This is a genomic window from Mediterraneibacter sp. 210702-DFI.3.120 (genome assembly GCF_020561005.1).
GTDB classification, from domain to species: Bacteria; Bacillota; Clostridia; order Lachnospirales; family Lachnospiraceae; genus Mediterraneibacter; species Mediterraneibacter faecis.
This window is the reverse complement of sequence record NZ_JAJCNG010000025.1, coordinates 1-57,251: the sequence shown is the minus strand read 5'-3', so window position 1 is coordinate 57,251 and position 57,251 is coordinate 1. Positions and strand designations below refer to the sequence as shown.

Genomic DNA, 57,251 nt, shown 5'->3' with positions numbered 1-57,251 from the left:
GCATACGAGATGCGATATCAAAAATTCTTCTATCTGTCAACGGCATACGGATCTCAAGTCCGGCTGCTGTACTCATCTTATCAACATTCAGGTAAATATCACCTTCCAGCCAGATCTGAATATCTACATCAGACATCTTTGTCAACGGATCAAGACCTTCTGTCTCCTCGTAGATTCCTCGTGCAAGTTCAATCGGCAGTACGTCTGGATCGTATTTCTTAAGAATCTTCTGCTTCTCGTCTTCTTTCATGATATTGGTATTTCCAACATAGAAATTCTTCAGATTCTCACCATAACGTTCTGCGTTTCTGTACATGTTATAACCACCGAAGAATTCGTCAGAACCCTCTCCGGAATAACAGATCTTCGTATGTTCTGCTGTTGCATTACATCCAAGTGTAAATACAATCGCAGATGCATCTCCAAGTGGTTGCTCCATATTGTACATAACATAAGGTACAATATCAAAGAACTGCTCCGGTGTAATGATACTTCTGGAAAATTTTCTTCCAAGAAGCTGTGCTGTCTTCTCTGCAAGAACAGATTCATCAAATCTCTCTTCCTCATATCCACAACAGTCTGCCCGTTCTGCATCAGACATTGCAAGCACATAGGAAGAATCTACACCACCTGACAGGAATGACTCCACTCTCTCATCTGCGGTCTTCACTTCCGGCATGATTTCTTTCAGAGTATTATGGATCTCATCAGCCCAATCTTCCAGAGTCTTACTCTCATCCGGATGAAATTCCGGTTTCCAGTATCTGTGAATCTCAAGCTTTCCATCCTGCCAGATCAGATAGCGTCCCGGCAACAGTTTTTTCAGTCCACGGAAAAATGTATTTTCTCCGGCAACATAGGTCAGACTTAAATACAGCTGAAGCATCTCTTCATTCAGTTCTTTCTTAAATCCCGGCTGATCGATAATATCACGGATCATCGTTCCATAAAGAAGCTCTCCATCTTCTGTCTCATAGTAATAGAATGGTTTTGTTCCAAACTGATCTCTCAGACAGAAAAGTTTCTGCTCTTCCTCATCCCACAGAGCAAATGCAAACATTCCGTGCATATGATCTGCCATCTCGCATCCCCATGTCTGATATGCCTTAATCAAAATCTCATGTTCTCTTTCTTCTCTGGAAAGTGTAAGATCAATTCCAAGTCTCTCACAAAGTTCTTCCCAGTTACGAATATGTCCTCTGTATGTTTTTACAATTATCATCTGTTTAACCTCTCTTTTGTCACCATCTTTGGTTTTTGAAAGTTGTTTCTTCTCCCGCTTATATCCTACAGATATCGACAACTTTCACGGTTCAATCCTATTCTATCACACTAACTTTTTCTTGTAAATTCTCAACTGTCACTCTGATACCGATCTCGGTCTGAAGCATATATAACATATGTATTTTAGTCAGAATGCATCTCACCTTCATTCGCTTCTTCCATTTGCACTTCTTCTGCTGTGCTACTTCCTGCTATCTCTGCATCAACATACCCAAAACGAATCACTGCCTGTGGCCAGTTAAGGCTGATTCTTGGTTTCTTCCCTTTCTCCGCACCTGCTTTTTCAATCAGATCAAGCAATTCTTCCAGAACTGTTTTTGTCAGATAACCTCCGCGCCAGTGAAACGTCAGAATTCTTCCTTTCTTTGCCATCTGAAGTGCTCTTTTGTAAACTTCTTCCGGTTTTGTAAAAGACAGTTTCTTTTCTTTATAATAGAAATGATCTCCGTCCGTACACTTCATAGCCGGAGCGATCAAAGGCTCATGATCCCGGAAAATCGATTTATCTTCCAGATTGAAATAATCATAACGGATTTCTTCTCCGATCGTACAGTTTCTTGTAAGTGTATTATCAAATGTCGCATCTAAATGATAATATTTTCCATTAATCCGCACGATATTCCATGTATGACGGTATTTGATTCCCTTATCCGGATTATTCCCGCAAATAGCGATCATACACCAGACTCCAAGCTCATCGCACAGCACTTTCACCGCTTTTGCAATCCCCTCACAAACTCCGACACCCTGTCCTAACGGACCAATAATTTCATGTGAATAAGGTTTCTTCAATTTATCATATTTTACATTCTCGCAAATGAAATCATGAATGTATTTTTCTTTCTCTGATTCTGATAATTTCTGCGCCGGTCGTGCAAGTTTCTCTACTCTGGATTTCATTGCCTTCTGATGTTCTTTCACCTTCGCCCGGTCAAACAAATATTCCGGCAGAAACTGAATGTTCGGCGATTCCTGATAATAACGATACTTAAATCCCGTTGCCCAGAAAATCTCCGGATGATCCAGGCGCATCCGGAAGAATACATTATACAATTCTTCTCCGCTCATACGCGGTACCTGAATCTCCTTTTCCATCTGCAAGACCCCCTGGCAGATTGCATGATACGCCGCCTGCTGCATCTTGTTCATCTTACTATAATAAAATGGTTCCATACTTATCCTCTCCGGTCAGCAGAAAATTCTTCTATCTGAACTTTTTGTTTTTTTCCTTTCTTTTCCCAGATCATCAGACTGATTTTGTATTGGAGTGAATCTCTTGATGCAATAAATGGTTCCTCACGAAATATATTTATCCGAAATCCCTGTTCTTCTAACTCTCGTTTCCGCTCTGATGCTCTCTTCTCAGTCTTACGATTCTGATTTTCTTCCTCATCTGTGAATTTTCTTCTCGGGTAATTTGCTGCTGCCATCTTCAGTTCTTCCATCAAAAGATCTGTGACTTCTGCATGACGCTTTTCCTGCAACATCCCGGCAATCTTTTTTGCACTCCGCTTCCATGGATGTTTCTGATAAAACTTTAGACATCTTAGTAATTTTTTATCTTCTACTGTTGCCGCAAGCTCCTGCATCACTTGATGTGCTTCTGCCGACGGTACCCACGGATTTTCCCTTGGAACTACATATTGCTCTGAAACTGCCGGATAACAGCAATAATTCAGCGGCGGAAAGTCTGTCAGTACAGCTAGTTTCCGCTCCGTCTGATTACAGTATTTTGCTCCCAGATAATCCAGTTTATCCCGTACGATTGCAATCTTATATTCTATCTGACGCAGATATTCCGCACCTTTCACCCAGAAATGTCCGATTTCTCCATAGTCATATAAGTGTACTTCTTCACTTAAATCCTCAAAAAAAATCGTAACCACGGTCTCACCCTGATGAACTACAAGGACATAGGACTCCTCCGGTTCTTCTGTTACACTTAACTCCGCTTCTAGTTCACCTTCATAATCCTCTCTATACTGACCTGTCATCCTTGCATTTTCAAAGACAAGAAAGCTCTCTACCGCATCGTTCATCAAATAAACCAGCCGTAGTTTTTCTTCTGTAAAAAGCAGTTCAAACTGTCCTTGTTCCAGCACTTCTCCTAATTTCAAAAATGCTTCCGGCAATTGAATTTCACTCATTTTCCGCTCCCTCAGTGCATTTGTCTTCCAGGCACTCACGAATCTTGTCTTCTTTCAAATCCTCACCGATCACGATCAGAATCTCCTGTCCTTCTTTGATTGGATTTACTGTCATCTTCTGCGTTGTCGCATTCAGCTCCATCCAGTCTCCGGATTGATTCTTCATAAATCCTTTTACACGGAACACTCTTCCGATATCATTAAGATTTTTATTGTTTTCTTTTTCAGAATCATCTGTGTATCCACGTTTACCAAACAGCTTTTCCACAGCCGGAATCAGTTCTTCTTCTGTCCGATTCAGATTCATAAAATATAAGGTCTGGAATCCATCCTTTTCTGTACCTTCCGGTCTGCGAAATGACTCAATCTGATAGCTGCTGTTCTGAATCTGTGCAAAATCTTCCTCTGTCAGCATATCCCAGTCTTTTGCGATCACTTCTTTTTCAATTCTTCTGGTACATCCAATGCGTTCAAGAGAACGATTGACATGTGAAATAATTCTGTTTTCCTGTTCTTCACAAGCATTGTCCTTATCCAGCCTGCTCAGCACGATCACACCCGCATCCGCCGCCTCAGATCCCAGCAAATATTCCGCCTGATCTGACAGATTTTCTTCCAGTCCCGCATCTACGATTGTGATCACACTTCCGATTTCGTACCACCGATCCAGAGGTTCTTCTCTTAATCCATCAAAAAATTCATCCACGTCATAGATTCCCGACGGCTCCACGATTACTCTGTCATATCCACACATTGCCATAGAGATCAGCTTTGTCTTGAATCGTCTGCGGTGTGTCTCTTTATCACACCCTCCGGAAATCATTTCCAGTTCACATTTTTCTCCCTGCAGCTCCTGAAGAAGCATCATATCCACATTCACCGCACCGAAATCATTTTCCAGAATTCCGATATTCAGACCCTGACGAAGCAGGTAGGATGCATACTCTTTTATAAATGTTGTCTTTCCTGCCCCCAGAAAACCTGTGATCAAATCTATCTTTACCATGATTGTTCCTCTCATATCTGATATACTCGCACAATTTACTCTAACTATAATACCACAATCTCCTTGCATTTCAAGAATTCCTCGGCATTCTTCTGCGCATCTCTGTGGTCTTGCCAAAGACTATATCAGCTGGGAGATGACTCCCACCACTGATACTAGCTTGTTTCTCACCACCTATAGAGATGGGAGTCATCTCCCAGCTGATATAAATATAGAGTATTGAATCCACCGCCTGTTTTCCCTATAATAAACTTATCAACAATAAACGTTATTTTTTACGAAATTTTCAACATTTTTATCTCATCAAAACACACTTTGTGAAGATAACGCTTACGAAACGGAGAATTTATTATGGAATTTCAGAAGATCAGTTCCCCTTCCCTGAGGGATCTGTTTATTGAACAATTAGAACATCTGATTCTTTCCGGCAAGCTACCGGTCGGAGAGAAACTTCCGCCGGAACGCCAGCTTGCTGAAATGATGCAGGTCAGCCGTGCGGTTGTCAACAGCGGGATCAGTGAGCTGGAGAAGAAAGGATTCCTCACCGTAAAACCCCGCAGTGGAACTTATGTAGCAGATTTTCGCAGAAAAGGGACTCTGGATACATTGATTGCGATCATGAATTACAACGGCGGACGCATGCGTGATCAGGAGATTCGTTCCATCTTCGAAGTCCGCATTGCGCTTGATACACTTGCTGCACAGCTCGCCATCGACACGATCAGCGACAAAAACATCCAGCGTCTCCTCGAATTCGTTAATCAGATCCGTGATGCACAAGATGTCACCACTGCCATTGAAGCTGCTTACGAATTCCAACACGAGTTTGCCCTAATTTCCGGAAATACATTGATTCCACTTATTTTCCAATCTTTCCGAGCACCGATTTTTAATATGTGGGAACGTTATTGTGAACTCTATGGGATAGAAGAATTATATCGAAGCAATTATAAGACCTGGACCTATATCCGAGACCGAGACACCCAAGGAGCGATTGCATGGGTTCAGAAATCCATGCAAGACTGCATTGATGGGGAACATCAGATTTACTATGAATTGTAAATTTTGATTTGGTGCACGTAAACGAGAAGATATACTCAGATTCATCAGATCAGGAATGATAAGAATAAGTCGATAAACTTCCCTTTCAGTCAGCATAGGAAATTCTGTATTTAAGTGTTGAATTCGTTCCACGGCAATCCCTTCTGTCCTGGATAATGTAAGTGATGTGGATACTTTATTGTTGAGGACACATTTTAAGGCAGGAGCGGTTCTGAATACACTTTGTTCTGAATGTTAGAAAAAGCCCAAACAGAAATCACTCACGATACCTGTTTGGGCTTTTTCGTTACATTCATTCAAAGGGATGAAGAGGAGCGGGCCGGTGTCCGATGCAATAAAGTATCCACATCACGCCCTTATCCAACAAAAGTTTTTGCTTCATTACTCAGAATTCAAACGTCTAAATACAAATTTAAACTTCTGCTCTCGCCATTGCTTCCTTATAATCCTTCTGATCTGTAAAGATCTCATTCTTATAAGGATTCTTCTTCTGCTGTTTTGCTCTCTTAATAATTGCAGCCAGACAGATCACATTCGCTGCAAGTGCAATTACCGCGATCACACCCTGCATGGTTGGATTAGCACTTGTCGGTCTTACTGCTGCATCCATGAATCCGTCAGAATACAGAGCCGGAATTACTGAGAAACGGCTTGCATCCTGGAATAATGGGAATACCTGAGCAAACATACACCACAGTGCCAGTGTATTCGCGCGGTTCTGGATCCAGCCACCCTTGTTCCAGAACATATTTGCAAATGTTGGAGCAAGAAGCAATGCAACACCACAGTAGAATGCATGTGTTGTCAGGTTATTGTATGTGTACTCAAAATTCCACAGATCATATGCAATGATAAAGCACCATGTCATATCCGGCCAAAGCATATCATCATGTTTCTTGGATGTGTAGATTCCCCACCATCCTGTCATACAGAAGATATTCAGGATTCCGGCAATTCCGTTCACCCAGTTCCACCATCCACCATAGAGCCATACATTTTCTGAAGACAGCCACCAGCGGTCACCGAATTCTTTCATAGCCATGAATCCACGAATTCCTGATTCGAAATCACTTACTACTGCAATCAGAATATTGATTGCAACGATTGCAAACGGGAATACTTTGAACCATTCTGTCTTACCAATTCCCCATTTGTATTTCAGCATCATAAAACCAATACACCCTGCTGTTGCAGCATACAATTTTGCATAATGGAACCAGCTTGTCATATGTACATAAGTATCGTTATTCAGTGCCCATTCTGCACCATTTGCTGCACAGATATAGATTGCGATGAAATACACTGTAAGTATAGCCGGAATAGCTCCAAAACAGATCAGTCCACCGATTTTTGTACGTCTTGCAAATTCATTTGCAAGAACAAGTCCGGCAAACACCAGTACCCACCCTAACAGCTGCCAACCGGCACCATCGCCATAAATTTGGAATAACATAATTATCCCCCTCCTTCTTTTAATTGGTTATACCAACCTATTGTTATCTTTTTAACATTATACTCTTCTTATTATTATGCGTCAATAAATGCACCTGTTTCTCCTATTTTTCAGCACTTTATAATAAAATATCTCTCCGTATTTTTGTATTTTTACAATAGATTTGCGTTTTGGCATCTGGTATGACCACATCCACATCATTTTCTTTCTGACGATTCAGAAAATTCATTTAAGCATTCTTATTTTTGAGTTATCTAACAATTCAATATTCATTTTATTCTGTTTTATGCGTACTTTTCTTGATTTTTTTCATGTTTTTGCAAGAATACATATATATTTCTTGCAAATTTCACCTCAACTGTTTATAATTACATTAAAATGCACTATCAAGACACTAGAAAACATATATGTATTGTGAGGATGAAAACTATGAATTCAAATGATATATTAATTGCAAACACTGACGATCTGCGCAGTGATATGGACTATTTAGAGAAAACACTTTTGAAAGGACACCGCATTGATCCGAATCTTTATGAAGAATATGATGTAAAGCGCGGACTTCGTGATTCAACCGGCCGAGGAGTTCTTACCGGACTGACTGAAGTATCCGATGTCTGTGGATTTGATGTTGTAAACGGACGTAAAATTCCTGCTGAAGGTGGACTTTACTATCAGGGAATCAATGTCAATGACCTTATCAACGGTCTGAAAGGCAAACGTTTTGGATTTGAGGAGACAACTTTCCTGCTCCTTTTCGGACGTCTTCCAAAAAAAGATGAATTAGAGCATTTTCTGAAAGTTTTATTTGAATTAGAAGATCTAAGCGGACGTTTTGTTCGTGACGTTGTCATGAAGGCCTCAAGCTCTAACATCATGAACGCACTCCAGCGCTGTGTTCTTACTTTATATACATATGATGAGAACCCGGAAGATATTTCTGTTGAAAATGCACTGCGTCAGGCTCTTGAACTTATTGCAAAGCTTCCACTGATCGCAGTATATTCTTATCATGCATACAGACATTTCCGTAAAGATGAGACACTTCTGATCCGTAATCCGGAGAAAGGACGCTCTCTTGCCGAAAATATTTTGTACATGCTTCGTCCGGATGGACAGTATACAGAACTAGAAGCCAAGGTTCTTGATGTTGCACTGATCCTTCATGCAGAGCACGGTGGTGGTAACAACTCTACTTTCACAACTCACGTTGTTACTTCTTCAGGAACAGATACTTATTCTGCAATCGCTGCTTCCATCGGTTCTCTGAAAGGACCTCGTCATGGTGGTGCAAACCTGAAAGCGCAGGGGATGTTTGATGATATTAAGAAGTCTGTCAAAGACTGGACTAACGAAGATGAGATTCGTGAGTATCTCCGCCTGATTCTTGATAAAAAAGCCTTTGATAAGACGGGACTGATCTATGGAATGGGACACGCAGTCTACACAATCTCCGACCCAAGAGAAAAGATTTTGAAGAGCTATGCACAGAAGCTTGCTTCTGAAAAGGGACTTGAAGATGAATTCGCACTTTATGACCGCGTAGAAAGAATCGCCGGTGAAGAGATCATGACACACAGAAAGATGCTGAAACCTGTCTGTGCTAATGTTGACTTCTACAGCGGATTTGTTTATACAATGCTGAATATTCCGGAAGAACTTTTCACACCACTCTTCGCGATTGCACGTATCACCGGGTGGAGTGCACATCGTCTGGAAGAACTGTTAAATGCCGGTAAGATTATCCGTCCGGCATACAAATATGTTGGGCAGCATACAGAATTCCATGACCGTAATGACAGAAATTAATTATTTGATACCTGATTATTATTCTAAGTTCACCTGCATCGCCGACCGCTGTCCGATCACCTGCTGCCAGGAATGGAAGATTGGCGTCGATGCAGATACGAACCGTAAATGGAAGAAACTCCAGGCTCCGGAAACCGTACCTGAACAAAAGAAAAATTTAAGCGCTTATACGATTAAAAAAGATGGACAGCGTGTGATAGGTCTGGACAGTGATCATCGCTGTCCATTCCTTAACTCTGAGAAGCTCTGCCGCCTTGTTGTTGCTTACGGCGACAAAGTCCTATCAGAAACGTGCACTACATTTCCACGAGAGGAGCATCGCTTTCCGACACATAACGAGAAAATGCTGATGCCTTGCTGCCCTGCAGTGATTGACCTGTGGAACAAACAGAAGTCCCTGCATTTCCCAAATGTATCAGACACTTTGTCCGATACTGGCGATACAGATACTTCTGTCCTTTTCCTCTTGCGTGAAAAACTACTCAATCTTTTAGATGATTCTTCCAGAACAATTGAAGAGGAACTTTTGGAAAGCTTCTATATTCTTCAGGAATTATACCAGCATCAGCCATTAACAAAAGAACTGTTAGAAGATTATTTTTCTGATAGCACAGTGAGAGAACTTGGAAATGCGATCTCAGATATAGACCTTCCACCTTTGGATCTGATCTGTGAATGTAACGAACTGTTACAAGATCTTTCCGTAAACTATCAAAAAGAAGGGCTCTATCAGGATACTCTGAATCCAATTCTTGCTTTGGCTGAAGAAATATCGGAAGCCCTTTCGGACAGTACTGAAAATCCTGATGATACTAAAGCTTACGAATCCACTTTACTGGAACAATGGGAACAATTCACACAATACTTGAGCCCTTATGAACCACTGCTTCGCAATTTTCTGCGCAACGAGATTTTCTCCGATCTCCTGCTTCCTGGAAATGACCTCGAAAATATGCTCGTGCAGATGCAATGGAGCGCGCTTGAATACGCGGCGTTCCGCCACAGCGTTTTCTTAAGATGGATGCTGGATGGCACAGACGCAAACGTTTCTGAAATTTCTTACGAAACGTTGAGACAATATCTTGTGATCATTACACGAATGACCGGATATGAAACAGCTGATATTTATGAATATCTGGAAAACAGTTTCGAATCCCTCTTATGGGACTGGGGCTACTTTGCATTAATTATAGGAAACTAAAAAAGGATTATGTGATTGGCACAAGTACTTTTTGCCCTTCACATAATCCTTTTTTCAGAGTTATCACAAACTATCTCATACAAATGTACACAACATACACTGCATAAAGAAGTAACATGATAATACCTTCTTTTCTATTAAGTTCTCTTTTCGTCCATGCCATGATCCATCCAATAACACTGAACACGATCAGCACTGCAATATCAATGATATTTTCTGTCAAAAATGCGACCGGTGAAATTGCTGCCGCAATACCAAGCACCATGAGAATATTAAAGATATTGGAACCGATTACATTTCCAAGTGCCATATCCACCTCACCTTTTTTTGCTGCTACAATCGATGTAACCAGCTCCGGAAGGCTTGTTCCAAATGCAACTACAGTAAGACCGATCAGAGTCTGACTGATTCCAATTGCCGCCGCAACTGTACAGGCACCGTCTACTACCCAGTCACTTCCGACCGCAATCGCTACTGCGCCGAGAATAATGTAAATCACACTCTTTCCCATAGACATTTCCTGAATCTCCTCCGCTTCCAGAAGATACTCTTCCTCTTCCACTCCCGGCTCCACATTTTTCTCACGAGATGTCTGTGCTGAGCGGATCATGTAGAGGATAAACGCCAGGAATAAGATAATAAATACAACTCCATCTATATGTCCCAGTGACATTCCGGCTGCACCAAGAATCAGAAGCAATACCGCACACAGAATAGATATCGGAAAATCAATCTTTAACGTATTAATCTGAACTGCCACGGAAGTAAAAAGCGTGCAGGCTCCGACTACAACCATGAGATTGAAAATATTAGATCCTACCGCATTACTGACTGCAAGTGCATTGTTTCCCGTAACTGCTGCCGTCACACTGACCGCAGTCTCCGGAAGGCTCGTCCCCATCGCCACAATCGTCATTCCGATGATCAGTGACGGAACATGATACCGTCTTGCGATACTGCTACACCCCTCAACAAATGCATCTGCACCTTTTACAAGAAACACAAATCCAATAATTAAAAGTACCACTGCAAATGGCACACTTTGAAACAAATCACTCATCTTTTATTTCCTTTCTGCTATACTATATTCAACCTCATTTTATGCTAATCCAGACAGATGCTGGATCAAAATCCTAACACCTAAAAGCACCAGGAGGATTCCACCAACCAGTTCTGCCTTATGTTTATATTTCCCACCAAAATAATTTCCAATCACTACACCAACAATAGAAATAATCATTGTCGTAATTCCGATGATCGTAATTGCCTCAAGAATCGGTGTGTCCAGAAATGCAAATGTGATTCCGACTGCCAGCGCATCGATACTCGTCGCAACGGCAAGTACAAACATATTTCTATGATCCAACGGCTGATCTTTTACTTCAACAATATCTTCTTCGTTCCATTCTTTTACTGCCTCCAGAATCATTTTCCCACCGATAAAGCCAAGCAGAATAAATGCGATCCAGTGATCAATACTTGTAATATACTTTTGGAACTGAATTCCAAGAATCCATCCCACAAGCGGCATTAATGCCTGGAACCCTCCAAAATACAATCCGATCACTACCGCCTGTTTCTTATTCAGCTTCTTCATTCCAAGGCCCTTACAGACAGACACTGCGAATGCATCCATCGCAAGCCCGACCCCCATCAACAAAAGCTCGATAAATAGTGCCATGTTTCTCCTCTTTTCTTTTTTCTTCTGTATCTGTTCCGCTACAATTGCAGTGCGCATCCTGAGCGGAGCGTTTTTTATATATTAGGAAAGGACTTTCCTAATATATAAAAACAAAGAGACCCACGTATGTTCTATGATAAGAGAACTGCCTGCTTGACATAACAAACTCGTCCTCTTATTTAAAACATACATGAGTCTCATTCTTTAAGATTTGCCAGGTGATCTTTTAAAACTCATTCTCACCGGTATGTTGACAAATCACATTTTCATGCGAACTACTCCCTCACGGAATATATTTAATTTATCTTTCGGCTCGGTTCGTCTCATGAACAACTGCCTCACTGACACATCGTTTCTTACTATAACGAATGAATTCTGTTTTGTCAATAAATTTTATCATTTATTCCCAGACGATTTATTCCGAGACATTTCGTTACTGTCACAGTAACAGCTTTCCCCATTAGAAAAGCAGCATTCCGATTCCTCTCGTGATGATTGCCACAACCCATGCGATCAGACACTGCCAGAATACCATTCCGACAGCCCATTTTGCACCAAGCTCACGCTTTACTGATGCGACCGCTGCAACACACGGTGTATAAAGCAGACTGAATACAAGCAAAACACCTGCTGACAATGGAGTCAGTACGGATGCAATTCCACCTCCGAACAATACCTCAAGTGTAGATACTACACTTTCTTTCGCCATAAACCCACTGATCAGTGCTGTACAGATTCTCCAGTCTCCCAGTCCAAGCGGACGAAGGATTGGAACAAGTGCACCTGCTATCATAGCAAGAATACTATCTGCTGAATTCTCCACAAGGTTCAGATGCAAGTCAAAACTCTGCAAGAACCATACAACAATCGTTGCCATCAGAATAACTGTAAATGCTTTCTGTAAAAAATCTTTCGCTTTCTCCCAAAGAAGCTGTGCCACATTCTTCGCACCCGGCAGACGATAATTCGGAAGTTCCATAACAAATGGTACCGGTTCTCCTTTAAACAGAGTTCCTCGATAAAGGAATGCGATTAAAATTCCAACTACAATTCCAAGCACGTACAGACCCGACATGATCAGTCCGCCCTTACCCGGGAAAAATGTACTTACAAAGAATGCATAAATCGGAAGTTTTGCTGTACAGCTCATAAACGGTGTCAGAAGGATCGTCATCTTACGGTCCCTCTCACTGGTCAATGTTCTTGTTGCCATAACTGCCGGAACTGTACATCCGAATCCGATCAACATCGGCACAATGCTTCGACCGGAAAGACCTATCTTACGAAGCAGTTTATCCATTACAAATGCCACACGCGCGATATATCCACTGTCTTCCATCATAGAGAGGAAGAAGAACAAAGTAACAATAATCGGAAGAAAACTAAGCACGCTTCCTACTCCTGTAAAGATTCCGTCGATCACAAGACTTCGGATTGCATCATTTACATTGAGTGTGAGCAGTCCCGCCTCAGCCATTCTTGACAACTGATCAATTCCCATTTCCAGAATTCCTTGCAGAAATGCACCGATTACATTAAATGTCAAATAAAATACAAGCACCATGATTCCGATAAAGCATGGGATCGCTGTATATTTTCCTGTCAAGATTTTGTCTATCTTCTCACTTCTGACACGTTCTTTACTCTCTTTCGGTTTTACAACCGTCTGCTCACAGAGACGTTCAATAAAATCGAATCGCATATCTGCGATTGCCGCACTTCGGTCAACCTCACGTTCCGTCTCCATCTGCTGTACAATATGCTCAAGCATATCCAACTCATTCTGATCAAGCTTTAACTGTTCTAAGATCAGCGGATCCCCCTCGATTGCCTTCGTTGCGGCAAAACGTACCGGCAGCTTTGCTTCTTCTGCATGGTCTTCAATCAGATGAATCACTGCATGGATACATCTGTGGACCGCACCGTCATGATCACTTTTATCACAGAAATCCTGACGCAGCGGACGCTCCTGGTATTTTGCCACATGAAGTGCATGACGTATTACTTCATCCACACCTTCGTTCTTCGCTGCCGAAATCGGAATAATCGGAACTCCAAGCAGTGCTTCCATTGTATTCACATCGATAGATCCATGATTTCCAATCACCTCGTCCATCATATTCAAAGCTACTACCATCGGGATATCCATTTCAAGAAGCTGCATTGTCAGATAGAGATTTCGCTCAATATTCGTTGCATCCACAATATTGATGATTGCTTTCGGATGTTCATTCAACACAAAATTTCTTGAAACAATCTCCTCACTGCTGTATGGAGACATTGAATAAATTCCCGGAAGGTCTGTCACATTCGTATTCGGATAACCTTTGATTGTTCCATCCTTACGGTCTACTGTTACTCCTGGGAAGTTTCCTACATGCTGATTTGCTCCTGTGAGCTGATTAAACAACGTTGTCTTTCCACAGTTCTGATTTCCTACCAGGGCATAAGTAAGCACTGTTCCATCCGGTAACGGATTAGCATCTTCTTCAGAATGATACTTTCCTTCTTCTCCAAGTCCCGGATGATCTACCGGTTTCAAACGTTCTCCACGGGAATGGCTGTTTGTTCTCTCGCTGATTTCCTCAACTTCAATCTGTTCTGCCTCTGCAAGACGAAGTGTCAGTTCATATCCATGTACCTGCAATTCCATTGGGTCTCCCATCGGTGCAAACTTTACCACCGTAACTTCCGCACCCGGAATCATACCCATATCCAAAAAATGCTGTCGTAACGCACCGGAAGCCCCAACTGTCCTGATCACAGCACTCTTTCCAATCGCTAATTCTTTTAATGTCATTTTTTTATCATCCTCTTTAGCTTATTGCGATTTTTTATCAATTAGTTATACAAAACTAGCTTATTCCAGGATGTTGGATTTGTCAATAATTATCATTTACAAAATGCTGTAATAAAAAAAGAAATGCTTTATTCCCTCTTATATTTTGGGAAATAAAGCATTTCTTTTTTCATTATATAGCAGCCTCTCGTTTTTTCAGTGGCGCATAAACGATTCTTCTGACAAAAATAAAGCAAATCACCTGCAGGATGATCGTAATGATCCAGGATACCGGATAGGAAATAAACAAAATCTTCAATGATCTGAATCTTGGAAATATTCCAAAGATCCAGACGATTCTCGTTCCGACTGTTCCGATTACGGAAAGTATCATCGGCACAATTGATTTTCCCATTCCACGAAGAGATCCCGGGAACAGATCCATCCATCCGCACAGAAAATAAGTAACTGTTGTATATAGAAGAATCTCCATACCACAGCTGATAACCTGAGGATCATCAGTATAAATCTTCAAAAGCTCCGGTCCAAAGAGATACGCACCTCCACCAAGAATTAATGCAATCGTTGTGGAAAGAATCAGGCAGTCAACTAAGACTCTGTCCATTCGTTTCCATTTTCCGACTCCGTAATTCTGGCTTGTAAAACTCATACATGCCTGTGTCACTGCATTGATCGATGCATATAAAAATCCAAAAATGTTATTCGCTGCCGTATATCCTGCCATCGCCACGGATCCGAAAGAATTGACCGATGACTGCAGAAGTACATTTGAGAAATTGATCACAGTACTCTGAATTCCTGCCGGAATTCCAACCTGAAAGATCTGTCCTAAATATACTTTTTTTATCATTAGCTTCGAGAAGCGAAGCTGATAACTGCTGTCTGATTTATACAGGCAACGCAATACCAATACACACGATACAAACTGTGCTGTCACAGTTGCAATTGCAACGCCCGCTACTCCTAAATGAAAAGCAATTACAAGTAAAAGATTTAAACATGCGTTAATCACACCTGCTACAATCAAAAACAAAAGTGGTCGTTTCGTATCTCCAACCGCTCTTAAGATTGCCGCTCCGTAATTATATAACATAAAAAACGGCATTCCCAGGAAATAGATCTTCATATATAGTGTCGAAAGATTGATCACATTATCCGGTGTTCCCATCAACTCAAGTGCTCCTCTGGAAAAGAACAATCCAACTAATGCCATCACAACTCCGCTTATAATCGCAAATGTAATCGCTGTGTGCACCGTCTCCGACATCTCTTTCTCGCGCCCTGCCGCATAGAACCTGGCTGCAAGCACATTTGCTCCAAGAGATATTCCTATAAATAGGTTCGTAAATACATTGATCAGTGCTGTGGTTGATCCGACTGCTGCCAGTGACTCACTTCCACTGAATCTTCCTACCACAACAATATCCACTGCGTTAAATGCAAGCTGCAGAATTCCAGATATCATCAGCGGAATTGAAAAAGAAATCAGCTTATTCATGATCGAGCCATTGCACATATCAATTTCAAATCTGTTTTTCTTCTTTTCTGAATGCATAACTTTTCCTCATTCTATAAATTATTGTAACTGTTCAAACACTCTCTTAATGCTGTCATAATGAAGGAAGATTCCCTCCTTGGCAAAGTTTTCAATCTCCTCCTTAGTTGCGAACATATATCCATCTGTTTCTTCTGTCTGAAGTTTCAGATCATTCTCATCAATATCAAGCACAAAGCGATATACATCAACAAAATAATTATCACCCTCGCCCGGATTTTCTCGCTTATAAGTAAATACATATCCGCCTTCTGCATTAGAAATATCTAATCCTGTCTCTTCTCTCACTTCACGGCATACCGCTTCCTCAGAAGACTCTCCTGCCTGCGCTGCACCGCCGGATACTTCCCACCAACCCGGTGCCCACGCTTTTGTCATTACACGTTTCGTGATCAGATATGTTCCATCCGGTCTTGCCACAACTCCAAGCACTGTCAGATGGTATTCCCCATCCTTTAAGCACCAGTCATTTCGCTTCATTGTTCTTCCGGTCGGCCGTTTCTCTGCATCATAAATATCCCAATATTCCATGATATTTTCTCCTCGTCTTATCTATCTCATGTTTTTCATTTTCCTTTCTTATCATACATTTTTAGAAAAAAGCTGTAAAGTCTTTGGCAAATATTTTCCATTAGACTTTACAGCTTTCACTATCATTCGTTATTTACTTCTATCTCAGATAATATGTCATTTCATGCCATTCTTCTCCACCCCAGACAGAATCTGACATTCCCAGATCTACAAACCCAAATCTTTTATACATCTCTACTTTTTCATCCAGGCAGGTAAGAACAATTTCTTTTCTTCCCTTTTCTTCTTCTCTTTGCAGATAACATCTTACAATTTCTCGTGCCAGACCTTGTCCTCGATACTCCGGTAATACATCTAAGCCAAGGATCATAACTTTCTTTCCTTTTGGATTATTCAAAGATGCATCTGTAAAAAATTCATCTCGGAATTTTTCCTCATCCGTTGCAATTCCATTCAAAAATCCTGCTAACTTCCCAGTTGTTTTATCTACCGCGACTAAAAACAATTCTGGAGTCACACCGATTCGCTCCTTCATGTGTTTCTCAGAACATGCTTCATTTGGCGGAAAACAAATTTTCTCAATCAAGACTGCCTGATCTGCCTCTTCCTGTCTAATATCCCTGAATTCAAATCTTTCTAAAATACTACTATTCCCTTCAATCTGTCCTTGCATTTTCTAATCTCCTTCTTCATCAACTTTTGTAATAACATATTTGTAATTTCATACTGTCACCGTAAGTACTGCTCCTACAGATGCTACCAACGACGCTGCTACTGCTAATATCTGGAACGGCAAACTACCAAGTCTTCCGCAGATCAAGCTAGTTCCCGCACGTTTTCTGGAACGATTGTATGCAACAATCACTCCTACTCCTGTCAGAACCTGGACCACACTTGCCATTCTTGTAAACCCTACAAAGCTCTGCACTCCCACAAGTGCGATCACAAGACAAGGTAATGTAGCTGCAAGCCAGCTGATCTTCTCGCCCCATTTCGTCTGTTCATTCACAATATCTCGAAGATTCAGTGTATTTGCCCAGAAAGATGTTGCAAGAGCCAACAGTGAAAAAACATATCCGATAATGCTGACCCATCCGCCAAGATGGCCGGAAAGATCCACCAGTGCTCCATTCTCTGTCACATTAGAACATCCCAGAAGCGTCATAAATGTGATCAAAAGGATCAATCCCATATTCAATCCCGTGCCGGCTGCAATCGCTCTGCGAATACCTTTTTCGTCTCCTTCTAGACCTTTCACAACCTGTGGCACAGACATAACAGCAGATAATGAAAATGCAATCATGCTATAAAGTGCCAGCATATTGTTATTCGAATAGAACTTTGTCGAAAGCTCTGTTGTCTCTGAAAGCATCGTTGCTACAAAAAGGATCCCTATGACTCCAAACATGGAAATCACTGCAATTTTCTCACAAATTCCAACCAGTTTCATTCCGATATAGACCACACTTGCTGCCAATACATAAAAGAGCAGCATTCCGACCACTGACGGAAGGTGAAACCATGCAGAAAATACAGCTGCCGCACCGGTAATAAATCCACTCACATTCACTACAACCGAAAAGCCAAGCAGCCCAAACGCCAGCCATGTACATGCCATCTTCAGCTTTCCCACAAACAGCTCATTTTCAAAGCATTTGATAAACTGCGCGCCATTGTTATTCAAAGACAGTTCCGCAATCATAAAATGCAATAGCAGATTCATACAATATGCCACTGCCGCAATCCAGATAATATCATGCCAGTTATTTCTGGATGCAAGGAATGGAACCGAAAGAATTCCTGATCCCACGCCGTGTCCTATGATAATACTCGTCGACTCCAAAAAAGTCAGCTTTGATTCCCCATGTACTTTCGCCATACCTACGCCTCTCCAGTAATACCAATTTGTTGTTTACCACTTATGATGACGGAAAACAATCTCAAATCTGATATGATAACTCTTTCTATTGTACCTCATTATAGCTTATAATTAAACCCATTTTTAAAGAGCTTTTTCCCAGGCATTTTATATTCTCCAGGAACTATGCAGTTAATCATATTTTATGTTATACTCTTAATAGAAATAGCTATTAAATCTAAACGAAAAACAGAGGTAACTATCATGGAATTCAAGAGCATTTTAATAAAGGACACAACTGTAGAAGAAAGAAAACAGATTGTAAAAGAATCTTTAGGCAACATTTCTGCAAGCTGCGATGGTTGCATGGCAAGACTTTCAGAAATGTACGATGAGTATATCGAAGGTAAAAAAGAGATCCGTGACATTAATATGGAATTTAATGGACACTATTTACGTGGAGACATGGACAAGGGTGAAAGAAGAAGCTGTCCGATGTAAAGTAAATCTACTCCCCTTTTAACCTTCACTCAAGACCTACTGATAGAATGGAGGTGTTTGTATGAAATTTAAGAAAAGAATCGCATTTTTCACAGCAATTATGATGGCACTATTGACTGTCGGATGTGGCAGCAAATCAATGTCAGCATCCGAGGACAGTGCAACCATGGAATCAGTCTACGGTACAGATTATTCAAAAAACGAATACTGCGAAGAACCTGCAGAAACAGCCGATGCAGGAGTCACTTCCGGAAATGGACTGGAAACTCAGGTAGAAAACGGACGAAAACTGATCCGAACGGTTTCTCTTTCTTTGCAGACAAAAGAATTTGATTCTGTACTCAATAGCCTAAAAACAAAAACTACTGAACTAGGTGGCTATGTCGAGAATTCTTCTATCAGCGGCAATAGTTATTCTTATACAACAACCCGATATGCAAGCTACACCATACGAATTCCGGCAGACAAGTTAAATGAGTTTGTGGATATCGTTGGTGAACTTGGAAATGTAACACAGGAAAATGAATCCGTGGAAGATGTGACACTTCAGTATGTAGATGTCGAAAGTCATAAAAAAGCTTTAGAAACGGAACAGGCACGTTTGATGGAGCTGCTTTCTACAGCAGAAAATATGGAAGACCTCTTAGCCATTGAAAGTAAATTATCCGATATCCGATATGAAATAGAAAGCTACGAAAGTCAACTTAGACTTCTGGACAATCAGATTGATTATAGCACAGTGCATGTGGAGATATTTGAAGTCGAACGTATGACAGACGCGGGTGAGAAAGGCTTCTTTGAAGAAATCAAAGAACGATTCGGAGACAACCTGTATAAAGTAGGTCACGGTTTCAGGAATCTCATCATTGGAATTCTTGGTGCATTACCGATCCTTATTGTATGTGCAGCAGTTATAGCTGTTATCGTAGTTATAGTTAAGAAAAGCATCAAAAAAATAACACTCAAAAAACAGAAAAAAGCAAAAGAAAACGATTATGAAGAAAACTTCAAATAGCGTCTCTCCTTCGTTTCTCTCGTAAAGCAAAGCACTTAAAAGCGGAAAACCTCTGAATCTAATGAGATTTTCCGCTTTTTGTTTTTCTCTTATTCTCTATTCTTTTTTATATTTTTTCCCATAGCAGCAATTTCCTCTGCTGTATATTCTTCCACTACTGTCTTTGTCACTTGTTTTATATTTTTTTCCTTCAGACGAAGATATACAAATTCCCTGAAAATAGTGTACAGAACCGAAACTAATGGAATGAAAATAAGCATTCCTACGATTCCCATAAGATTGCCACCGATCGTAACAGCAGCAAGCACCCAGATTGATGGAAGTCCAACTGATCCACCAACCACATGCGGATAAATCAGATTGCCTTCAATCTGCTGAAGAATCAAAAATACAATAATAAATAAAATTGCTTGCTTAGGACTTATCATAAAAATCAAAAAGCAACCCACTGCACATCCGATAAAAGCTCCAAAGATCGGAATCAATGCAGTAAATGCAATTAAAGTTCCGATCAAAAGTGCATATGGCATTTTTAAAATACTGAGTGTAACGACAAACATACTTCCGAGAATCACAGCTTCTACACACTGCCCCGTAAGAAAATTTGCAAATGTCTGATAGGTCAGAGAACAAATTTTCAGGAATGCCTCTGCTTTTTGTTTCGGAATAAATGCGAAAAATACTTTTCTTATCTGTACATGCAATTTTTCTTTCTGAAAAAGAATGTAGCATGCAAAAGAAAACGCAATGAAAAATGTAGCAAATCCACTGACGATAGAGCCCACTGCCGACATTGTCGTATTCATCATATTTCCTGCTCCGCTGCCAAGAATACTGATTCCCCATTTAATGGCCTGATCTTGATTAAACTGAACCTGATTTACAAGCTTCATAATTTCTTGATTATTGTGTGAAAAATCTCGAATCCAGTTTTGCATCTGTGGAACAAAATTCGCAATACTTATCATCAAACTTCCCATTGTCCGAGTAAGCTGTGGAATCACACCAAACATTACTAGTGCGATCACACCAACCGCCAATATAATTGTGAGAAGAAGACTGATCGGTCTTGCTAACTTTTTTCCCACCTTATTTTCATCTTTTGTCTTACCGAAAATTTTCTTTTCTAAAAAACTCATTGGCACATTGATTACAAAAGCAATTGCGCCACCAAGTACAAATGGAAACAGAATTCCCCATATTGTTTTCAGTACATCGATCACTACTTCAAATTTCCACAATGCAACTACAAGCAGCACTGTAAAAATAATCAGTTCGCGAATTTTTTTCATAGATAACTTACTCAAATCCATTATCATTCTCCTAATTTCTTAAAATCAGCCAACTATACTTTTATGCAACAAGATATTTTTCATCATATCCTTAAAATAATATTGATGTCAAGACTCTTTATCAATTCAGCTTGGCATTGTATCCGTCTTATGATAATGTAATTTATGAACGTTATGCAACGAATAAATATCAAATATTAAAAAATAAAACCTGAAAAAATCGAAATAACGAAATTTATACGAAAAGAGAAACAAGAAAATGTCACAAAAACAAAACAAATTGACTCAAACCGGTATTGTAGCACTTCTTGCTTGTGTATGCTGTATCCTGTGGGGAAGTGCAATCCCGGTGATTAAAACAGGGTATCACTTTCTGCAGGTAGATTCTTCAGACACTGCAAGCCAGATTGTATTTGCCGGAATCCGCTTTACTTTAGCTGGGATTCTGGTATTAATTTTTGCATCGATCAGGGAAAAGAAAGTGATGCTTCCTGATAGGACACTCCTCAAATATGCCATTCCTGTGTGTCTTGCCCAGACAGTGGGGCAATACTTCTTTTTTTACATAGGAGTTGCACACACCTCCGGAGTAAAGGGTGGAATCATCACCGGGCTTGGAAATTTTATTGCAATTTTGTTGTCTTGTCTGGTATTTCGAAATGAACGGATGACGAGCCAAAAAATCGCAGGATGTGTATTGGGATTTGCAGGAGTTGTAGTAATCAATCTGATGGGAAATTCCCTGGATATGGGATTTAAACTGATCGGAGAAGGATTTATTCTGATTGCACAATTATCTTATGGAATGTCTACTGTGTTGATCAATCTTTTTTCCAAAAAAGTATCACCAGTAGTGTTAAGCGGAACCCAGTTCACGATGGGCGGAATTGTTCTGACTTTAATTGGAATGGGAATGGGCGGACGCCTGGGAAATATAACTACCGGAGGTCTGTCAATTATATTTTACCTTGCACTGGTTTCAGCAGTGGCATATACACTCTGGTCTATACTGCTTGCATGGAATGATGTTTCCAAAGTTGCGATTTTCGGATTCGTAAATCCACTTTGCAGCGTGATCTTATCGGCACTGATACTCGGAGAGGTAAAACAGGCATTTAATATTGGCAGCCTGGTTGCATTAGTTTTGGTATGCGCCGGTATTTATATCGTTAATCGCAGAAAAAATTAAGCATTGTTATTTTGAATAATCCCTTCATAACCTGCTTTAAGGAAAAGATCAAAACAAGTATGGAATCTGCACCATTCTTCATCAGATTTTCCTAAATGTTTTCTGCACATTTCCAGACATCCCATTATTTGAACGGTTAGTAAATCAGTTAATGTGGATTCATCTAAACCTGTCTTATCCAGCATAACATCAAGAAAATCCTGTTTAAGTGCAACAACTGTATGTTTTACTGCCGGCAGGAACAATGCTTCTGAAAAAAAGAGGGGCTGATATTTCGGATTTTCCCGTAAAAGCCAACAGAGCCCCTTCCTAACAATTATATTTGAACTTGATCCATTCTCAGATAACAAAGCCATATTTTTAATATCATATAGAGCATCTGAAAAAACTTCTTCAACAATTTGTCCAATGTTACCAAAATGAGTATAAAATGTCCCTCGGCTGACACCTGCATATTTACAAAGATCTGTTATGGTTATTTGCATATAGTCCTTTTTCAAAAGAAGCTGCAGAAATGCATCTTTAATCGAATTATGTATAAAATTGTCTTTAGATAAAATTGCTTTTTCTTCCTTCATGTATTTCCAAAAACCCCGCTATACATAAATAATTATAGTATATTTTTACATAAAAATAAAGTTGTTTTTCATAAAAACGAGGCGTTTTGAACAATTGTCTCTTCTTTGTTCAAACGTATCCGGAGGGAATTGGTTTCCGGATTTATTTATGTTATGTTGGGTATATAAGAAGCGTGTATATAAAAATAGAAGGAGGTAGGTATTCTATGGGAGAAACATTATACACAATAGGAACGGATCAGCAACAGGCATGGATGAAAAAAAACTGTTTTCCACCTAGAGGATACGGTTACTCTGAACCGGGAACATATTCTCTTGATGCTACAGAAGTTGCAGCATACAATGTCGCGAAGTCATTTTATCAAGTCTATCCGGAAGTCTGGAATATCGATTATATCGAGAAGGAAACCGGAATCAAACCCGATGATATCAAGGATCGATTAAAACGAATGTATGATGAACATCTTATCATGTTCGTTATGAATCCAAATGTTGGTGTTTACGGTTGGGGACTTTATTATTGGGTTGTCAAATTAAAAGACGGTACAGATCCAAAAGTAAAAGCTGAATTTGCCAAGTGGTATCAGAATAAAGATGATATTTGTACAGGATATCTCGCAGAGGGCGATTTCGATTTCTTTAACGGAAATCACATGAGAGTTCTGGACAATCTTCTTGCAGATGTTATCCAGCCATGGAAAGACAGACCGGAGGTTGAATATGTACATCTTTGTCCGATCAGGGCAGATGTCAGAGAATCACTTGTAAATCAATGGGATGTTCCGGAAGACAGATACAGAAAATTTATTTTTGGGGAAGAACAGAAGAAGAAATTCCTTAAAGTTCAGAACAAAATAGATAAAAAAGATTTTGCCATTATTGAAGCTCTTAACAGCACAAAATCCATCGCAGATATGTTTGATTTTGATATGTTGGAGAAGTTATCCGGCTTAGATGGCAAGCAGATGAAAAAAGACATTGTAATGTGTGTTGATGAACGAAAATTTATGCTGCCAATGATTTATATTAATTACAGAGCACTTGGAATATCAATGCATATGTATCTGGTTCGTATGTTCCAGAACGTTCCAAGTTACAGGAAAGCAGAAATTGTAGATGAATTCTCACTTATGCCGGAATTCGTAGATATTCTTCAGTTCGGTGACTCTTTCTACGATTGCATGCTGACTGTTTATACCGAAGTAAATGACGTAGAAGCAATCAGAACAATGTTAGAAGGATATGCTGAAATTGAAGAAGTAAAAGTAGCAAATTCAAAGAGACAGTTCAGACGTTGGGTAGCCCGTCTTGATGATGATAACGGATATTGGGAAGAATGCGTTATGACGGATGACTTTTTACAGAACAGACTGGAATCCGGTTCCGTAAAATGTCGTTTCTCAACTGACTCAGAGGAGGTGCAGTAATATGATCGTAAAACATCCAAGAGAATATGTTGTTGATAAACTTCAATATGCATTAAATCCAAAAACGATTGCCGTAGTCGGAGCCAGCCGTTATTCTACAAAAGTCGGTTATAAAGTTGTTGATGGTCTTTTAACATGGGGATATAAAGGAAAGATTTATCCTGTAAATCCAAGAGCAGATAAAGTTGCCGGATTTACAGCTTATAAGACTGTAAAGGATATTCCTGATGAAATCGATCTTGCTTTTCTTGCTGTACCTGCACACATTGTTAAATCTGTTTTGGAAGATTGTGTTGAAAAGAAAGTTAAGATTGTTGTTATTGCCACAAGTGCATTTAAAGAAATCGGACGTGGAACACTGCAGGATGAACTCACTCAATATTGTCGTGATCATGAGCTGCCTCTGATCGGACCAAACCTTGTAGGAATGGGAAGTCCATACCTTAATTTCAACTGCGGATTTATCCCTTATCTTCCAATCAAAGGTCCTGTAGCAATGATTTCTCAGTCAGGTGCCAACTTGCTTGCGGCACTTGGAACCTCACAGAAAGATCATTTTGGAATGAGCTTCTTCGTAGGACTTGGAAATAAAGCTGACGTTGATTTCTGTGAGTTTATATCCTACGCTGGAAGAGATGAAAACAGTAAATGTCTTGCAATTTATATTGAAGGACTGGATAGTCCTGATGCATTTATTGAAGCTTGCCGCAGTGTTGATAAACCGATCGTAACAATAAAAGTCGGTGGTTCAAAGATTGGTGAAAAAGCTGCATTTGCACATACTGCTTCTGAAAACAAAGGAACAAATGATGCATTTTATGATGATATTTTTGAAAAGGCTGGAGCTATCCGTGCGACCACATGGCAAGAATTCCTCGATATATCAATGGCATTAGGAATGCAGCCAGCACCAAAGGGTGACAATATCGTTATGATTACCAACGGTGGTGGTTCAGGTCTTCTCAGCTGTGATCACTTTGAACGTCGGGGAATGCCAATGCATGAACTGGCAGAGATTTCTCCTAATCTAGCTGGAAGAATCCGTGCATATATGCCAATGTTTGGTTCTCCGCTTAATCCTGTTGATATTTCCGGAACAGCTTCACCTGTTCAGTATAAAGGTGCATTCACACAGGTAATGCGTGACCCGAATGTACATGGAATACTTGGATCCATCTGTCCGACAGCAGTAACAGATGTTCCGGCTGTAACAAATCTGGTTATCGATATTTACGAGACATATAAGCATCTTGGAAAACCGTTCATTATGGAATGTCAGGGTGGTGAAGAATGTCAGGAAGCTATCATGAAGTTGAGAGATCATGGAATCCCAGCTTATCCGACTGCTGAACAAGCCGTAAATGCTATGGTTGCTCTCTACAAATATGGCCAGATTAAAAATAAGAAATAAATTATGAGCAGACATTGTTACTGTTCACTCCCGTGTGAACAGCAATCAAACATTTAGATTATGATAGAAGTTGTATAAAAGACTACTTCTCTTCTATAAAAAGCTCTTATAAGAAAATGACACCTCTTTTAGGGGGTGTCATTTTCAATAGCTTTATTTTCTTTGAATTAAAATCTTACCCGCTCCCGATCCGGATGTTCTCCCGACCATCCGATCTGCGGTAAAGTCATCAGCTGATACATATCATTTTCCTCTATGTCAAATCCGAAAACATCCAGATTCTGATGCATTCGTTCACCGGAAGAAGATTTTGGCAACGGCAGCACACCGCACTGCAGAGCAAATCTGATACAGATCTGTGCAACAGATACCTGATATTTTTCTGCAAGTTCCATAAGAAGTGGCTCCTTGAGAACTCTGGCTCGACCGATTGGACTCCATGCCTCTACCTGAATACCCGTCTGCTTACAGAAATCAACTGCAGCCTTCTGCATATATCCCGGATGGAATTCTAACTGATTCACCATAGGAGTAATGCTTGTCCGCTCTAACAGATTGTTCAAATGATGTGGCAGAAAATTGCTGACACCGATTGCCCGTACCTTTTTCGACTTATAGAGATCTTCCAGTGCTTTCCATGTCTCCACATCCAAATCTCTCCACTCTGCATTCAGATCAGAAGGTCTTGGCCAGTGGATCAGATAGAGATCCAAATAGTCTGTACCTAATCTTTTACAGCTGTTTTCGAACTCCTGCAAAGTTGAATCGTATCCAAGCTGATCTTTCCATACCTTTGATGTCAGGAAAATTTCTTCTCGTGGAATTCCACTCTCGCGTACAGCTTTTCCTACTGCTTCTTCATTGAAATAAAAAGCTGCCGTATCAAGATGGCGATAGCCCTGTCTGATTGCTTCACTTATAATTGCTTCATCGGTATTGTCTGCGGCTTTATAGGTGCCAAACCCCACTGCTGGGATTTCCACTCCATTAGCTAATGTAAATGTATGTCTCATATGATGCTTCTCTTTCTTGTTATATAGATGCTGCGAATATTATTCAAATTCCACTGTTCCTGTCGGCTTTGGTGTGAAATCATAAAGTACACGGTTGATTCCCGGAACTTCATGTGTAATACGTTCTGTAATATGAACCATTAATTCGTGCGGAATCTCAGCAACAGTCGCTGTCATAACGTCAATAGAGCATACTGCGCGAACGATACAAGACCACTCAAAAGCACGTTTTCCATCCTTGATTCCTGTAGATCTGAATTCCGGAACAACAGTAAAATACTGCCAGATCTTTCCTCCTTAGTATCCTCTCAATATCTACAATGATTGTACCGTCGTTATGATTACACGTCAACACATTCTGACATAATTTGATTTATTTATCTTTCAAAAATATTACTCTACTCTTTTCCTTCTGCAGCGATTTTCTATCTATCGCAAAAGCGACATGGCCATCCTGCGGTAGGTGTGACGTTTCCCCCTTATCGCCACGCTATAAGCTGTGATATTCTCCGGCAATGCCATCCCCATATATCCACTATCCCCAATATGATGGATATCTGCACCAGCCATCTTACACATGAGAGCAATCTGACGAACTGTAGCTTCATCTGCACCTTCCTGAGATGTTCCAATCGTTGTCATTGCCAACGCACCTTTTTCATGCGCTTTTCTTATAAGATTTCCCGCATATTCCATTGTGATTCCCGGAACTGTTCCCGGAGCCGGTAGCAGGATCACATCCGCACCTGCATCGACAAACGCCTCCACATCCTTTTCTGTGAGGATCTTTTCTCCTGCTTCAGAAATAATTCCTGATGCATGCATTTTCCCAGCTGTCAAAATCACTCTGTCTCCAACTGCTTCTTTTAATCTGGAAAGGGCCTGTATAATTGCTTCATTATCTACGCCAACTCCCGGATTTCCTGTCAGAACAATCATATCCACGCCCATGTCTGCAGCTTTTCTTGCATTCTCTACCGTAGCCTGACGGCCGGTTGTCAGATTCCATACGGATTCTTCCTGCCCATCTTTTATCACAGCCGGCTCCAGATTAATCGCAACCATTCTTCCGGTAAGACGCTTCACCTCACGAATCGTATCTTCCGGTGATGTCTGCGGCAGTCCCTGAATTATCGGATTGTTTACATCGAAAATATTCAACATAATCAGATCTGCTCCCAGAGATGCTACAAACTCTGCGTTAGTGATATTTACTAACATCGGAGTTACTGTTCCTATTGTCTCTGCCGCGAGCGTTCTTCCTTCACTGTCTGAAATGGCAGTCAGAAGTTCTGCCTTATTATAGGAAGTTAATTCTCTGGCCGTCGTGTCTATCAGTCGTTTTAACATCGTTTTTTCTCCTTTTTGCAGTATTTTGTTTTCATCAAAAGGTGTATGATTTAAGCTTTTTTCTTTGCATCATAACATTTTGTCAAATATCTGTAAAGGAAAGTATTTGCTATTGCAAAAACTTTAGTGATTTAAAGCGGAAAATCACTAAATTGTATTGTAGTATACAAAAACTGCTGTTATAATATTAAAAATAATAATCAGATAGGAAAGGTGATAAAATGAATCAGTTAGAAATATTAAGAGAAAGTCTTGGCCAGTGTGATGAAATCATCCTGGACGCACTGCTTATGCGTAATCGTATTGTAGAAGATATCATGGCTTATAAGGAGGCCAATGATCTTCCAATCTTACAGCCGGAACAAGAAGCCAGACAGAAAGAATGGCTGGAAAAAAGAATGGAAAAAAAACGTCATAAAGCTGAAGTAGAAGACGTATTTAGAAGCATCACAATGAACAGTAAAAGAATCCAGTCCAGAAAATTGTTTAACTATAATATTGTGCTTATTGGATTCATGGGAGCTGGTAAAAGTACCATCTCAGAATTTTTGAAAAACTCCTTTGCAATGGAAGTAATCGAGATGGATCAGATCATAGCTGAAAGAGAAGGTATGACTATTTCCGATATTTTTGAAGTATATGGCGAACAGTATTTCCGTAACCTGGAAACCAACCTTCTTATCGAAATGCAGTCCAAAACGAATGTCGTGATTTCCTGTGGCGGTGGAACTCCAATGAGAGAATGTAATGTCGTTGAGATGAAGAAAAACGGACGTGTAGTTCTTCTGACTGCCAAACCAGAAACTATTCTGGATCGTGTCAAAGACAGCCATGACCGCCCGCTGATTGAAAATAACAAAACAGTTCCGTTTATTGCCGATCTTATGGAGAAACGAAGAGAAAAATATGAAGCAGCAGCGGATATTATTATTGAAACAGACGGAAAAGATGAATTGCAGATCTGCGAAGAACTGATTCTCAGACTGCGTCAGATGGATAATAAATAAAAAAACTTATGAAGTCGCATCTAAGATTCAGACCCAGAACAGGAGGAAAAAATGGAACAGCGAATTAAAGGAACAACAGGTTTATTAGCATTGATTGGAAGTCCAGTAGGACATTCAGGATCTCCTGATATGTATAACTTCTGCTTCCGTTATCATAATTTGGACTACAGCTACATGGCTTTTGACATCAAGGAAGATCAGGTACCGGCAGCATTGGATGCGATGCGTCTGTTCAAAATGAGAGGGTGCAATGTAACTATGCCATGTAAAACAGCAGCAGCTCAGAACATGGATGAGTTATCACCTGCTGCAAGAATTATCGGTGCAGTAAATACAATTGTTAATGAGAATGGAAAACTGATCGGACACATGACAGATGGTATCGGTTTTGTGGAAAATCTAAGAGACCATGGCGTAGATGTAAAAGGAAAGAAACTGGTGATTTTAGGTGCAGGAGGAGCTGCAACAGCCATCCAGGTACAGTGTGCACTTGATGGAGCAACATCCATTTCCATCTTCAATCCAGACGATCCGTTTCTTGATCGCGCAAAAGACACAGCTGCCAAACTGAAAAACGAAGTACCGGATTGTAATGTTCAGGTATTTTGTCTGGATGATCAGGAAAAACTGAAAGAAGAAATTGCAAAAGCAGATATTCTGGTAAATGGAACACTGGTAGGTATGAAACCTCATGAAGATCGTTCTCCAATCACAGACAAATCTGTATTTCGTTCCGATCTGATTGTATGTGATGTTGTATATAATCCGGAAGAAACAAAACTTCTTCGGGAAGCAAAAGAAGCCGGTTGTGCAAAAACGATCGGTGGAAAAGGTATGCTTCTGTGGCAGGGCGTTGCGGCTTATAAATTATATACCGGCCTGGATATGCCTGTAGAAGAATACAAGAAATATCAGGCAGAAAACACAAAATAAAACTGCTCCCAGTTAAGCAAACAATAAAAATATCATAAAAACATTTATAAACAAAAGTAGCGGAAGTCCTTGATTTTTAAGGGCTTCCGCACTTTTTAACCAGTTCTTAAAAGCAAATGTAATGCATTTCCTGCTTTTCTGATACCTTCATCTTAAATTATCTTTTATTTTTCTGAACCAGGCAGATACTTCCTGCTCCGCCACTGAGCAACAGTAGTATCATCCAGCAGAATAGCTCATTACTATCCGCTGTTTTCGGACTTTTTACTGAATTTTTTGTTCCACTTGCCTGTTCTTTTTTCACATCTGTTTTCGCAGCTTCCGGCTGTTCTTTCGATGGCTGCTCCGGTACAGACGGTGTGACAGGCACAGATGGATGTTCCGGTTCGACTGTCTCTTTGGTTGTCTGAATCATATTCTGCTTCGCTGCACTTGCAGTAACTGCATCGGAACCCTGTTCAAAAAATTGAATCAACAGCTCTTCGCAACAGGAATATTCTCCGATCTCCGCTGCATTGGCAAGCTGTGGATAGCTGTCAGAACCGGCAAGATAATTATTAACTGCTACGGTATACTCTTTTGTATCATCCAGCTCCTGCCCATCTTTTTGCACAGAAAGCACACGCTCCCCTGCCGGCTGTGCCGGATCAAAACGGACGACAATTCCACCAACCTGCAGATAACTTCCGCTGTCATTTGGCCACGCATCCCATTCACCACTGTCGTTTGCAACAATACAGTTTTTCTGAATAGTAAGACTGCTCTCCAACATTTCCTTTATCTGTGCACCAGTCAGCTTCTTTGTCACTACATAGTTTCCATAAGGACTGACATTGATAACATCTCCATACGTTACCGTTCCGGCAGCGATAGAAGCACGGATTCCGCCAGCATTTTCAAAGGCTATATCAGCCCCTGTGGCAAGCAGGTACGCATCAGTTATGACATTTCCAAGATTTGTCTGTCCGATACGTATATGTTCCCAGACACCGTCCAATTCCACCGGTGAAGTACCGATGACACGATTCAGTGCTGTCTCGTTTTCTGCTTTGATCGTATCCAATACATCTGTCACGGAAGCATCCTTCGGATAGTTCTGTGCTGCTTCATAATCGACAGATGTTTTCTCATAATCCACATGCACACTTCCATCCTCATCCATAGTACAGGTCAGGTCTATCAGCCCCACACTATTTAAATAATGTCCACTTTCCGATACATAGGTTTTTGAACCGTCCGGTGTCGTCACAGATTCACTGAGTTCAATATGCTCATGTCCACACAGCCACAAATCGACACCGTCCACCTGTGCAGCCACATTCTTTGGATCAAGCGTATGGGACAATGCGATCACCACATCACACCCTTCTGCCTTTAAAGTAGCAGCTTCCCTTTTTGCATAAGCTACTGCATCCTGAAAGTCCAATCCCTCCACATTAGATGGTGTTGTCTTATTTTTCATCTCCGGATCACTTACACCAAACACACCGATCTTCAGTGTTTTTCCATTTTTTGTAATCTCTTTTACAAGTTCATCCGTATCAAAAAAGGATGTCCCATCTGCATTTTTGATGTTACCGGATAAAATTTTGACATTAGCAATTCCACCAAGCTCTTTTAAACGATCTTTGCCATAACTCCAGTCATGGTTTCCTGTGGTCATTGCATCATATCCACAGGCTTTCATCAGTTTTGCCACCGATTCTCCCTTTACCAGTGTTGCAATCGGTTGTCCATGAAAGGTATCTCCGGAATCCAGCATCAGCGAACCGTCCGCTCCTTCCGTAAATGTCTGTGCAATTCCACTCAGTCGATCCATTCCGATCACCTGATTGTAATCATCTTCCTCTACCCGTGCATGAATATCATTGGTATGTACGATTTTCACATCAAAAATTGTACTTCCAGATGCAGTTCCATCCTGCGCCTGTACCGGCATTGCCCCAAATAATCCGAAAACTATCCCAAATGTCAGCAAAAGTACCGTTACCTTATTCCATTGTTTTTTTAATTTCTTCATCTTACTCCTTCCTTTAATGAAACGGACATTCGTAATCTACATTCACTACTTGTTTATGAAAACAGCCCATTATATGGTTTGTTTTCATATTGTTTCCTTTTATTATATGTAAAAAGCTGTAAAATTCAATACTTGACATACAACATCCACGAACTTCAACTATTGTCCTAAAAGTACAAATTATCTTTCTGGAAAATAACACAGAAAGGATGGGGCTGCCGCTTCACGATTTAGAAATCGTTAAAGCGGCAGCCCCTTGCAAATTTTTATATACACTTTTATTGTCGCTCTATATTTTCCGCTAATGTCATCAACAGCTTATCACCATTCCGATTAATCATCTTCATTTATTTCGTGGTTACTGAGCAATGACCTGAGTTTCGCCCCGCCAGATTTTATATTTCTAAAAATAGTCAGGTGAAATAGTTCAATTAACCTTTTCACCTGACTATTTACATAGCAAAGAGTCTCTGTACAATTACTTAGTGTAACAGCACTCATTCTACCAATATCTTTTAAAAATCTAATTCTTAATAATCAAACTGACGATAATATCTACGAATAGAAAGTGGATGTCTTAAAAACAGCTCCATATATGCATCTACACGATTATTAACACCATGCATTACCAAATGAGAAATTGTTCCTCTAAATTCCGGACTAATTCCTTTTAATTCATGTTCTTTTGTATCAATAATAGTATAGTTTGCATTTACACGTGGAAGAAATCTTGCAACACGCTCAGCTAATGGTCGTTGTTCATCCTCTCCCATAAACAGAGTAACTGGTGTATCTTCAACGATAATCTCCTGCATTCCGTGGAAAAATTCTTGACAGCTAATAGATTTTGTACGGATCCACATCTGCTCCTCCCAATAGCACATAGCATAGGAATAGGTTGCCCCATACTGATTTCCTGATCCAATAAAGTAATGAGGAAGATCTTTATGTTCTTTCCAAAATGCCACCTTATTTTTTGCATACTCATATGCCCACTCATCGGAATCTTTCTCAACCTGAGCTAATACATCCGCAAGATTAGCTTCCATCTCTTTATTATAACGGTCATAATCATCAAATTCACCATTTTTATACATCAAGTAATTTGCAACCATATAAAATTTCAACTGCTCATTCATTGGATAAACAATCAGATAATCTTGCTTGTCAGGCTGTGTGAGAGTAGTACCTGGATTATCGATGAATGAAAATACTTTTGCACCTTTTTCATGTACTCTGTCCACTAATTCAACCATTTCTTTTGTATTTCCAGATACTGAAGATATAATTACTACAGATTTATTTGTAAATTTTTTGTTTCCTGTAGTCAAAAACTCAGCTGCATTTTCAACAAATACTGGAAGCTTTGAACGGCCACGCATATATACTTCCACCTGCATACTGGAAGCATAAGTACCTCCAATACCAATAAAATAGATTCCATCAAATCCTTCTTCCCAGATTTGATCAATAATTTTTTCAATCTGCGGACGAAGAGCAAGTGCTCCATTCACACTATCAATCTGTGCTTGCTCGTTAAAATTACGCAAACAAGCTCCTTCTGTTTCTTTCCACGCTTTTGCTTCATATTTCATAGTTGATATCTCCTTTCACTACTTTCTTTTTAATACAATTTCGTTGTCTGCAAATCTAAATTTAAGAAAAATTGTATAGCACGTTGAATCATTTTATCCCAATAAGGCCACTCATGATCCCCTGGTCCTTCCATATAAACATGACCATAACCATTACTTTCAGCAACTTTTCTAAATTTCTGATTATTTTCATATAAGAAGTCTTCTGTACCACAAAATTGAATTAACCTTGGACGATTTTCGTCTTTAGCAAGTTTCTCTACCAAAAACAGTGGATTTTCCCACTCTTCTGGTTTTCCTGCTTCTCCATGAAAACTCTGTATTTCTTGTGGCGACATATCTTCCCAATTTCCGGCAAGTACCATCTCCGTAAATCCTACATAATCGAGTACTCCTGATAAACTTGCCACAGCTTCATACTTCTCTGGTCTATTCAATGCAATCTTCACTGCACCATATCCACCCATACTCTCTCCAGCTATAAATGTATTTTCTCGTCTTTGATCCAAATGAAACCATTTCCCACAAATAGCTGGAAGTTCATCTGCAACATAATGGAAATAATCAATTCCAACTTTTCCTGTTGTGTAAAAACTACGTTGAACTTCAGGCATAATTATTATGAAATTATATTTTTTTGCATAATATTCAATTTTAGAAAATCGCGTCCATTCATCACTATTTCCTGACAGTCCATGAAGTAAATAAAGAACCTTCGGTGTTCCCTCATAAAGAGGTGTTACATCATTAGAAACATCTGGGAAAATAACATTAATCTGTGTTGTCATTCTTAAATTTTTGGAATAAAAATTTCCTGTAAATAATCCCATTATTTTAATTTTACCTTTTATCTGAAAATTGTACATTAAAGTTACATTTATCACCACGCACATAATTGCGATTGAATTCGATTGCCCTTCCATCCGTATCATACGTAAGACTTTGAAACAACATCACGGGTGTTCCTGCATCTATTCCCAACAGTTTTGCATCATTCAAACTAGGACGAACCAAATCCAATGTCTGCTCTGCTTCCGCTAAATGAATCCCATACATTTCATATACTTCATACACAGAAAACACCGATAAATCAATCCCCTCCATTTTGGGAATTAAATAATGCGGTATATATAATTCCTCTAAAGAAATCGAATCTCCGTCAGCATAACACATGCGCTTAATATAAAAAATAGGCTCTTCTGGTTTAATGCCGAACATGTTTCCATACAAATTTCCTGCCATTCTTAGATACTTAGACACAATTCTAAAAGATGGTTTCATATTCCTATCTACCATCGTCTGCGTAAAGCCTTCTAACTTCTCCATGTTTCGTTCGATTTTATGTCCTAAAACGTATACTTCTTTATCAGAAATATATTTCAACAATCCTTCTTTGACCAAGACTTCTATGGCTGTTCTCACGATTTGCTTCTGAACACCAAACATTTCAGCCAATTCTGTATCAGTAGGTATTTTTGTACCAGGATATAAATCACCATCTTCTATTTCTATTCTTAAAATCTCACTCACTTGCTGAGTGATCATTCTTTTACAGGCAGTTTTCATATTTCGGCTCCTTATTTTTTAGTTACCATGCTCCAAAATACTTTAATGTTTCTGTTGCATTTGCTGCACCTTTTTCCATTGCCCCTTCTATAGAAAGTCCATCTACAATTCCTGTTAAAAATCCAGCAATATAACTATCTCCAGCTCCCATACTATCTACAAGATGATCACAAGGAACGATTCCAAAACGATGATATCTTTCACCATCATAACACAAACTGCCTTCTTCTCCCATCATACAAATGACAAGCTTAGGTCCCTGTTTTTGAATTCTTTCCATTTGTTCTCTTACCTCTTTAGTATCTCCTGTATCCACAGAATAAAAGAGATAATCTGTATATGGTATCGCTTTTACACTTTCCTCTGAATCTGGGCTTGTCGCACAATCAAAGGCAGTAACAATTCCTTTTTCTTTCAACTCTTTAAACTGTCCTTCTACTTTGCCCCAAACATCACAAATTACAACATCAAAATTTTTGATATAATCAATATCTTCATCTGTTAATTTATATTTTTCCAATACGCCTTCGTCGTAATCTCCAAATACTCTTTCGCCATCTATCAATTCAACCTGGGTAACGGCTGTCTTTCCTTTTTCTACACGCAAATGCGAAGTGTCAACGCCTTTCGCTTTGATAGTTTCTATCATAATCTGTCCGTAGACGTCATCACCTACTGGTCCAATATATGCAGCCTCTCCTCCTAAACGGAGTGTATAAACTGCCATATTTACCGGGCCTCCCCCCGGAAATGCTTTTCCACCATCTATATTGTTATAATAATCAATACAGTTACTTCCAACTGCCGCTAATCTCATACGATATCACTCCTTTTTTATCTGGTGTCTCGCCTTGTTAGAACATTCGTATATTGTACCTGATCTGGTCTCGCCATAATCCTAAAAAACTCAATACCTACTCCTCTATCGTCGTTTACAACACCTGACTGATAGTACAAGTATTGTCCTTCTTCTACCTTCAACAATTTAGCTTCTTCTTCTGTGGCAAATGTAATTTCTACTTTCTCCGTCCCTTTAGTCAACAATATGCCTAAATCCCTTAGAACTTTATATAAAGATTCTTCTGCAAAATTGTGAGCTTCCAAACCTTCACACTGTTCGTAATTAATGTAACTATTCTCAATCATCAAAGGAACATTGTTTCTAATCCGCAAGCGATATAAATGAAATACTTTATCTCCCTCTTTTATCTGAAGTTTTCTCGCAACATATCCATCACACGTCTCAATTCTAGAGATTAATACTTCTGTCCAAAGAAAGTACCCTGTTTTTCTCATTGCTTCCGAAGTAGACTGAATTCCCTTTATATTCCTAACTAATCTCGGAGGTGCCACAAAGGTTCCAGATCCTTTTACACTATATAGTTTTCTTTCTTCAATTAGTTGTTGAATAGCTGTATGGAGAGTGGAACGATTCATTTGCCACATTGTACACAACTCCCGTTCGCTCGGAAGCTGTGTATGTGGTTTTAGTTGGTTTTCTTGTATATACCATTGAATCTGCTCCATCGCCATATCTTGCGGACGAATTTTTTTTATTTTCTCCATACAGTTCTCACCTTCTCAACATATTAAGCTAATGCTTATGCACTTTCTTTTTTATTTTTTCTATCCCAATAATAGAATACTGGAAGTCCTGTAACTACTGCCACAAACGCACAAATTAAGCTCTGCATTGGCGCATATGTAAGCTGGCCCCAAATAAGTGTACCTGTCATAAAAATTGCAATAAGAGGCATAATTGGACCACCTGGGCATTTATAAGATGGATCGTATCCATGTTCTTTGCCTTTTTTTCGAAGCACAAAGATTGTACCGAATGTAAGCACATTCTTTAATAATGCTACCATTGTAAAGTATCCTAGCAATGCTGACAAGTTTGAAGCAAAAATTAATACGATTGCAACCGCACACTGTACGATAATTGAAAAATAAGGAGTTTCGTATTTTGGATGAACTTTTGCAAAAGATTTAAAGAATAAATTATCTTTCGCCATAGCATACTCGATACGTGGCTGGAACATAATACAAGATGATAATGAACCAATTACAACAATAATTGCCATAATTGCAACAATTGTACCTGCATACTGTCCAATTCCTGGAAGCTTAGATGCCAACAATGCGATTGGAGCATCAGATGTAGCCATTTCATCAATAGAAAGAATTCCAGAAGCTACAAATGTTAATCCTGCATAAAGAGCTAGTACAATAACTGCTGTAAGAATAAGACCCAAAGGCATATTCTTTTTCGGATTTTTAATTTCGCCTGACATATAACAAGCAGCTCCCATACCATCATATGACCATGTTGTTGAAGCTACACCTGCGATTAGCGCAGCAATTCCAGTTTTTGCATATCCTTCCAAAGGTGCAGAAGATAATAAAATATCCCCCTGAAGATTGAATAAACCAATACCAATAACCAATGCAAATGGTAAAATTTTAAGAGCTGTAATAATTGTCTGGAATTTTCCACCGCCTTCTACCGAACGTATGTGTACTCCCATGAAAATTAATACAAATACTACAGCAACCAGCTTTAATACAAAACCATGAATCGGAACAAAAAATGCAAGATAATTCACAATTGCTAAAGCCATGATTGAAATTGACGGTGGGTCAGTTGCCCAAAAGCTGATCCATCCACACAAGAATGCGAGTGGTCGAGATCCTGCTTCACGGAAGTAAACATATTGTCCACCATCCTCTGGATAGGCAGATGCTAATTCCGAATATACAAAGTTTGATGGAATCTGAAGCAATCCCCCTATAATGAATGCTAATACCAGAAACAAGCTACTACCGGCAGCATTTGCTACCTCAGATAAAGATGAAAAAATACCAGAGCCTACTGTAGTACCAACGCCAAGTGCAATAACAGCGCCAAGTCCAAGTTTACGAGCAAGTTCGTTTTTGTTTTCAGACATAAAAACTCTCCTTTCCTTTTAAACAAAGTATAATTGAAAAATCTTGTGCACGACTTTTCTTTTTTTAATTTCCTATTATCTTCGATGCTTTTATATTGTAAACAGCTATCTATCTTCGCTATCACAACTTCTTAAATAATCTATTACTTTTTATTTATTCACTTTCACATTTAAACGATTCCTGCCTCGGCCATTAGCTCACGCATGTTATCAATGGCACGTTTCGCATAAAAACGTGGTTCGTTAATATAATTTGTAACCAATTCAAGTGTTGCAGTTTTATCATAACCTATTCGTTTCATTTCATATAGCATTTCTTTAATTGGAATATTTCCCTCTCCTGGTATCAGATGGGTGTCTGATCCATTTTCTCCATCAATAATATGCATATGATCCATCTTATTTCCGAGTTTATCAAAATATGCCATAATACTTTCATGCTGTACAAATGGTGGAACAATATCACACATGCCGACTACATATGGATTATCCACTCTTCTAAATAGCTCCACCAAATCATTTGCTCTTGTAAAGAAATTAGATTCATACGGTGTTAAAGCTTCAACTACTAGCTTGATTTCTAGTTTTGCTGCATAATCTCCCAACTCTTGAATATTTTTTTCTAATCTGCTCCACAACTGATCATATGTAGCAAGATATCCGCCGTTTGCAGGACTTGTAAGTACAAATTCCGCACCCATCTCTTTTGCCATTTCAAGAGACAGTTTCAGATAATCAATAGCATCTCTTCTCTGAGCCTCTGAACCAATCATATAATTGTAAGGATAGGCATTATGCTCCGGTGTGTAACCAAGCACCGGCATTTCATACTTTTCAATTAATCGGCGAACTTCATTAATATCTCCCGCTTTCAGATCCGGTGCATATGCATGTGGACGCCCACCCCAAAGCTCGATATAATCGTAACCGTACTCTTTAGCATCCATAAAACAATGCTCCAACGGATTCCTCTGATATCCCGATGTAAACATTCCAACTTTTAACATTATTTCATTCCTCCTTGTTGTGTTTTGTTGGTAAAATTATATAATAATTAAGCACCATTTTCTATTCGCAAGAGGTCTAAAATTCAATTATAAAAAATGTATAAAATCCCATAACCATGTTGTTTGTTATTTCAATTCTATACCAATTATGTTATTCTGCATATTTTATCCTCTTTATTTCCCCTTTATTTTCTCTTATTTTTATGCATTATGCATATAGTGGTATGTTTTTGATTTATATTTATACCAATTTCATCAGATACACTTATTTTGTTACTTATTTTTTAGTTATCCATCCAATTGCCAATGCTTTGTGCACCATGATAACTTATAAGTGTTCTAATAAATAGTGTGCAATATCTGTTAGAACACTTCGATGACTTTTATTCATTAAGGAACAAGCATTCAGCTTTGATTTTTTTGTTGCTGGATATCTGACCTTTCTAAGGTTCATCTGTTATTTGATGTCGCCTCATTTTTACTCTTAATATCTTTATTTTCCTATATATAAGTTATGTCTTTACAAATATCATTAATCATTAGGAGGTTTAAATAATATGTCTGAATACGCAGATCTTATTTTATTATCAAACTGTATTTTTACAGCCACAGAGGAAATACCTTTCTCTGGATATATTGCTATCAAAAACGACCGGATACTTTCTATCGGAAAAGGATTGGCTCCTACTGAACTAATAGGAACAAACACAAAATATCTTGATTATGGGAACAAAACAATTACGCCTGGATTCTCCGATGTACATTGCTTTTTCACAGGTTATTCTGTAGGATTTGTTGGAATAGACTTATCCGCAGCTACTTCTCAAGAAGATATACTGAATTCAATTAAAGAGTATGCGAAAGGAATTCCTGCAGACAAACCTATTTTGGGACATGGTTGGAACTCCGATACAATCCAACCTAATGGAACAGATTTGTTAGATGAGGCTTTTTCCACTCGCCCTGTTCTTCTGTTTGCAAAAGGCTGCGAAACTTGTTGGATGAATCAAGCTGCTATAAATCGTTATCAGTTTACCCCGGAAACCTGTTATCCGGAGAGTTATGTTCGCTTTTTACCAGACTTACTTGGAGATAAAGACTTTATAATTCCGGAATTTAAGCGCTATATTAAAATGATGAACAGTAAAGGAATCACTTCCATCAAAGAAATGGGATTCGATGATTTCTACGGATTTACTGACATTCTCGCAGAACTAGAATCCGAAAACGCTTTAACTATCCGCGTAAATTTTATGAGCCAACCTGTTGCTGAACCTTTTAATCTCTCATATGGCAAGGAAATGCGTGAAAAATTTAAAGGAGAGTTTGTTCGTTTTTCTGGATATAACCAAATGACCGACGGTTCTATAAGCGAACTTTGCGGTGATTTGAAAAAACCTTATTCCTGCGCAGATACGACCTGTGCACAAGACATTGATTGGGATCTTTTAGCAAACGATACCTTTAAAGCTGATGCCGAAGGATTTCGTTTCTCATTACATGCTCAAGGAGATGCTGCTATTTCAAAAGTATTAGATATTTATGACTCTTGCCAAAAAGATGAAAATGGAAAACTTATAAATCGTCACAGTATTACCGATCTTGAATTCAGTGATCCAACAGACTTGGAGCGTATGGGAAAATTAGGCGTAATTGCTGAAATATACCCTCAAATTCAATCTATCGCAAATCGAAAAGACAAACTTGCCATGATTGAAGAAAAGATTGGTATGGATCGCGGACAGTATTATTGGAACAGACGTAAAATGGCTGACAGCAATGTGTTATTAAGTTGCGGAACTGATCTTCCACTTCTTATTGATGATATCCCAGAATCTATTTATCATGCAGTCGGAGGATACTTCCCTGAAGGTGGAGAGCCATTTAACAAACAAAATATGCTGACTATTCCTGAGTTGCTAACTGCATGGAGTGCTGGCGGTGCTTATAATCTATATCAAGAGAAAGAGCTCGGCACACTGGAAAAAGGAAAAAAAGCTGATATTGTCGTATTCGACGGAAATCTATTTGAAACAGCTATTGAAGAAATTCGTTCTCGCAAAGTAGAAGTAACTTTTCTCAACGGACGAATCGTATATAGCCATGAATAAATAAAAAAATATCTCTCTTATCTAAACAGTTTATATTCTCTTTAAGAAAGGAAGGGAAATATTTATGAAAGAGTCTTATTTTATGGGGATTGATACTGGAACAAACTCTAGTAAAGGTGTATTAATCAATTCTCACGGAGAAATTATAGCAGAACATACAACTGAACATGCAATGACAAATCCTGCCCCAGGTCACTATGAACATGATGCCGACAAAGATTGGTGGGGAGATTTATGTATTATAAGCAATGCACTGATTGAAAAATCTAAAGTTTCACCATCTGACATTAAAGCAATCGGAACAAGTGCACTTGGTGCCGACTGCCTACCTGTCGACGATCAGTGTCGACCTCTACGCAAAGCTATCCTATATGGTATTGATGCACGTGCAACCGATGAGATAGAACAACTCACAGAAATGTATGGGGAAGAACAGATCCGACAGTGGTACGGACGTCCATTATGCTCCAGTGATGTAATGCCTAAGATTCTTTGGATAAAAAATAAAGAGCCAGATATATATGCAAAAACCCACAAGTTTCTAACAGGCTCTAGTTTTATAGCAGCAAAACTTACTGGTAATTATGTAGTCGATCGTTTTTTAGGACTTGCAAGTTTTAATCCACTTTATTTTAATGATGGAACACCAAATCCTGAAACTTGCCTACCAATTTGCCGCCCTGATCAGCTAGCAGAAGTAAAGGAAGCAAATGATATCGCAGGTTATGTAACTGAAACCGCTTCAAAGGAAACGGGTCTTGCAGTTGGTACTCCAGTCATTGTAGGAACAGATGACTCCGGCGCAGAAGCAATCAGCACTGGCGTTGTTGCCCCTGGTAAAATGATGATTCAATTCGGTTCTTCCATTTATATGATTCTCGGGACAAAAGAATTGGTTGATGATGAACGCTTATGGCGTGAAGAATTTATTGTACCAGGACTTTGTGATATATCTGCCGGCACTAATGCTGCAGGCTCTCTTACTAAATGGTATAGAAATACAATTTTCCCAGATGCACTCGAGCTAGAGCAAAATGGTGGTCCTGATGCTTACATCACCATGATGCAAGATTTGGATAAAATTCCTGTTGGAAGCGATGGCCTTATTACACTCCCTTATTTTGCTGGTGAAAGAACTCCAATAAATGATCCTCTTGCAAGGGGAATTCTATTTGGATTAACGCTTGCTCACACGCGTCAGCATATGTACCGAAGTGCTTTGGAATCTGTTGCATACTCAGTAAATCAGCAATTAAAGATCATGCTTGAGCACGATGTTCCTATAGACCAGATTTTTGCCGTAGGTGGTGGTGTTAAAAATGACTTATGGATGCAAATTGTTGCAGATGTTACTGGTAAAGAAATCAGTACCCCTGCCATTACTGTGGGTGCGAGTTTTGGCGATGCTCTAATGGCTGCATCGGGAATCAAATATTCAGGCTTTGAATCTTTCAACAAACTTACAGATTTCATTAAACCTGGAAAAACCTATCATCCTAATAAAGAAAACCATGAAGCATATAAAAAATATCAGAATATTTATGATTCTCTTTATCCTGCTACTGTAAACTTAATGCATTGTTTGTCAGACTAATCTTTGTAGATTAGACTTTATAAAGACTATGTGATAATTCTTTCATCAAACAAAAAGTACAGCTGTATGAGTTTTTAATAACTCTTCTGCTGTACTTTTTAAATCTATTATTTTATTCATGAAGCTGAATTGTAAATGAAGTCCTGTCACTTCTGATAAAAGAGCGGCTATACGCAATCGCTCTACCATTATTATCCCAGTAATCACAACTCAACATAATTAATGCTACTCCATTTGGAATATCTAATAATTTTTTTATCTTACTCGTTCCATCTATAATCTCCATTGTTTGCTGCATACTGGAAATTTCTATTCCATAAAATGCAAAAATATCTTTTATTGTAAAAACTGATGAGTTCACTACTTCTAACTTCGGCAAAACATCTTTTGGTACATATATATCTTCAATTGCCAATGGCTCACTATCCAAAGTTATTTGATGTCGTACACAAAAGATTAAATCATCTGGCTCAATATTAAAATAATTTGCATACTTATTTCCTGCTGGTCTATATATTTTTGCCTGCTCCTTTATCGAAACTCTTTTTGTTCCTGAAGACATTACATTAACAAACCCACCATGTTCATCCAGGTTTTCTTCGTATTTATCACCAACAACAAAAACACCTTTTCCCTGAACACGTCTCAAAATTCCTTCATTAACTAATGCATCTACTGCGTTGCGAACAGTCAATCTATTAATACCATAAGTTTCTGCTAATTTATTTTCAGACGGAATTGCTGTTCCTGGAAGGTACTCTCCCTCTTCTATTCGATTTCTAATAATTTCTCTCAATTGAAGATAAATTGGTGTACGATAACTTAATTTTCCGTCTTCACGCTCTTCATTTTCTTCGGTATAGTTCAATTTATTATCCATAAATCTGCCCTGCTTTTCTCATTATTCACTCTCTATTCTGCTAACAAGCTTGAATTTATCTCCTCTAATTAATTGTTTATAATACATAATTATCACTCCTTCTTCATCTTTCACAACTCCAGATGTAAAAAACAAAGGAGAATCCGGTATTATCTCCAACAACGCTGCTTCTTGTTCACTGGCATATGTAACACTAATATGCTCCTCGCCCGAAATCTGCTTTCTATGATATACATTTTTCAAAATTCGCCCCATGCTAGTTTTATCAGTATAATACTTTTCAAAATCTGGATATCGTTCACAATCAAGATATGTTGTTTCCAAAAAACATGGAACATCATCTATTTTTCTAAGAAGAATATACTCATAAACCTCTTGTCCGAGCAGAACATGAAGTTTCTTAGAAATCTGTTTAGTTGCTTCAACTTTTCTTACAGAAATAATCTTTTTTGCCAAAATAGATCCCTGCTGTCGAAGTTCTCCTACCATTGAATCTACTCCAACCATGTTTCGATTCTTCTTTCCTACAGATACATAAACTCCCGCTCCGTTAACTCTATATAACACCCCACGACCAACAAGTGTATCTACCGCCTGTCTCAGTGTCGTTCTGCTTACTCCCCACATTTCACACAAATCTCTCTCTGATGGAATTCTTGTATTCGGAGCCAATCGATTTACTACAATAAAATCTTCCAATTTTTCCACAGCCTCAGTTCCCGGCGGTATACGATATTCCATATTCTTATTCTCCTTACCATTGTTTACAGACCACTTTCAAATGTAAGCTAATTCTATCATCTTTTTCTTCGTTTTCCAACCAAAATATATACCAAACTCAAACGATTATGTGTTTTTAATATTCATCAAATAATAGCAAGCTTCTTTTTCTTCTCCGGTACAAGCCCCAAAGCAATATACAGCGACTAATATTATCCATAATCATGAAAAACCACACCATTTTTAAATCACGTCCAAACATACCAATATAAATCCATGTCAGGCCTATCCTTATCCCCCACATTGTTAATATTGCAAATATAAATGGCATTTTTGTATCTCCAATACCATGAAATATACCCTCATATATAATTAACGCTGCATACATAGGCTCACTAATCGCTACAATTCTCAGTAATGACACTCCAAGCACAATAACCTGCTCATCCTTCGTAAAGAAACGTATAATCACTTCTGCTCCGCAAAAAAGACCTATGGCCATTGCTGTCATAATAGAAACAGCCACAATAAGTCCTGAACGTACAACCGATTCTAATTCTAATTCGTCTTTTTTTCCCACAGCATTTCCAGCAAGTGTACTGACTGCAGTTTGAATACCATATCCTGGCACATAAAAAGCCTGTTCAATTGTAAGTGCAATCGAATGAGCTGCTACACTTAGTGTTCCAAGTCCCGCTACTAATGCTGAAAATACAACATCACCACATCCCACAACAATTCTCTCTCCAATTAAAGGCAAGGAAACATTAAAACAATTTTTTAACAGTTTTCCTTCCGGTTTCACCTTCATTCCTTTTAGTGTCACCAATGGATTTTGCATTGCAACCCAAAAAATAGTAACTCCACCTATCCCTTGACTAATTGCAGTCGCTATAGCGGCACCTCTTACTCCCAATCCAGCTCCCGGAATACTGAGCAACATTCCAAATACTGAAATCGTAGTATGAGAGCTAATTAAAAGCTGATTTAATATAATATTCAAAAAATTCACACCAATATTTATATAAAGAGGTGTTTTCGAATCCTTGTTTGCCCTTAATACATTTCCAAATATAATCAGGCTTCCTCTCAATATCAACGGACAGTTTACTATAAAAAAATACTCACTTGCATCTCTCCATATTTCCTGACTAGCGCCCATCCACATTGGCAACACCGGACTAATTGCTAAAGCAATCACTGTTTCAATCACGCCAAGAACAAAAATAATCCAAATTGCCTGTGCTGAAGTATGATGAGCAGCTTCCAAATCTCCCTGTCCAGTATATTGGGCAATAAACGAAAGCATTCCCATGCTAACAGCAAACAAAATTCCATTTAACAACCAATTTACAGTGGTTGTCAGACCGACAGCAGCACTTGCAATCGCACCAATCTGACCAACCATTGCAGTGTCTACATAAGCTACAATGGTTTGCAGAGCCTGTTCCAGTATTGTCGGTGCTCCTAAATCCCACAATTCATGCATCTTTGAATTCTTCAAGATTATCCTATTTTTTTCTTTCAAATCAGGCATGATTGTCGCCTCCATTTCACTTGTATTAGCTTTCGAATTATATATGATGTTTTATTTTACCACTATTTTTGTTTGTTTTTTTTACCACTTATCTATTTCAAATTATATCATTGAGGCATATTTATGTCAATTATCACAATCGTATAAACACTGAAGAACAGTATCTTCATTTGCATAAAAAAACCGCCCAAATCTCTGACTTCAGTCAATAGAATATGAGCGGTATATATTTTATTTTTCTTCTTGGATAATCACGTTAATTGTACGATGTGCCGGCCCATCAAATTCACAGAAATATATTTCTTGAGCACCACCTCTTACCATTTCACCATCTATCACTGGAAAATGGCAATGATTTCCAGTAAGCATTGCTTTCAAGTGTCCTGTTGGATTTCCTGCTGTACTACCATAATCTCGAAGCATTCTTGCATGGCTATACGGATAATCTTCTGGTATTAATCGTCCCAGGAAATTCTCAATATCACTTTCCAGACATTCTAATGCTTCGTTCACAGTTACACCTGTTGTTGTGTGCTTTGTAAGAACCGTAACGGTTCCATTCTGAACTCCACTTCTTTTTACAATATCCAAAACTTTCGGAGTAATTACTGTATATTCATTATATTCTTTTGTTAATAATGTAATTGATTCAACATACATCTTCTTTACGCCTTTCTATTAGGAATTCCACCTAAGAACTCAATTGCGTTTTCCCCACAAATTAAATCCAAAGTACTTTCACGAAATCCCAGCTCTTTAATTGCATGTGCCATTCTGATTTGCTCAAATCTCGGATTATTGCTTCCAAACATTACCTGATGTCTCAAACTCCGATCAATCCATGTCATCGGAACATCTCTTGTCAACATCTGTGTATAAAACTCCTTAGCATTATCAAAATACAATGCGCCAGTATCTGTATATACATTAGTATACTTCAACATCAACATAGCTGTCTCTCTACACCATGGCCATCCAAAATGTGCAAGACAAATTTTTAATTTTGGTCTTGCTGCTGCCAGTTCCTCAAACATTTCTGGGCGACAATATTTTGTTAATGTATCCGGTTCCCATGACATTCCACTATGGAAAATAATTGGTTTTTCATATTTTTCACAAATATCATACAGTGGCATCATTCTTTCATCCGTTGGATAAAAATGCCCTTTACCTGGATGTAATTTCAAACCACTTAATTTTAATTCTGCAAATGCTTTCTCCAATTCTTCAGCCGCATCTTCTGCAAACGGATCAACCCCCGCAAATCCAATAAACTTATCTGGTGCCATGTTAACAAGTTGACTAATTTCCTCATTGCTTACCAGCACTTTTCCACCTTGCTGTGTACGATAATCTTCTGGAAGTAAGCATAAATAATCCAAGCCTGCACATTTCATTTGATTAAAAATATGTTCCAATGGCGCCGTTCCATTTTTATGAATATCTAATGTATTATGTCTTAGTTCTTCCAACTCTGAATCTTGATTGATTGGTTCATAAAAAGCTGGATGAACATGCATATCTATAAACATATTTCTCTTCCTTTCTGTATTTTATCAATATCTAATTTCTTTTTCCCATGCTCTACTCTACCCATGGTTCAAATACCTGAACTACCGAAGCCGCTACTTCTGCACCTTTTTTTAAACATTCATCTATACTTTTACCATTCAATATTCCATAAAGAAATCCTGCAATGAAACTATCTCCAGCTCCAACTGTATTGACTACTTCTGCCTTTTCAATACCACCTACATAGAATCTTTCACCATCCCATGCAAGACTACCATCTTCACCGAATGTGACAACAGCAATTTTCATTCCACGACTCACTTTATCTTTTAAAAACTCTTCAATCTTAGCATCCCTTCCTTCATGATAAGAATAAAATCCATAAGTAACATATGGTAAGGTTTCTTCTACTAACGGATGATCCAGTCTATCTGCATAATCAAAAGCAATTGGAATTCCTTTTGCTGCAATCTTCGGTAAGGTATTCTCAGCTTTTCCCCAAAGTGCTGTATGAACGAGATCATGCTCTGCCGCAAATTCAATATCTTCTTCATCAAAAACAATATTCTCCAATACACCTTCTACATAATCGCCATGCACACGGTCTTTTCCATCCATATCCATATAAGTTACTGCTGTGGCACCATCGCCAATTTTTAAATGACTAATGTCTACCCCTTCTTTTTTTAATGTCTCTAACATCCATTTTCCATTTTCATCATTACCTGTTGTACTGATAATCGAAACAGGGATTCCAAGTTTTTGAAGATTCACACCTGTATCAACAACATTCCCTGTTGGATATTTTTTCCCAATACGTTCATAAACATCAATACAATTGTCTCCTATTTCTGCAACTCTCATTTTCATTGTCCTCCTTTTTTACTTTTTTAATTCTTTCATTCATTGCATTTTTCTACAACTACATCATAGTCATGATTTAACATTTTTGTAATAATCTCTGCTACGGCATCTTGATTGTTGTTCTTCTCTGTTACAAAATCTGCTTCTTTTTTCACATCATCCACTGCATTTGCTACAGCTATTCCTACCGCTGCATGCTGCAACATGTCCAAATCATTATAGTAATTTCCAACAGTTATAATATCTTCTTTACAAATTTCAAGCATATCTGCAAGTAACTGTATTCCATTCCATTTTGACACACCCTTAGCCATAACATCAATGCAGTTCGGCTCCGAACTTACGTAGTATACCTCCGGAATACACTCATCAATATAAGCGGCCACATCGGTCATATCCTGTGTTGCCATAAATCCTTCCAAGCCATACTTCCAATCTGTTTCTTCAAGCGAATTAATTATTTCAGGAATTACACCGACATTCTTTGCATACTCTAGGGTTTCATCTGTCATCTTTGTAACTTGCCACGTCATACCATTATAAATTTGAAGCTGTATATTCTGCTCAAGACAATGTGTAATTAGCCTTTTACACACATGTGGAGGAATCAAATCATTATGAAGCACTTTTCTATCCTTACATCGTAGTATCTTTCCCCCAGTGTTAAGAATCTGATAATCCACAAGCCATTGTTCATCCTTTAATGACCCCATATCACTATCTCTTCTGCCACTTACAAATACAATTTTATGTCCCTCTTGCTGTGCTAGTTTAATTGCTTCTTTGCTTTTTTCCCCTAAACTAGAGTCGTCACGTACAGCAGTTCCGTCTATATCCATTGCTAGCAGTTTTCGTCTCATTTTCTTTTCCTTTATCTTGTTACAATGTTTCTCGATACTTGTAAACAACCTGCATAAATTCCTTTACACGGTTCACATCAACTCGATTTTCAAAGATACCTCCATACTTAAATGTGGTTCCTACAACAGCCGCATCTGCCGTTGTTAATTTTCTTTCAATAGTATCCACACGACATCCTGTATTACACAGCACAACTATTTCAGGATTAGCCTCCTTTACGCTTGCAATTAATGTATCATCTACATCTTGACCAGCTGCATTTGCTGAAATACACAATCCATCTGGTGCTGCTTTCGTAATTGTACTCTTAGCAATCTCTGCTAATGGACGAGTATCTAAATTCCGATCCGATTCTGGGTTAATAAAATATAACATTTTCAAATCTTCTAAAGGGAGTGCGGCTTTTCTTCTTAGTAAACTACTAAAATCATTATTATAAAGTCCACCATCACCCACATACACACCACAAAATGTTCCGCGAACAAATTGCGCTTTTACCGCAGCTGCAAGTTCTAAACATGCTCGCCCATCACTAATTGCGTCTACTCCATATGGTACCTTAATCTCAGATCGTAAATTCCCAATTACATATGCCATTGCCGCAGGAGTCACCATATCCATATTTCGCTGGTAGGGCAAACTAAATTCATTGCTAAAAATAATCCCATCTACACCACCATCTTGTAGTGCATGTAAGTCTTCACGTGCATGTTCTACCACCTTATCCATATCATTTTCCGACTTGTATAATGGATCTCCTGGTAGTGGATCAATGTGGAGCATTGCAATAATTGGTTTCTTAACTCCAAACATCTTTTCAGTCCATAACATCTCCTTCGCCTCCTAAACAACTTTGTATTTTTTGATACATTCAATATGTATAAATTATATCACTTGTATGAATATTGTCAATATTCTATTTTAATTATCTTATAAAAAAATATCTATAATTTATAAATGTACGGTTTTTAGTTATTTTACACAATCTTATCATATTTTTTTTATTTTTATTGCATACAATTCCAGTTCGCGGTATAATTCACTCATCTAGTACATATACATATTTTATTTTTTTAATACAAATTATGTTATTCCACTTATTTGCGTAGCTACAGACCTTGGAGAGGGTCTATAAACACTACTACTTTATAATATAAGGAGGTCTATCTTATGAGAACACGTGTTAACTACTTCACGGAAAATTCTGTGCGAATTCCTAAAACGGAATTCTCCATGTTAGGTAATGAAATTTTTCTCCTTACCTAATCGTGGCAATTCTTTTAATTCTATTTTTTACTATTAAAAACAAACAGATAAGGAGATTTTTATTATGGATGCCGTATATGTTGGGTGGTTGTCTATTCTTCCGCCTATGATTGCTATTATTCTTGCATTAATCACAAAAGAGGTTCTATTTTCACTTATAGCAGGTGTTTTATCTGGAACCATTATTTACTCTATCGCTTCTGGTATGAATCCGATTGTTGGTCCCGTTTCTACTGTATTTGACGTTATGATACAAAAAGCTGATATGAATATTATCATTTTCTGTTTTTTGTTGGGCGGATTAGTTTATCTAATCAATGCTTCTGGAGGAGCTCAAGCTTATGGAAAATGGGCATCAAAAATCATTCGTACAAAACGTTCCTCTCTATTACTTACTAGTTTGCTTGGTTGTTTGATTTTTTTAGACGATTATTTCAATTGCTTGACAGTAGGAACAGTTATGAAACCTATAACTGACAGACATCATGTCAGCCGTGCAAAACTTGCTTACATTATTGATGCAACAGCTGCACCCGTCTGTATCATCGCACCTATATCAAGTTGGGCAGCTGCTGTCGGTAGTTATCTTAAAAATACAGGTGCTTTTGACTCTGAATTTAAAGCCTTTATTACGGCTATTCCATACAATTTTTACGCCATTCTTAGCCTTCTTATGGTTTTTCTCCTCTGTGTCTTTTCCTTGGATTTTGGTCCTATGGCAAAACAGGAGGTATTAGCTGAAAGAGGTTTCCTCGGCGGACTTGATGAACAAAAAGATTCATTGGCACAGCCAAAATCTGGACGTGTCGCTGATATGATTGTTCCAATTCTTGTACTCATTGTAACTGCAATCCTTGGCATGCTTTACAATGGTGGCTACTGGAGCAATGATCCTTCACTTCACACTATCACCGCTGCTCTAGGAAACTGTGTTGCAGCTCAAGCCCTTGTTTGGGGAAGTTTTGCTGGAATTATTACTGCATTTTTTATGTATATACCGAGAAAAATCATGACATTTAAAGAATTCATGGATAACTTTACAAAAGGCATGCAACAAATGATTACTTCCGGTTGTATACTTATGCTAGCATGGACAATCGGTGGTGTATGTCGCGATTTACTTAGTACACCTGTTTTTGTAAAAACTTTTATAGAAACTACCGGACTTCCAGGTGCTTTGCTTCCTGCACTTGTATTTATACTTGCTGCATTCTTAAGTTTTGCCACCGGAACTTCATGGGGAACTTTTGGTATTTTAATTCCTATTATAATCCCTGTTGCTCAATCAATTTGTCCTGAATTGCTACTCTCTTCTCTTGCTGCAACGTTAGCTGGAAGTGTTTTTGGAGATCATTGTTCTCCAATATCTGATACAACTATTCTCTCTAGTGCGGGTGCTGGTGTAAACCATCTTACCCATGTTTCAACACAGATGATTTACGCTCTAACAGTCGCTGGATGTAGTTTAATCGGATATTTAATTATTGGTATTACAAATGGAAACCTACTACTTTCACTTGGAACGTCTATTTTCATTCTGTGTATTTTTACTTTCATCATGCATCGTCGTTCCAAAACAATATTAAACAAAAAAGATATTTGTTCAACACAACAAGACCCAATGTTATCACTCTAACATAAAAAGAAGTATACATTATCGTTACGTACATCCTTTGTTTTTAGTTTTATATTCTCTAAACAAATTTTTATTTTAATATGTACTAAATAATGAAATATAACCATTGACATTTATACAAGTTATGATATTCTATTATTATAGTGTATCTTATTTTAACTACTTGTATATCAAAAAAATTATGGAGGTGTTATTATGTCAAATATCACAATGGATCAAGTAGCTGTTATGGGTGTACAATATTTTCATTATACACTCGATTATTATCTTAATTCCATGCATCGTTGTGGAGTTAAAAATCTCGACTTATGGGGAGCATCGCCACATTATTGCAGATTAGATTATCTCACTTCATCTGCCGCCGAACGAAAACTTCGTGAGATCAGAAAAAAAGCTGAAGATTTAGGACTTAAATTTGTAATGTATACGCCAGAAACTTTAGCATATCCCTACAGCTTGAGTGCTCCTGAACAACCTATTCGCGATCGAACAATTGATTACTTTGATATGGCTATTGATGATGCACTTACTTTAGGAACAACTAGGTTATTTATGAATTCTGGTTGTGGTCCTCTCGATATTCCTCGAGAAGATAGTTGGAAGCGTGCAGTTGAAACAATTAGTAAAGTATGTGAAATGGCGCATAAACGTGGAGTTACAATCTTACTTGAACAACTTCAACCATACGAGAGTAATTTGTTGGTCAACTTGCCACAAATGAAAGCTATGTTGGAAGAAGTCAATAGTCCAGCATTAAAGACTTGTGTCGATTTGGTCGCTATGGAAGTAGCGCATGAGAATCTTGAAGATTATTACAAGGTTCTTGGTGAAGATACTATACAGTTTATCCATTTTGCAGATGGCGATCCTTCCGGACATTATATTCTAGGGGATGGTAATTATCCACTAAAAGAATACATCAAAATTCTTGAAAAGCATAACTATACAGGTATTATCGATTTAGAAATAAACGATTCAATATATTGGGATGATCCTCATAGCTCAGTAGAAAGATCTGTTGATTATCTAAAGAAAAATATATTTAAATAACTATTTACTTAATTTAAATATAAGCAAAATGGGCTGTAAAAAAAGAATAAGTCCCGAAAAAAGAAAGACCAAGAGTTCATAATGTGGAACTCTTGGTCTTTCTTTCTGCCGCCATACCAACGCACCTTTTCCGGTTTGCCTGCAATGTGTCCTGCAGGTCCTTTCCATCACATTTCTTTGCTTAAGAAGATTCAGAAATCACTTATGTATCCAGGTAAAAGAGAACTCGCTTGAAGGATTTATTATATCCTATATCGGCGGTATTAATTGTAATTATCTTATTATTCTTTTAGCTTTTGTTAAACCTATCTCCAGAAATCTGTTTTTTGACTAAGCCCGATGTCTGCGCTTTTAAAAACAGGGTTAATTCTTTTCTTTAACTATGCTTCATAATCTTGGACCGCTTTAAATGCAATCTCTGATAAAATCAGAATAACCGGAATGTTAATGAGCGCCATAACCCCATCAGTACATCGAAAAGATCCCACAAAAGAGACATCTCCATTCCTGCGCCCAGAAAGATTACAAGTGCCGATACCAGTCTGAAGCCTTTCATAAAAGCTTTTTCCGGCTGTTTTTTGTGAATGTAGATTAAAAGATTGTCACAATAAAAACAGTTTCCGAGCAGAGTTGTAAATGCAAAAAATACCATTGCTACTGTAATCATTTTAAATAATCCAGATTATGCTTCACTAAAAGCAACAATTATCTTAACATTCCCCAAATACACTCCAGTAATGTTAGTGCAAGGATAATGTTAATAACACGAAAATGCTGCAGATAAAACTTCTGAATCAGTACGCCCAAGCCAGTCCAAGTACAGGTTGCGATCGTTCCGATCGTTGCAATAACCAGCTCAAAAAACAGCAAAGCCGGAAAGGAGGACATATATCTTACAACATAACCCGTTAGTGCGGTAACTCCAAACATATAGATCTTCACATTGACAAATTGCAACATGAAACCTTTCAGAAACGATGCCGATTGCTCTGCGTTTTCTGTTGACGGCTTGCTGAAAGCAATATGAATCGCAAGCCACAGGATATAGGCTGCTCCGATATACTTCATCACTTCCATTGCATTTGGAAGCAAAGAATTAACCCCATATACGAAAATTGCACATAAGATTTGTACTACATAGTAGCCCGCAAAAATCCCAAAGAACAGCGGTACATACTCCAGGTTCGCTTAATTCCTGATTTTCATTCAGCACATATCCAATATGCATTGTTTCATTTTCTGCAAGCGGAACGGAGATGATATTTTCTCCGTTCAAATATTTCGGGAAAATGCCACTTGAAATAGTATAGGCATTCAGTCCAAGCATGAAATTGACAATAGCCCCTCTGTCATTGACCCGAATTTCCTTATCCACCGGAATGGAGCTGAATAGTTTCTCTGAGAAATAGACAGATTCATACTCTCCCTGTACAAAGTTTAGCCGCGGATAAGGTGCGAGGTCATGGACGGAAACTACTTTTTTCGATGCCAATGGGTGATCTTTTTGCAAAAAACATGAGGCTTCGCTGAAAATAGTTCGGTAAACATCAGATGGTTTTCCTTCTTTTTATTCTTACAAATCTCAATTTCTATGTTGCTTAAATTCCAAACAAAGAATCAGTCTATAATTGATTTATAATAATTTCCATTTTCCTCCGATGAGAGATACTGCTGTTGCAACTGTGCATTCCGGTAATTCTTCTTTTGCTCGCATAATTCTCACCTCCAAGTCTATTGTAATACATTCAATTTTGAATGTACAGTTACAAAAAGGTGCATACTTGTTTTTGCATATGTCTCACACTATACTAATACCACGCAACCCTGAAACTACAAATTAACTATGGAGGTATTATTATGGCAAATTACACAAAAACAACTATTGGAAAAGAAAACCGAATTGAGCTGCATGAAAAGTTGTCTTTAACAGGTGCAGAAATCAGTTTAAATGAACTACCTGCAGGAGCAAATGTCCCATTTGTTCATTCTCATAAAGAAAATGAAGAAATCTATGGAATTCTTTCAGGTAACGGCAAAGCCATAATTGATGGAGAAGAAATCAGCCTTTCAACTGGAGACTGGCTAAAAATCACACCTGCTGCAAAGCGTCAGTTTTTTGCATCCGATATTTCCGGAATTACTTATATCTGCATTCAGGTAAAAGAAAATTCTCTGGAACATTTTACAGCAGAGGATGCCGTAATCGGCTAAATTAAAAGTATTTATTTACAGAAATGCACAGCTCCCGATAAGCTAAGAACTGTGCATTTCTTTTTTCTTCAATTTTACGATTTCTCAATTTTTCAAACTTGAAGTTTTCAATTCTTTTCAATTCCATCTGGCATATGATCTTTCTCAGTTATCTTACGAATAACCCGGCATGGATTTCCAGCTGCCAGACTATAAGGTGGAATATCTCTTGTTACAACACTTCCTGCACCAATTACACACCCTTCTCCTATGGTGACACCACCGCAAACAACTACATTAGATGCCAGCCAACAATTATCTTTTATAATGATTGGTTTCGCATATTCAAGATTATAAAAACTACCATCTTCTCTCTTTCGGATATTGCGTTCTTCAGGTAATAATGGATGCATAGGAGTTGCCAATGTAACATTCGGACCAATCATCACATTATCGCCTATATGTATTTCACATACATCTAAACATGTAAAATTAAAATTAGCAGAACTGAATTTTCCAAAGAAAGTATTGCATCCGTAATCAAAATAAACAGGTGCCTGCAAATACGGAAGCTCCTCTGTTGTTGGCAGTAATTCTTGCAATATCTGCGCTTGCTCTTCTGGCTGATCTTCATCTGTCAAATTGTATTTTCTTGCTAATTTACGCGCATTCAGGCGTAGTTGCTCCAATTCTTTATCTGTTGGATCGTATAACTCTCCACTTAGCATTTTTTCTCTTTCAGTCATTTCCGATAGCCTCCAAATTTTGATTTGTTACTCGCATGATATCATGTTTTTTCTTCAGTTACAGCACTTTTTAACGTAAAAAGCGTTTTTATATGATGCAACCAACGACAAGGAGTCTTAGTAAGTGAAATATCACAACACTTCTCTATGGTCCTATGTCTATAACTAAAACTAATCTTGTTGTCTTATGATTTCTGATAATATCGACAGCACCTTATCAATCTGGATTGGCTTTGCGATATGACCATTTTCAATCTTACCAAAACAGTTAGACCAGTCACATTTCACATATTCAAATTTCCATCCGGTATAGCCCACCAGAGCCTGCATGAGTTCGTAACCATATCCTCGTCTTACACCGTTTTTATCAGCATAATTGAAGGTATCCTCAAATAAACAGCTTATCGCCCCTACAAATGTAAAGTTATCAATTAGCGAAATCCAACAACTCGATTAACTTATCGAGAAATGCCTCTTCCCCCCATGTATTAATTTTGAAAAATACAGCTTGGCTTCCTCCCGCTGTAATTGCGGAAAGTTGAACTGGATCTTTGTCATTTTGAAAAAGTGTAATATTAAGACTCACTCTGTTTCCTCCGGCATAGCTGTAACGCTCAAAAACACGAACGCTACAACGCGCAGTTCCACTTTGAAAGTCACTGGCATCTTCTAACGTTGCTGACATACTGCCATTTATTATTCCGTTCTCAATTTTGGAAAGTAACTGTTCAAAATCTTCATTTATATATCTTTCTATTTTTGCCATACCCAACACCTTCCTCTCAACTATCTACACTGAAATCTAGAGCACTATTTACTTACCTGTTTTTATTTCATTTTAACTTAGCAAATGTTATAAGTCAATTTTTAGGTTATTTTGAATTTTCTAAAATTCTTTTCTCTCACCCTGTATTTTACCCTTTCATCTTTTGTATATATTTCCTTTCTTCTGTTGTCTCAACTATCATTGGGAAAAGATCTGGACATTCTCATACCCCCGTATGACTTTCTTGATTTCCTTTGAAAGAAGATATTTGATTCCAAT

54 protein-coding genes and 1 pseudogene are annotated in these 57,251 nt (G+C 38.5%); 15 read left to right on the top strand and 40 right to left on the bottom strand.

The genetic code is table 11. The features are described 5' to 3' along the window. The 4 genes from LI162_RS12685 to LI162_RS12670 form a co-directional block, all read right to left on the bottom strand. Positions 1 to 1,222: asparagine synthetase B family protein (locus LI162_RS12685; protein ID WP_227156766.1), on the bottom strand; the 1,222-nt coding region annotated here is incomplete at its 3' end. 185 nt (positions 1,223 to 1,407) lie between these two features. After that, complete coding sequence (locus tag LI162_RS12680) at positions 1,408 to 2,457, bottom strand: transglutaminase domain-containing protein (protein ID WP_020437086.1); 1,050 nt, start codon at positions 2,455 to 2,457, stop codon at positions 1,408 to 1,410. A gap of 2 nt (positions 2,458 to 2,459) precedes the next feature. Beyond that, the gene (locus tag LI162_RS12675) at positions 2,460 to 3,431 is read right to left on the bottom strand and encodes a DUF3878 family protein (protein ID WP_020437087.1); all 972 of its coding nucleotides are present in this window, start codon (positions 3,429 to 3,431) and stop codon (positions 2,460 to 2,462) included. After that, positions 3,424 to 4,437: a GTP-binding protein gene (locus tag LI162_RS12670; protein ID WP_196020551.1), complete on the bottom strand. Its 1,014-nt coding sequence runs from the start codon at positions 4,435 to 4,437 to the stop codon at positions 3,424 to 3,426. Before LI162_RS12670 ends, LI162_RS12675 begins: the two co-directional genes overlap by 8 nt. A 351-nt stretch (positions 4,438 to 4,788) precedes the next feature. Here LI162_RS12670 and LI162_RS12665 point away from each other — a divergent pair, with 351 nt between their 5' ends. Next, positions 4,789 to 5,499 (top strand): FadR/GntR family transcriptional regulator, encoded by a 711-nt coding sequence (locus LI162_RS12665; RefSeq protein WP_155205061.1) that lies wholly within the window; start codon positions 4,789 to 4,791, stop codon positions 5,497 to 5,499. Between the two features lie 412 nt (positions 5,500 to 5,911). Here the strand turns inward: LI162_RS12665 and LI162_RS12660 are convergent, their stop codons facing one another. Then, a complete protein-coding gene (locus LI162_RS12660; protein ID WP_020436067.1) occupies positions 5,912 to 6,952 on the bottom strand; it encodes a DUF5692 family protein in 1,041 nt (346 codons plus the stop codon). Between the two features lie 429 nt (positions 6,953 to 7,381). On the opposite strand from LI162_RS12660, the gene LI162_RS12655 reads away from it, so the two are divergent. Together LI162_RS12655 and fliB are read left to right on the top strand one after the other, a co-directional pair. Next, entirely contained in the window at positions 7,382 to 8,761 is a 1,380-nt protein-coding gene (locus tag LI162_RS12655) for a citrate/2-methylcitrate synthase (protein WP_020436066.1), read from the top strand. After that, positions 8,748 to 9,962 carry a flagellin lysine-N-methylase gene (gene fliB, locus LI162_RS12650; protein WP_020436065.1) on the top strand — a complete coding sequence of 405 codons (1,215 nt, stop codon included), beginning with the start codon at positions 8,748 to 8,750 and terminating at the stop codon, positions 9,960 to 9,962. Before LI162_RS12655 ends, fliB begins: the two co-directional genes overlap by 14 nt. A gap of 70 nt (positions 9,963 to 10,032) precedes the next feature. Here fliB and LI162_RS12645 read toward each other — a convergent pair whose 3' ends face one another. The 7 genes from LI162_RS12645 to LI162_RS12615 all read right to left on the bottom strand — a co-directional run bounded on the left by LI162_RS12645 (position 10,033) and on the right by LI162_RS12615 (position 18,408). Beyond that, positions 10,033 to 11,022: a calcium/sodium antiporter gene (locus LI162_RS12645; RefSeq protein ID WP_020436064.1), complete on the bottom strand. Its 990-nt coding sequence runs from the start codon at positions 11,020 to 11,022 to the stop codon at positions 10,033 to 10,035. Between the two features lie 39 nt (positions 11,023 to 11,061). Beyond that, the gene (locus LI162_RS12640) at positions 11,062 to 11,643 is read right to left on the bottom strand and encodes a manganese efflux pump MntP (protein ID WP_155205060.1); all 582 of its coding nucleotides are present in this window, start codon (positions 11,641 to 11,643) and stop codon (positions 11,062 to 11,064) included. A gap of 460 nt (positions 11,644 to 12,103) precedes the next feature. Next, a complete protein-coding gene (gene feoB, locus LI162_RS12635; RefSeq protein ID WP_020436062.1) occupies positions 12,104 to 14,443 on the bottom strand; it encodes a ferrous iron transport protein B in 2,340 nt (779 codons plus the stop codon). A 172-nt stretch (positions 14,444 to 14,615) separates the two neighbouring features. Continuing rightward, positions 14,616 to 15,998 carry an MATE family efflux transporter gene (locus LI162_RS12630; RefSeq protein ID WP_020436061.1) on the bottom strand — a complete coding sequence of 461 codons (1,383 nt, stop codon included), beginning with the start codon at positions 15,996 to 15,998 and terminating at the stop codon, positions 14,616 to 14,618. 21 nt (positions 15,999 to 16,019) lie between these two features. After that, complete coding sequence (locus LI162_RS12625; RefSeq protein WP_020436060.1) at positions 16,020 to 16,529, bottom strand: NUDIX hydrolase; 510 nt, start codon at positions 16,527 to 16,529, stop codon at positions 16,020 to 16,022. 139 nt (positions 16,530 to 16,668) lie between these two features. Then, on the bottom strand, positions 16,669 to 17,202 hold the full coding sequence (locus LI162_RS12620; protein WP_020436059.1) for a GNAT family N-acetyltransferase: 534 nt from the start codon (positions 17,200 to 17,202) through the stop codon (positions 16,669 to 16,671). A 48-nt stretch (positions 17,203 to 17,250) separates the two neighbouring features. Then, entirely contained in the window at positions 17,251 to 18,408 is a 1,158-nt protein-coding gene (locus LI162_RS12615; RefSeq protein WP_020436058.1) for an aromatic amino acid transport family protein, read from the bottom strand. Between the two features lie 243 nt (positions 18,409 to 18,651). On the opposite strand from LI162_RS12615, the gene LI162_RS12610 reads away from it, so the two are divergent. Further along, positions 18,652 to 18,888 carry a hypothetical protein gene (locus LI162_RS12610; protein WP_020436057.1) on the top strand — a complete coding sequence of 79 codons (237 nt, stop codon included), beginning with the start codon at positions 18,652 to 18,654 and terminating at the stop codon, positions 18,886 to 18,888. A 61-nt stretch (positions 18,889 to 18,949) separates the two neighbouring features. Next, positions 18,950 to 19,903, top strand: coding sequence for a DUF4349 domain-containing protein (locus LI162_RS12605; protein ID WP_020436056.1), 954 nt, complete (start codon positions 18,950 to 18,952; stop codon positions 19,901 to 19,903). Between the two features lie 89 nt (positions 19,904 to 19,992). On the opposite strand, the gene LI162_RS12600 is transcribed toward LI162_RS12605, so the two are convergent. Beyond that, positions 19,993 to 21,216: an AI-2E family transporter gene (locus LI162_RS12600; protein WP_020436055.1), complete on the bottom strand. Its 1,224-nt coding sequence runs from the start codon at positions 21,214 to 21,216 to the stop codon at positions 19,993 to 19,995. A gap of 238 nt (positions 21,217 to 21,454) precedes the next feature. On the opposite strand from LI162_RS12600, the gene LI162_RS12595 reads away from it, so the two are divergent. After that, on the top strand, positions 21,455 to 22,384 hold the full coding sequence (locus LI162_RS12595) for a DMT family transporter (protein WP_155205058.1): 930 nt from the start codon (positions 21,455 to 21,457) through the stop codon (positions 22,382 to 22,384). Here the strand turns inward: LI162_RS12595 and LI162_RS12590 are convergent. After that, positions 22,381 to 22,962, bottom strand: a complete 582-nt coding sequence (locus LI162_RS12590) for a TetR/AcrR family transcriptional regulator (RefSeq protein WP_155205056.1) — start codon at positions 22,960 to 22,962, stop codon at positions 22,381 to 22,383. The genes LI162_RS12595 and LI162_RS12590 overlap by 4 nt on opposite strands. Before the next feature lie 206 nt (positions 22,963 to 23,168). On the opposite strand from LI162_RS12590, the gene LI162_RS12585 reads away from it, so the two are divergent. Both LI162_RS12585 and LI162_RS12580 read left to right on the top strand, forming a co-directional pair. Continuing rightward, the gene (locus LI162_RS12585; RefSeq protein ID WP_155205053.1) at positions 23,169 to 24,389 is read left to right on the top strand and encodes an AsnC family transcriptional regulator; all 1,221 of its coding nucleotides are present in this window, start codon (positions 23,169 to 23,171) and stop codon (positions 24,387 to 24,389) included. 1 nt (position 24,390) lies between these two features. Then, complete coding sequence (locus LI162_RS12580; protein WP_055173244.1) at positions 24,391 to 25,800, top strand: acetate--CoA ligase family protein; 1,410 nt, start codon at positions 24,391 to 24,393, stop codon at positions 25,798 to 25,800. Between the two features lie 167 nt (positions 25,801 to 25,967). On the opposite strand, the gene LI162_RS12575 is transcribed toward LI162_RS12580, so the two are convergent. The 3 genes from LI162_RS12575 to LI162_RS12565 form a co-directional block, all read right to left on the bottom strand. After that, complete coding sequence (locus LI162_RS12575; RefSeq protein WP_155205051.1) at positions 25,968 to 26,813, bottom strand: aldo/keto reductase; 846 nt, start codon at positions 26,811 to 26,813, stop codon at positions 25,968 to 25,970. Between the two features lie 39 nt (positions 26,814 to 26,852). Then, entirely contained in the window at positions 26,853 to 27,101 is a 249-nt protein-coding gene (locus LI162_RS12570) for a GMP synthase (glutamine-hydrolyzing) (RefSeq protein ID WP_227156768.1), read from the bottom strand. A gap of 141 nt (positions 27,102 to 27,242) precedes the next feature. After that, positions 27,243 to 28,163 carry a DUF7916 family protein gene (locus LI162_RS12565; protein ID WP_155205049.1) on the bottom strand — a complete coding sequence of 307 codons (921 nt, stop codon included), beginning with the start codon at positions 28,161 to 28,163 and terminating at the stop codon, positions 27,243 to 27,245. Between the two features lie 221 nt (positions 28,164 to 28,384). On the opposite strand from LI162_RS12565, the gene LI162_RS12560 reads away from it, so the two are divergent. Both LI162_RS12560 and aroE read left to right on the top strand, forming a co-directional pair. Beyond that, complete coding sequence (locus LI162_RS12560) at positions 28,385 to 29,170, top strand: shikimate kinase (RefSeq protein WP_227156765.1); 786 nt, start codon at positions 28,385 to 28,387, stop codon at positions 29,168 to 29,170. Between the two features lie 51 nt (positions 29,171 to 29,221). Continuing rightward, positions 29,222 to 30,103 carry a shikimate dehydrogenase gene (aroE, locus tag LI162_RS12555; protein ID WP_227156764.1) on the top strand — a complete coding sequence of 294 codons (882 nt, stop codon included), beginning with the start codon at positions 29,222 to 29,224 and terminating at the stop codon, positions 30,101 to 30,103. Positions 30,104 to 30,260: 157 nt separating this feature from the next. Here aroE and LI162_RS12550 read toward each other — a convergent pair whose 3' ends face one another. The 8 genes from LI162_RS12550 to frlC all read right to left on the bottom strand — a co-directional run bounded on the left by LI162_RS12550 (position 30,261) and on the right by frlC (position 39,239). Continuing rightward, a complete protein-coding gene (locus tag LI162_RS12550) occupies positions 30,261 to 32,123 on the bottom strand; it encodes a bifunctional metallophosphatase/5'-nucleotidase (protein WP_227156763.1) in 1,863 nt (620 codons plus the stop codon). Positions 32,124 to 32,653: 530 nt separating this feature from the next. Then, positions 32,654 to 33,718, bottom strand: a complete 1,065-nt coding sequence (locus LI162_RS12545; RefSeq protein ID WP_207744346.1) for an SIS domain-containing protein — start codon at positions 33,716 to 33,718, stop codon at positions 32,654 to 32,656. Positions 33,719 to 33,747: 29 nt separating this feature from the next. After that, positions 33,748 to 34,548 (bottom strand): alpha/beta hydrolase, encoded by an 801-nt coding sequence (locus tag LI162_RS12540; protein WP_055146685.1) that lies wholly within the window; start codon positions 34,546 to 34,548, stop codon positions 33,748 to 33,750. Positions 34,549 to 34,558: 10 nt separating this feature from the next. Next, positions 34,559 to 35,284 carry a GntR family transcriptional regulator gene (locus LI162_RS12535; RefSeq protein ID WP_101875000.1) on the bottom strand — a complete coding sequence of 242 codons (726 nt, stop codon included), beginning with the start codon at positions 35,282 to 35,284 and terminating at the stop codon, positions 34,559 to 34,561. Between the two features lie 22 nt (positions 35,285 to 35,306). Beyond that, on the bottom strand, positions 35,307 to 36,101 hold the full coding sequence (gene frlD, locus LI162_RS12530) for a fructoselysine 6-kinase (protein ID WP_022075166.1): 795 nt from the start codon (positions 36,099 to 36,101) through the stop codon (positions 35,307 to 35,309). Between the two features lie 17 nt (positions 36,102 to 36,118). Further along, entirely contained in the window at positions 36,119 to 36,850 is a 732-nt protein-coding gene (locus tag LI162_RS12525; RefSeq protein WP_054752169.1) for a GntR family transcriptional regulator, read from the bottom strand. A 35-nt stretch (positions 36,851 to 36,885) separates the two neighbouring features. Next, entirely contained in the window at positions 36,886 to 38,232 is a 1,347-nt protein-coding gene (locus LI162_RS12520; protein ID WP_227156762.1) for an amino acid permease, read from the bottom strand. Between the two features lie 170 nt (positions 38,233 to 38,402). Next, positions 38,403 to 39,239 (bottom strand): fructoselysine 3-epimerase, encoded by an 837-nt coding sequence (gene frlC / locus LI162_RS12515; RefSeq protein ID WP_055146673.1) that lies wholly within the window; start codon positions 39,237 to 39,239, stop codon positions 38,403 to 38,405. Positions 39,240 to 39,796: 557 nt separating this feature from the next. Here frlC and LI162_RS12510 point away from each other — a divergent pair. Both LI162_RS12510 and LI162_RS12505 read left to right on the top strand, forming a co-directional pair. Further along, a complete protein-coding gene (locus LI162_RS12510) occupies positions 39,797 to 41,350 on the top strand; it encodes an amidohydrolase (protein ID WP_055146670.1) in 1,554 nt (517 codons plus the stop codon). A 64-nt stretch (positions 41,351 to 41,414) separates the two neighbouring features. Beyond that, a complete protein-coding gene (locus tag LI162_RS12505; protein ID WP_055158210.1) occupies positions 41,415 to 42,944 on the top strand; it encodes an FGGY-family carbohydrate kinase in 1,530 nt (509 codons plus the stop codon). Between the two features lie 112 nt (positions 42,945 to 43,056). Here LI162_RS12505 and LI162_RS12500 read toward each other — a convergent pair whose 3' ends face one another. The 8 genes from LI162_RS12500 to LI162_RS12465 form a co-directional block, all read right to left on the bottom strand. Next, positions 43,057 to 43,824 carry a GntR family transcriptional regulator gene (locus LI162_RS12500; RefSeq protein WP_055146664.1) on the bottom strand — a complete coding sequence of 256 codons (768 nt, stop codon included), beginning with the start codon at positions 43,822 to 43,824 and terminating at the stop codon, positions 43,057 to 43,059. A gap of 21 nt (positions 43,825 to 43,845) precedes the next feature. Next, positions 43,846 to 44,565: a GntR family transcriptional regulator gene (locus LI162_RS12495; RefSeq protein WP_055146661.1), complete on the bottom strand. Its 720-nt coding sequence runs from the start codon at positions 44,563 to 44,565 to the stop codon at positions 43,846 to 43,848. A gap of 115 nt (positions 44,566 to 44,680) precedes the next feature. Then, positions 44,681 to 46,081 carry an MATE family efflux transporter gene (locus LI162_RS12490; RefSeq protein ID WP_227156761.1) on the bottom strand — a complete coding sequence of 467 codons (1,401 nt, stop codon included), beginning with the start codon at positions 46,079 to 46,081 and terminating at the stop codon, positions 44,681 to 44,683. 231 nt (positions 46,082 to 46,312) lie between these two features. Continuing rightward, positions 46,313 to 46,741, bottom strand: a complete 429-nt coding sequence (locus LI162_RS12485; protein ID WP_054752161.1) for a secondary thiamine-phosphate synthase enzyme YjbQ — start codon at positions 46,739 to 46,741, stop codon at positions 46,313 to 46,315. 5 nt (positions 46,742 to 46,746) lie between these two features. Beyond that, a complete protein-coding gene (locus tag LI162_RS12480) occupies positions 46,747 to 47,613 on the bottom strand; it encodes an amidohydrolase family protein (RefSeq protein ID WP_055146655.1) in 867 nt (288 codons plus the stop codon). Positions 47,614 to 47,665: 52 nt separating this feature from the next. Next, positions 47,666 to 48,457, bottom strand: a complete 792-nt coding sequence (gene frlD / locus LI162_RS12475) for a fructoselysine 6-kinase (RefSeq protein ID WP_055146652.1) — start codon at positions 48,455 to 48,457, stop codon at positions 47,666 to 47,668. A 35-nt stretch (positions 48,458 to 48,492) separates the two neighbouring features. Beyond that, complete coding sequence (locus tag LI162_RS12470; protein ID WP_055146649.1) at positions 48,493 to 49,317, bottom strand: Cof-type HAD-IIB family hydrolase; 825 nt, start codon at positions 49,315 to 49,317, stop codon at positions 48,493 to 48,495. A gap of 19 nt (positions 49,318 to 49,336) precedes the next feature. Beyond that, on the bottom strand, positions 49,337 to 50,149 hold the full coding sequence (locus LI162_RS12465; RefSeq protein ID WP_054752152.1) for a BtpA/SgcQ family protein: 813 nt from the start codon (positions 50,147 to 50,149) through the stop codon (positions 49,337 to 49,339). Positions 50,150 to 50,648: 499 nt separating this feature from the next. On the opposite strand from LI162_RS12465, the gene LI162_RS12460 reads away from it, so the two are divergent. Then, positions 50,649 to 52,220 carry a Na+/H+ antiporter NhaC family protein gene (locus LI162_RS12460; protein ID WP_055158206.1) on the top strand — a complete coding sequence of 524 codons (1,572 nt, stop codon included), beginning with the start codon at positions 50,649 to 50,651 and terminating at the stop codon, positions 52,218 to 52,220. A gap of 195 nt (positions 52,221 to 52,415) precedes the next feature. After that, on the top strand, positions 52,416 to 53,270 hold the full coding sequence (locus LI162_RS12455) for a sugar phosphate isomerase/epimerase family protein (protein ID WP_055158204.1): 855 nt from the start codon (positions 52,416 to 52,418) through the stop codon (positions 53,268 to 53,270). A 427-nt stretch (positions 53,271 to 53,697) separates the two neighbouring features. Here the strand turns inward: LI162_RS12455 and LI162_RS12450 are convergent, their stop codons facing one another. From LI162_RS12450 to LI162_RS15935, 4 genes and pseudogenes are all read right to left on the bottom strand, one after another. Further along, positions 53,698 to 53,937 carry an alanine:cation symporter family protein gene (locus tag LI162_RS12450; protein WP_227156760.1) on the bottom strand — a complete coding sequence of 80 codons (240 nt, stop codon included), beginning with the start codon at positions 53,935 to 53,937 and terminating at the stop codon, positions 53,698 to 53,700. 38 nt (positions 53,938 to 53,975) lie between these two features. After that, positions 53,976 to 54,347, bottom strand: a complete 372-nt coding sequence (locus tag LI162_RS12445) for a LysE family transporter (protein WP_255616242.1) — start codon at positions 54,345 to 54,347, stop codon at positions 53,976 to 53,978. Between the two features lie 19 nt (positions 54,348 to 54,366). Further along, positions 54,367 to 54,762, bottom strand: a complete 396-nt coding sequence (locus tag LI162_RS12440; protein WP_331470829.1) for a hypothetical protein — start codon at positions 54,760 to 54,762, stop codon at positions 54,367 to 54,369. 144 nt (positions 54,763 to 54,906) lie between these two features. Continuing rightward, a pseudogene (locus LI162_RS15935) lies at positions 54,907 to 54,984 on the bottom strand (winged helix-turn-helix transcriptional regulator); the annotation flags it as partial. A gap of 143 nt (positions 54,985 to 55,127) precedes the next feature. On the opposite strand from LI162_RS15935, the gene LI162_RS12430 reads away from it, so the two are divergent. Next, on the top strand, positions 55,128 to 55,481 hold the full coding sequence (locus LI162_RS12430) for a cupin domain-containing protein (protein WP_015530145.1): 354 nt from the start codon (positions 55,128 to 55,130) through the stop codon (positions 55,479 to 55,481). Between the two features lie 107 nt (positions 55,482 to 55,588). Here the strand turns inward: LI162_RS12430 and LI162_RS12425 are convergent, their stop codons facing one another. From LI162_RS12425 to LI162_RS12415, 3 genes are all read right to left on the bottom strand, one after another. Next, positions 55,589 to 56,206, bottom strand: a complete 618-nt coding sequence (locus tag LI162_RS12425; protein WP_227156759.1) for a sugar O-acetyltransferase — start codon at positions 56,204 to 56,206, stop codon at positions 55,589 to 55,591. A gap of 171 nt (positions 56,207 to 56,377) precedes the next feature. Continuing rightward, entirely contained in the window at positions 56,378 to 56,611 is a 234-nt protein-coding gene (locus LI162_RS12420) for a transporter substrate-binding domain-containing protein (protein WP_227156767.1), read from the bottom strand. Between the two features lie 22 nt (positions 56,612 to 56,633). After that, the gene (locus LI162_RS12415; RefSeq protein ID WP_004614169.1) at positions 56,634 to 56,972 is read right to left on the bottom strand and encodes a DUF6054 family protein; all 339 of its coding nucleotides are present in this window, start codon (positions 56,970 to 56,972) and stop codon (positions 56,634 to 56,636) included. Between the last annotated feature and the right edge of the window lie 279 nt (positions 56,973 to 57,251).

Excerpts from the sequence above, each read along its gene's own strand:
- LI162_RS12680 (WP_020437086.1), bottom strand. The coding sequence starts at position 2,457 with ATGGAACCATTTTATTATAGTAAGATGAACAAGATGCAGCAGGCGGCG.
- LI162_RS12675 (WP_020437087.1), bottom strand. The coding sequence starts at position 3,431 with ATGAGTGAAATTCAATTGCCGGAAGCATTTTTGAAATTAGGAGAAGTG.
- LI162_RS12670 (WP_196020551.1), bottom strand. The coding sequence starts at position 4,437 with ATGGTAAAGATAGATTTGATCACAGGTTTTCTGGGGGCAGGAAAGACA.
- LI162_RS12665 (WP_155205061.1), top strand. The coding sequence starts at position 4,789 with ATGGAATTTCAGAAGATCAGTTCCCCTTCCCTGAGGGATCTGTTTATT.
- LI162_RS12660 (WP_020436067.1), bottom strand. The coding sequence starts at position 6,952 with ATGTTATTCCAAATTTATGGCGATGGTGCCGGTTGGCAGCTGTTAGGG.
- LI162_RS12655 (WP_020436066.1), top strand. The coding sequence starts at position 7,382 with ATGAATTCAAATGATATATTAATTGCAAACACTGACGATCTGCGCAGT.
- fliB (WP_020436065.1), top strand. The coding sequence starts at position 8,748 with ATGACAGAAATTAATTATTTGATACCTGATTATTATTCTAAGTTCACC.
- LI162_RS12645 (WP_020436064.1), bottom strand. The coding sequence starts at position 11,022 with ATGAGTGATTTGTTTCAAAGTGTGCCATTTGCAGTGGTACTTTTAATT.
- LI162_RS12640 (WP_155205060.1), bottom strand. The coding sequence starts at position 11,643 with ATGGCACTATTTATCGAGCTTTTGTTGATGGGGGTCGGGCTTGCGATG.
- feoB (WP_020436062.1), bottom strand. The coding sequence starts at position 14,443 with ATGACATTAAAAGAATTAGCGATTGGAAAGAGTGCTGTGATCAGGACA.
- LI162_RS12630 (WP_020436061.1), bottom strand. The coding sequence starts at position 15,998 with ATGCATTCAGAAAAGAAGAAAAACAGATTTGAAATTGATATGTGCAAT.
- LI162_RS12625 (WP_020436060.1), bottom strand. The coding sequence starts at position 16,529 with ATGGAATATTGGGATATTTATGATGCAGAGAAACGGCCGACCGGAAGA.
- LI162_RS12620 (WP_020436059.1), bottom strand. The coding sequence starts at position 17,202 with ATGCAAGGACAGATTGAAGGGAATAGTAGTATTTTAGAAAGATTTGAA.
- LI162_RS12615 (WP_020436058.1), bottom strand. The coding sequence starts at position 18,408 with ATGGCGAAAGTACATGGGGAATCAAAGCTGACTTTTTTGGAGTCGACG.
- LI162_RS12610 (WP_020436057.1), top strand. The coding sequence starts at position 18,652 with ATGGAATTCAAGAGCATTTTAATAAAGGACACAACTGTAGAAGAAAGA.
- LI162_RS12605 (WP_020436056.1), top strand. The coding sequence starts at position 18,950 with ATGAAATTTAAGAAAAGAATCGCATTTTTCACAGCAATTATGATGGCA.
- LI162_RS12600 (WP_020436055.1), bottom strand. The coding sequence starts at position 21,216 with ATGGATTTGAGTAAGTTATCTATGAAAAAAATTCGCGAACTGATTATT.
- LI162_RS12595 (WP_155205058.1), top strand. The coding sequence starts at position 21,455 with ATGTCACAAAAACAAAACAAATTGACTCAAACCGGTATTGTAGCACTT.
- LI162_RS12590 (WP_155205056.1), bottom strand. The coding sequence starts at position 22,962 with ATGAAGGAAGAAAAAGCAATTTTATCTAAAGACAATTTTATACATAAT.
- LI162_RS12585 (WP_155205053.1), top strand. The coding sequence starts at position 23,169 with ATGGGAGAAACATTATACACAATAGGAACGGATCAGCAACAGGCATGG.
- LI162_RS12580 (WP_055173244.1), top strand. The coding sequence starts at position 24,391 with ATGATCGTAAAACATCCAAGAGAATATGTTGTTGATAAACTTCAATAT.
- LI162_RS12575 (WP_155205051.1), bottom strand. The coding sequence starts at position 26,813 with ATGAGACATACATTTACATTAGCTAATGGAGTGGAAATCCCAGCAGTG.
- LI162_RS12565 (WP_155205049.1), bottom strand. The coding sequence starts at position 28,163 with ATGTTAAAACGACTGATAGACACGACGGCCAGAGAATTAACTTCCTAT.
- LI162_RS12560 (WP_227156765.1), top strand. The coding sequence starts at position 28,385 with ATGAATCAGTTAGAAATATTAAGAGAAAGTCTTGGCCAGTGTGATGAA.
- aroE (WP_227156764.1), top strand. The coding sequence starts at position 29,222 with ATGGAACAGCGAATTAAAGGAACAACAGGTTTATTAGCATTGATTGGA.
- LI162_RS12550 (WP_227156763.1), bottom strand. The coding sequence starts at position 32,123 with ATGAAGAAATTAAAAAAACAATGGAATAAGGTAACGGTACTTTTGCTG.
- LI162_RS12545 (WP_207744346.1), bottom strand. The coding sequence starts at position 33,718 with ATGAAATATGAAGCAAAAGCGTGGAAAGAAACAGAAGGAGCTTGTTTG.
- LI162_RS12540 (WP_055146685.1), bottom strand. The coding sequence starts at position 34,548 with ATGGGATTATTTACAGGAAATTTTTATTCCAAAAATTTAAGAATGACA.
- LI162_RS12535 (WP_101875000.1), bottom strand. The coding sequence starts at position 35,284 with ATGAAAACTGCCTGTAAAAGAATGATCACTCAGCAAGTGAGTGAGATT.
- frlD (WP_022075166.1), bottom strand. The coding sequence starts at position 36,101 with ATGAGATTAGCGGCAGTTGGAAGTAACTGTATTGATTATTATAACAAT.
- LI162_RS12525 (WP_054752169.1), bottom strand. The coding sequence starts at position 36,850 with ATGGAGAAAATAAAAAAAATTCGTCCGCAAGATATGGCGATGGAGCAG.
- LI162_RS12520 (WP_227156762.1), bottom strand. The coding sequence starts at position 38,232 with ATGTCTGAAAACAAAAACGAACTTGCTCGTAAACTTGGACTTGGCGCT.
- frlC (WP_055146673.1), bottom strand. The coding sequence starts at position 39,239 with ATGTTAAAAGTTGGAATGTTTACATCGGGATATCAGAGGAATCCGTTG.
- LI162_RS12510 (WP_055146670.1), top strand. The coding sequence starts at position 39,797 with ATGTCTGAATACGCAGATCTTATTTTATTATCAAACTGTATTTTTACA.
- LI162_RS12505 (WP_055158210.1), top strand. The coding sequence starts at position 41,415 with ATGAAAGAGTCTTATTTTATGGGGATTGATACTGGAACAAACTCTAGT.
- LI162_RS12500 (WP_055146664.1), bottom strand. The coding sequence starts at position 43,824 with ATGGATAATAAATTGAACTATACCGAAGAAAATGAAGAGCGTGAAGAC.
- LI162_RS12495 (WP_055146661.1), bottom strand. The coding sequence starts at position 44,565 with ATGGAATATCGTATACCGCCGGGAACTGAGGCTGTGGAAAAATTGGAA.
- LI162_RS12490 (WP_227156761.1), bottom strand. The coding sequence starts at position 46,081 with ATGCCTGATTTGAAAGAAAAAAATAGGATAATCTTGAAGAATTCAAAG.
- LI162_RS12485 (WP_054752161.1), bottom strand. The coding sequence starts at position 46,741 with ATGTATGTTGAATCAATTACATTATTAACAAAAGAATATAATGAATAT.
- LI162_RS12480 (WP_055146655.1), bottom strand. The coding sequence starts at position 47,613 with ATGTTTATAGATATGCATGTTCATCCAGCTTTTTATGAACCAATCAAT.
- frlD (WP_055146652.1), bottom strand. The coding sequence starts at position 48,457 with ATGAGAGTTGCAGAAATAGGAGACAATTGTATTGATGTTTATGAACGT.
- LI162_RS12470 (WP_055146649.1), bottom strand. The coding sequence starts at position 49,317 with ATGAGACGAAAACTGCTAGCAATGGATATAGACGGAACTGCTGTACGT.
- LI162_RS12465 (WP_054752152.1), bottom strand. The coding sequence starts at position 50,149 with ATGTTATGGACTGAAAAGATGTTTGGAGTTAAGAAACCAATTATTGCA.
- LI162_RS12460 (WP_055158206.1), top strand. The coding sequence starts at position 50,649 with ATGGATGCCGTATATGTTGGGTGGTTGTCTATTCTTCCGCCTATGATT.
- LI162_RS12455 (WP_055158204.1), top strand. The coding sequence starts at position 52,416 with ATGTCAAATATCACAATGGATCAAGTAGCTGTTATGGGTGTACAATAT.
- LI162_RS12450 (WP_227156760.1), bottom strand. The coding sequence starts at position 53,937 with ATGATTACAGTAGCAATGGTATTTTTTGCATTTACAACTCTGCTCGGA.
- LI162_RS12445 (WP_255616242.1), bottom strand. The coding sequence starts at position 54,347 with ATGGAAGTGATGAAGTATATCGGAGCAGCCTATATCCTGTGGCTTGCG.
- LI162_RS12430 (WP_015530145.1), top strand. The coding sequence starts at position 55,128 with ATGGCAAATTACACAAAAACAACTATTGGAAAAGAAAACCGAATTGAG.
- LI162_RS12425 (WP_227156759.1), bottom strand. The coding sequence starts at position 56,206 with ATGACTGAAAGAGAAAAAATGCTAAGTGGAGAGTTATACGATCCAACA.
- LI162_RS12415 (WP_004614169.1), bottom strand. The coding sequence starts at position 56,972 with ATGGCAAAAATAGAAAGATATATAAATGAAGATTTTGAACAGTTACTT.